Here is a 57,671-nt window from a genome sequence, read left to right as displayed (position 1 = left end):
CTGGTCGAGGACGATCCGCGTCTCGGGCCGATCATGGGTGACGTGCTCGGATCCGAATGGCGCGTCGATCTGAAGGGGACCGCCGAGGAGGGGCTGGCGGCGGCGCTCGCCGCGCGCTACGACGTGATCGTCACGGATCGGCGGCTGCCCGGCATGAGCGGCGAGGAGCTGGTGCGCGAGCTGCGCCGGCGCCGGGTGGCGACGCCGATCCTGATGCTCACAGCGCTGGGCGAGGTGCGTGACCGGGTCGATGGCCTCGACGCCGGCGCCAACGACTACCTCGTCAAGCCCTTCGAGTTCGAGGAGCTGAGCGCGCGGCTGCGGGCGCTGACCCGCGACTACGGCGGACCGGAGGAGGGCCTCGCGATCGGCAGCTGGGTCTTCCACCCCGACGATCAGAGCATCGAGTCGCCGTACGCGGGGCGGATCCTGCTCACCGAGGCCGAGAGCGCGTTCCTGCACGTGCTGGCCGCCGAACCGGAGCGGACGTTCTCCCGCGAGTATCTGCTGCAGGCCGTGTTCGCCCGCGGCGAGAGCCTCACCACGGTGGAGACCTACGTGCACTACCTGCGACGCAAGACCGATCGCGACCTCATCCAGACCGTCCGCGGCGCCGGCTACCGCCTCGGCACACCGGCCTGATCGACGGCGACCCAGACGATCCCGGCTCAGGCGCCGAGATCCTTCAGCAGGGTCGCGAGCTCGGCCTGCTGCGCGGCGGGCGCCGCGGCTTTCACCCCCGGATGATCGATCGCGTAGGTCTTGAGGATCGCGTCCATCTGCTGATCCAGGAACGTCCAGGCGGTCTGGTCGGCGGCCTGCAGCGCGTTCGCGTCGGCGTCCCACGCGTCGCGCATCTTCTGAACGGTGGCATGCGATGCGGACGTATCGCCCGCCGCATCCTGCTTCGTCGCGGTCTGCGCGAGCGCGATGTACTTGGCGACCGCCTCCTTCGGCAGATGCGCGGTGACCTGCTGCGGCGAGAGAGAGGCGACCGGACCGGTCGAAGCGCCGTCGTCGGCTGCCGCGGCCGCCTGGTGGGGCGCGAGTGAGGCGACGGTGAGGATCACGGCGGTGGCGACGCCGAGGGCGACGAATCCGATCAGGCCGATCCGTTCGCGCTGCGGGCTGGTGAACACTCGGGAGACGTGGGTCGCGTCGTAGGTCTCCACCACGTCGCGGCGGCTGATCGCGAGGTAGATCACGGTGGCCAGGATCAGCCCGAGGAAGATGATGCTCGTGGCGAAGGTGCCGAGGCCCAGGCCGACCGGCTCGCCCGGGTTCGCGGCCTGCGTCGGGGAGCCGAGGAAGTCGCCGATGTTGGCGCCGAGCGGCCGCGTCAGGATGTAGGCCAGCCAGAACGACAGCACGGGGTTCGCTCCACCACGCCACAGCGCGGTGATCGCGAGGATCAGTCCGAGCGGCAGCAGCACGGCGACCCCGGGGCTCCAGCCGGTCAGCTCCAGCGTCCAGTCCCCGGTCGCGGTGCCGAGTGCGAACGTCACGAGCACGGTGAGCCAGTAGAACGCCTCGCGCGGGCGGGTGTCGATGGAATGGATCGACAGCGTGCGCTCCCGGGCCCACCAGATCCCGAACACGGCCGCCAGCAGCACCGAGAACACGGCGGAGGAGACCCACAGGGGCACGCCCAGCTGGTCGGTCAGGATGTCGGTGTACAGGGTGCCGGTGATCGAGATGACCACGACCGTCAGCCAGTACGGGAACGGCGAATACCGCTTGAGGCTCAGCTGCACCGCGAGGACCACGACGAGCACGCCCGTGAAGATCCACGCAGTGTTGCCCAGGCCGACGCCGAGTGTGAGGTTGATCCAGTCCGCGAAGCTCTCGCCGACCGTGGTGCACAGGATCTTGATGATCCAGAACCAGATCGTGACCTCGGGGACCTTGTTCAGCAGGCGTCCCGCGGTCGCCGCTCTCGCAGTGCTCGTCGTCGTCATGCTTCGACGCTAGGAGCGAGGCACCAAGGACCCGCCAAGGATCCGATGACGCCCCGGGTCAGCGCACGAGCGAGCGCAGTCGTCGCAGGGCGACCGAGAGCACGGCGATCCCCGGCCGGGGGACTGCGGAGGCAGCGGCGAGGGCTGACGCGGCACGCTGCGCCGTGCTGCCGCCGCCCTCGAGCCACCGGGCGTACCGCTCGTCGAGCTCGACGTCGCCCGCGTGGGTCTGCACCGAGGCGGTCAGGTCCACGAGCACGGCGTACAGGTCGTCGCGCAGGGACGCGCGGGCCATCGACTGCCAGCTGTCGTCCTGCGGCAGCCCGGAGACGCTGGTCAGCAGATCGTCGAAGCGGATCTCCCCGGAGAGCAGGAAGTAGGTGCGCGCGACGTCTTCGAGATCCCAGCCTCTGGCCTGGGCGAGCTCGATCACGTCGAGCAGTCGCAGCGCCTCGAGCAGCCTGGCGCCGCGGTGTGCGAGATCCTCGGGCACTCCCGCGGCCGCGAGCGCCGCCTGCCGTGCGGCGAACTGAGCCGCCTCGCCTGCGTGGAAGAACCCGGCGAGCCGTTCGGACAGGATCCGCACCGGCTCGGCGAACCGGGCGATCTCGGCGCCGATGTCGACGCCTTCGGAGCGGTGCTGCACGAACCAGCGCGCGGCGCGGTCGAGCAGGCGGCGGAAGTCGAGGTACAGCCGGGTCTGGGTGGCGGTGTCGACGAGGTTGTCGGTGGCCTCGACCGCGACGACGAAGCCGCGCAGGTCGAAGATCTCCCGCGCCGCGACGTAGGCCCGGGCGATCTGCTCGGCGGTGGCGCCGGTCTCCGCGGCCGCGCGGTCGGCGAACGTGATCCCGCCGCGGTTGACCATCGAGTTCACGACCGTGTTCACGATGATCTCCCGGCGCAGCGGATGCTCGGCCAGGCGCTCGCCGAACCGCTCGCGCAGCGCGCTCGGGAAGTACTCCGCGAGGGTCTCCGCGAACCAGGGGTCGTCGGCGAGGTCGGTCGCGGCCAAGTCGGTCTTGAGGGCGAGCTTCGCGTAGGCGACGAGCACGGCGAACTCCGGTCGGGTCAGCCCCTCGCCGGCCTCCACGCGCTCCTGCACCGTGAGCCGGTCGGGCAGGAACTCGATCTCGCGGTCGAGCTCGTCGCGCGCCTCCAGGGTCTCCATCAGCCTCTCGTGCACGGGCAGCATGATCGCGGCGTTCGCGCGGGAGTTGCCGAGGAGGACGTTCTGCTCGTAGTTGTCGCGGAGCACCTGCACGGCCACTTCGTCCGTCATCGATGCGAGCAGGGCGTTGCGGTCCTCGATGCTCAGCGTTCCCTCGCGCACGAGTGCGCCGAGCAGGATCTTGATGTTCACCTCGCGATCGGAGGTGCCGACACCGGCGGAGTTGTCGATGGCGTCGGTGTTGATCTGCACGCCCGCGTGCGCCGCCTCGATGCGGCCGCGCTGACTGACCCCGAGGTTGCCGCCCTCGCCGACGACGCGCACCCGGAGGCTGCGCCCGTCGACGCGGATCGCGTCGTTGGCGCGATCGCCGATCTCGGCGTGCGACTCGGTCGACGCCTTCACGTAGGTGCCGATGCCGCCGTTCCAGAGCAGGTCGACGGGGGCGAGCAGCACCGCGCGCTTGAGCTCGTTCGGAGTGAGCGCCGTCACCGCGTCGTCGAGTCCGAGCGCCGCCCGCATCTGCGGCGACACCGGGATCGACTTCGCGCTGAGCGGGAAGGCGCCGCCGCCCGCGGAGATCAGCGCCGGGTCGTAATCGCCCCAGGACGAGCCGGGCAGGCGGAACAGCCGCAGTCGCTCCGCGAAGGACACGGCGGGATCCGGATCCGGATCGATGAAGACGTGACGGTGGTCGAACGCGGCGATCAGCCGGATGTGCTCGGACAGCAGCATCCCGTTGCCGAACACGTCGCCGGACATGTCGCCGATGCCGACGACGGTGAAGTCCTCGGTCTGGGTGTCCGTGCCCAGCTCACGGAAGTGCCGCTTGACCGACTCCCACGCGCCGCGCGCCGTGATACCCATCGCCTTGTGGTCGTAGCCGACGGAGCCGCCCGAGGCGAAGGCGTCGTCGAGCCAGAAGCCGTACTCCTGGGAGATTCCGTTCGCGATGTCCGAGAACGTGGCGGTGCCCTTGTCGGCGGCCACGACGAGGTACGGGTCGTCGCCATCACGTCGCACCACGCGATCGGGCGGCAGGATCCCGTCGGCCGTGCGGTTGTCGGTGAGGTCGAGTAGCCCGCGGATGAACGTCCGATAGGCGGCCTTGCCCGCCTCCAGCCACGCACCGCGATCGGCGGCGGAGTCGGGCAGCCGCTTGCCGACGAACCCGCCTTTCGAGCCGGTCGGCACGATCACGGCGTTCTTCACCATCTGCGCCTTGACCAGCCCGAGCACCTCGGTGCGGAAGTCCTCGCGCCGGTCGCTCCAGCGCAGGCCGCCGCGGGCGACCGCGCCGAAGCGCAGATGCACGCCCTCGACCTCGGGGGAGTAGACCCAGATCTCGACCATCGGCCGGGGCGCGGGAAGATCCGGCACCCGCTTGCTGTCCAGCTTCATCGACACCCACGGCTTCGGCTGCCCGTCGGCGCCCTGCTGGTAGAAGTTGGTGCGCAGGGTCGCGTCGATCACGCCCAGGAACGCCCGCAGGATCCGGTCGTGGTCGAGGCTCGCGACACCGTCCAGCCCCTGGAGCACGCGCTCCCGGATGCGGGCCTGCGCGTCCGGATCCGCTGCGTCCGGGTCGAAGCTCGCCGCGAAGAGGTGCACCAGCGACACCGCGATCGTCGGGTTCGTGATCAGCGCTTGGTCGATGTAGCCCGTCGAGAACGCGGATCCGATCTGCCGCAGATAGCCGCCGATCGCGCGCAGGATGACGATGTCGCGCCAGTCCAGCCCCGCGTGCACGACCAGCGCGTTGAGGTTGTCGTTCTCCGCGGCGCCCGTCCAGATCGCGAGGAACGCCTCCTCGAACTGCGCGGCCCGCGTCTCGTCGCCCCAGAGTGCCGCATCGGACAGCCGCAGGCCGAAGTCGGAGATGTGCCTCCGGGTGCCGTCCGGGAGTGTGACGGTGTGCGGGCGGTCGTCGACGACCTCGACGCCGAGCGCGGTGAGCATGGGCAGCACCTCGGCGAGCGGGCGCGGATCCACGCTCACCACGGTCAGGAAGCGGCGCGTCTCATCGTCGCCCTCGGCGTACAGGTGCACGGCGACGCCTCCGGATTCGTCGAGCCGTTCCAGTCGCCGCACATCGCCGACGGCCTCCTCGGGCGTCGCGAACTCCTTGTACGACTCCGGGAAGGCCGCGCTGTAGCGGGCGTGCAGGGTTCCGGCGGTCTCCTCGTCGTATGCGCCGTGCAGCGCGTCGACGAACTCCGAGTCCCACGTGCGCAGGGCGGCCGCGAGGCGCGCGTCCAAGTCGGCCGGGTCGATCGCGGGGATATCGCGGTCCTTCGGCATCCGCATCACGACGTGCAGCTGAGCGAGCGGCGACTCGCCCACCTTCGCCGTGTACTCGAGGGCGTCGACGCCGTAGGCGTCCTTCAGCAGCGCCTCGATCCGCAGCCGCACGGGGGTGTTGTAGCGGTCGCGCGGCAGCAGGACCAGCGCCGACACGAACCGGCCGAACTCGTCGCTGCGCGCGAAGATCGCCGCGCCGCGCCGCTCACGCAGCCGGCTGATCCGGGTGGCGACCGCGAGCAGGTGCTCCGGGGAGTCCTGGAACAGCTCGTCGCGGGGGTAGTCCTCGAGGATCTGCTCCAGCTCCTTGGCCGAGTGCGACCCCGGCGCGTGGCCGGAGGCCGCGAGCACCTCGGTCACCTTCGCGGCGACGATCGGCAGGGCGGTCACGGAGGAGGCGTAGGTGATCGACGTGAACAGGCCCAGGAAGCGGTGCTCCCCGGTCACGTTCCCCGCCTCGTCGAACGAGCGCACTCCGATGTAGTCGAGGTAGACCGGTCGGTGCACGGTGGAGCGCGAGTTGGCCTTCGTGATCGTCAGGATCCGCGGCTCATGCGCGGTCGCGCGGGCCTCGGGGCGCAGATGCACGACGCGGCTCGGCGCATCCCGGAGGATGCCGAGGCCGGTGTCGTCGATGGGGCGGAGCACGTCCTCCCCGTCGATCGCTTCCAGCGCGTAGGCGCGGTAGCCGAGGAAGGTGAAGTGGTCGTCGGCGAGCCAGCTCAGGAACTCGGTGCTGCGGGCGATCTCCGCGGGAGCGGCGGTCGGCGGCGGGGACGTGCGCAGCCCCGTCACGATGTCGAGGCAGGTGCGTCGCAGCACGCCCCAGTCCGCGACCGCGGCGTGCACGTCGGCGACGACGGAGAGGATCCGGGAACGCAGCGCCTCACGCTGTTCGGCCGTGGGGATCCGGTCGGTCTCGAGGTGCATCCACGACTCCGACCGGCCGCCGAGGCCGCCGACCTCGAGCAGCCGGCCCTCGTCGTCGCGGCGGACGGCGACGACCGGGTGCAGGAGCAGGTGGACGGTGGGCCCCTCCCCGGCGATGGCCGCGGCGACGGAGTCGACCAGGAAGGGCACGTCGTCGGTGCAGATCTGCACGATCGTCCGCCGCGAGGTCCAGCCGTTCTCCGCGATGGTCGGCGTGAAGACGGCGACCCGCGTCTCGCCGGGGTGACGCCCCTCAGCGAGGTCGACCATCGCGGTCAGCGCCCCCGTGACGTCGCGGGGATCCCGGTCCTCCAGGCCGTCCTGCGGGAGCCTGCTGCGGAGCCGGTCGATCAGAGCAGTGGTCTCGGGCATCGTCGTCCTTCCGCCGCCGCGCGGTGGTCGTTCACCCGCGGTCAGCCCGAGTGTCCCGCCGGGCGGGCGTCATGTCAACGGCTGCCCGGCGCCGGCGCTCAGCCCAGCTCGGGCGGGCCCGCCGGGCGCTGCACCCGACGCGCCGGCTTCGTGTTGTCGTCGCCGTAGAGGGGGCGACCGCCGCGCTGCTGGCCGGGCACCGGCCGGGAGCGGCGTCCGTAGATGAGCTCGGACGAGTCGAGCAGCCAGGGCACGAGCGTGATCGTGACGCCGTGCACCATCATCAGCTGGTTGGCCACACGCCGGGCGCGCCGGTTGTGCAGGATCGACTCCCACCAGTGCCCCACGATGTACTGCGGCAGATACACGGTGACCACGGCCGGACCGTGCTTCTGCCGGTACTTGCTGATGTAGGCCTCGACGGGGGCCGCGTAGTGGCGGAACGGAGACTCCACGATCACCAGCGGGATCGGGATCCGATGCTGCTGCCAGTCCTTCTGCAGCTGCACGCCGTCCTCCGGGTTGGCGGCCACGTGCAGCGCGATCGTCTTCTGGTGCTTGGCCGCGATGGCGTAGTCGATCGCCTTGATCACCGGCTTCTGCAGCCGGTTGACGAGGATGATCGCGACGTCGCCCTCGGATCCGAAGTGGGTCGTGTCGTCGATCGCGATCTCGTGCTCGACGTCGCGGTAGTAGCGCTTCACACCCATCATGAGGAGGGCCAGCAGCGGGATCGCGATGAACACCATCCATGCGCCGTGCGTGAACTTGGTGATGGTGACGATCACGAGCACCGCGATCGTCATCGACGCGCCGAGGGAGTTGATCGCAAGACCCGTGTAGGCCGTGCGGCGTACAGGCAGCGCATCCTTCACGCTCATGGTCTTGGTGCCGGCCAGCAGCCGTCGCCAGTGCCGCACCATGCCGACCTGGCCGAGCGAGAACGACACGAACACGCCGATGATGTACAGCTGGATGAGGTTCGTCAGATTCGCCTGGAACAGCACCAGCACGCCGATCGCGGCGATGCCGAGCAGGATCATGCCGTTCGAGAACACCAGGCGGTCGCCGCGGGTGTTCAGCGCCTTGGGAGCGTAGCCGTCGCGCGCGAGGACGGCGCCGAGCAGCGGGAAGCCGTTGAACGCCGTGTTGGCGGCGAGCAGCAGCACGCAGGCGGTCGCGGCCTGGATGATGAAGAACGGCAAGGATCCGCCGCCGAACACCGCCGAGGCGATCTGCGCCATGAGGCTCTGCTGCGGAGTCCCGCAGGCGTAGCCGACCAGGTCGCGGCAGGGGTTCTCCGCGTAGTGCACCTGCGTGATCAGGCCGAGGGCGGTGAGTCCGGTGAACAGCAGGATGGCGATGCCGCCCATCATGGCGAGTGTCGCCTGCGCGTTGCCGATCTTGGGGATGCGGAAGGCCTGCACGCCGTTGGAGACGGCCTCGACGCCGGTCAGGGCCGAACAGCCGCTGGAGAAGGCGCGCAGCACGAGCAGGATGACCGCCGCGTTCGCGAGCTGGTCGCCGTGCATCGCGTACTGCGAGCTCGCGGCGACCGGCACGTCGCCGAGGAACGTGCGCACCAGGCCGGTGACGATCATGACGCCGACGGATCCGATGAAGATGTAGGTCGGGACCGCGAAGAACGTCGAGGCCTCGCGCACGCCGCGCAGGTTCACGATCACGATGAGGATCACGAAGCCCACGGCGAGCTCGACGCGGAACGGATCGAGCTGCGGCACCGCGGAGATGATGTTGTCCACGCCGGACGCGATCGACACCGACACCGTCAGGATGTAGTCCACGAGCAGCGCCGCCGCCACCACGACGGCCGGGATCTCGCCGAGATTCTTGGCCGCGACCTCGTAGTCGCCGCCGCCCGAGGGGTAGGCCTGGATGAGCTTGCGATAGCTCAGCACGATGACGATCAGCAGCAGCACCACCGCYGCSGCGACCCACGGGGCGAACGTGAGGAACGCCAGACCGCCGAGGCCGAGGGTCATCAACATCTCCTGCGGACCGTAGGCCACGGAGGAGAGCGCGTCGGATGCGAAGATCGGCAGCGCCATCCGTTTCGGGAGGAGCTGTTCGTTCGCCTTCTCTGTGCTGAGCGGTTCGCCCAGCAGGATGCGTTTGGCTACCTGCGGGGCGTCGGCGCTCTCACGGCTGTCATTTGCCACGAGCGGCAAAGTTACGCCTGCAACGGGGCAGACGCAATTTCACGCGCGGGTTGTTGCATCACTGTTCCATCACTCTTTGCCCGCGACGGAGCTCGGGCGTATCCGGCGACGGTAATGGAGGGCGTTCTCCCGTCGTGCCGAAGTCCACGGAACTGTCGGCCATGTGTCGCTGACGCGACTGACCCTAGGTATTTACGAAATGGCCCTATATATTGTCTCGCAACCACACCGTCCGACGAAGGGCAGGACATGAGTTATCCACGCACGCGGCCGTTGAGCCGCAGAAGACTGACCGCGGCAACCATTGCCGTGGTCCTGGCCGCAGCCGGTTCCAGCCTGCTCGGCGCAATGCCGGGATACGCCGCCGGTGGCACCACCTATTACGTCGATGCGGCGGCGGGCGACGACACCGCGGCGGGTACGAGCGCGGCATCGCCCTGGCGTTCGCTTGACAAGGTCAATGCGACGAGCCTCTCGCCGGGCGACAGCGTTCTGTTCAAGGGGGGCTCGGTCTGGACCGGCAGCTTGACGGTGACGTCATCAGGAACCGCTAGCGCGCCGATCACGATCGGGTCCTACGGCGCGGGTCGAGGACGCATCGATGGAGGCGGCTCCGTGACCAACACGTTGACCGTGCGCAACGCGAGTTATGTGACCGTGCAGAACCTTGAGGTCACGAACTCCAGCTCGATCACGACGTCGACATCCAGCATCCGACGCGGCATCTATGTCGAGGCGAAGGACATCGGCGAGGTGGACGGCATCTCCATCCTGAACAACTTCGTCCACCTCGTCGACGGACAGGGAAAGTCGGGCGGCATCGGGGAGGGTGGCATCGCTGTCGGAGTGCGAGGGAACAGCGTGCAGACGTGGTTCGCCGGCACGCGCATCTCCGGGAACGAGGTCAGCGACGTCAATGCGTACGGCATCTCCACCTTCACGACCTGGTGCGGGGGGTGCGAAATCTACTCCGGGGAGACCGGGATTCCATCGACAGAGGTCTCGGGCACGCGCAAGCCGTTCACCGGCCTCAAAGTGGACCAGAACTACGTCCACGACGTCACCGGGGGCGGCATCACGCCGCAGTACGCCGACAACGCCGTGGTCGAGTGGAACACAGTCGATCGCGCCGCAAGCCACCAGCTCGTCGCCGGCGGGGGCAATGTCGGCATCTGGTGGCAGGGGACCAAGGGCATCGTCGTGCAGTACAACACTGTTCGCCGGACAGCTTTCGAGGGAATCTATTCCAACGCAGACGGACTCGCTTTCGACGCCGACATGGGCTCCCAGAACAGCGTGGTGCAGTACAACATCAGCGACAGCAACAACGGCGGGTTCTTCATGTGCTTGATCTCGGCCTACCAGAACCAGGTTCGCTACAACCTCAGCGTGAACGACAAGCGCCTCATCTTCCGCTTCCTCTCCGGCTGTGGCGGAACGCGAGCGCACAACAACACCATCTGGACATCGGCCGACCCCGGTCCGACGCTCACTTCGCCGGGGGTGAACAGCGCCCCCAAGCAGCTCGCCGGGATCGTGGCGACGGACACCTCGGGCAACTCGATCGCCCGCGGACAGGCCGTCGTCGACAACATCATCTACAACCCGTCCAACGCTCCGTACAACGTCTCCGGTGAGGTTGTCACTCCGTATTCGAACAACCTCTACTGGAACGGCACGTCGTCCACGACTCCGGCCTCCAACGACACGAGCGCGACCGTCGRCGACCCGCAACTGGCGAACACGTCCGCCACGCTGCCCTCTGGCGGGTTCATTACTTCCGCACAGTTCAACGCCTACATGGCGGCGTTCAGCCCTGCGGGCACATCGCCGGTGCGGAACAAGGGCGTCTCCGAGTGGGGGCAGACGAAGGACGCGCTCGGCAGCACGGTCCCCGTGGGGGCCGTCGACCTGGGTGCGATCCAGCACGTGGTCGGCGCGACCGCGACGTCTTCTCTCGGCACGTCGGCAGGTACCGTGGCGAATGTCGCCGACGGCGACGTGTCGACGTCATGGGCCACTGCGAATGGCGCGACCTTCCCCGGGGACGTCACGGTGCAGTACAACGACCCGCGCACGCTCGATGCAGTCACACTGGCGGTCGCGTTCGGGCAGGGACAGGGTCCCACCGCCGTGGACGTGCAGACGTGGAACGGGACCGGATGGCAGACGCAGCTCTCCAATGCGGCGATCAGCTGGTCGACCAACACCTCCGCCGTCGAGTACAAGCGGCTGACGCTCCCGGCCGCGGTGACCACCAGTCAGCTCCGGGTCATCATCAAGGCGGCGAACCTGACCTGGGGTCACGCGGCACTGAACGAGCTGTCGGCCTCCTACCGAGGCGTGGCGGCGACGAGCATGAGTGAGCTGTCGAACACCAACGTCACGTCTGCGCTGGTCGACAACAACCCCGCGACCTCCTGGGCTTCGGAGGGATCGACGCTCGGATACCTGCAGATCGACGGCCCGCCGGTGACGGCGAGCTCCATCACGCTGAGCGCGGCGTTCGGACAAGGGCAGGGCCCGACTCAGGTGTTCGTGCAGGCGCTGAACGGCGACACGGGAACATGGCAGACCGTCCTGCCGACGACCGCCGTCACGTGGTCCACCAACACGTCGACGGTCGAGTCCCGGACGCTCACGTTCATGGCCCCCGTCACGGCGACGAGGTTCGAAGTGCAGTTCTCCGCGGCGAACCTCACGTGGGGGCACGTGGCGGTGAACGACATCAGGCTGCAGTAGCGGTCGATCGGAGGGGGAGGGGTGTGGCCGGCGGCGCCCCTCCCCCTCTCGTCAGCCGATCTGCATGACCGTCGCGGTCACGTATTCCCGGCACAGTGCGATGCCGCCGAGTGCCACCGCGGACTGTCCCAGCTGTGAGATGCGCAGTTCGATCGGGAAGAGCGTGAGCGCTGCCACGGCTGCGCGCAGTGGGGCGAGCAGCCGCTCGCCGAGCTGCGCCACGCCGCCGCCGATCACGACGACCTCCGGATCGAGGGCGAGGCAGAGTGCCGCGATTCCTCGGGCGAGGTCGTCCGCGAACTTCTGCAGTTGTCGGAGTGCTTGCGGGTCGTCATGCGCGATGGCGTCGAGCGTCTGGTCCATGGATCCAGTTGCGTCCGCGAGCCTCCGGTGCGCGCTCGCCCAGCGGGTCGAAGGAAGGGCGCCGATCTCGCCGGCGCCGCCGTGCACACCGCGCGCGAGTCGACCGTCGATGATCATTCCCGCAGCCACCCGGTGCCCGACCAGCACGTTCACTGCGCTCTGCGTGCCCGCGGCGCTGCCCCAGGCGTGTTCACCGACGGTGGCGAGTTTGGCGTCGTTCTCGAAGATCACCCGCATCGAGCCGTATCGTCCCCGAATGCGAGCCGGCAGGTCGAACGTCTGCCATTGCGGTACGACCACCGTCAGGGCGATCCCGCCGTCTGCGCCGACGATCGCCGGCAGGCCCACGGTTAGGGCGACGACATCCTGTTCCTGGGCGTCCGCATCGGCCAGTGCGCTCGCCATCGCCTGCTGCACCGCGTCGAAGGCCGTCTCACCGTCCGTGAGGTCGATCTCAGAAGACCGCACGCTCGCCAGCGGCTCCCCGCGCAGGGTCGTGACGACGCACACGAATCCGTGGGGGCCCAGGTCGAGGCCGACCAGCACGTTGGCGCGGTCAGCGAGGGAATAGCGCTTGGCTGGCCGACCGGCGCGCTGGCCCAGCGGTTGTGCAGCCGTTTCGAGGATCCATCCGTCCTGAACAAGCTGCGCGAGAGCTCCCTCCACGGTGGGGCGGCTGAGGGCACATGCTGCGGCGATCTCGGCGACGGAGTGCTCACCGGGCTTGTCGAACAGGAACCGGAGCACGGCTCGCTCATTGATGCGTCTCAGCGTGGAGACTTCGCTTCCGTCCAGTTCCTGCACGAATCTCAGTATGTCGTGCGGGAGCGGCGGCTTTCGCGAAGAGGTCGTCATTCCGAAATTATACAAGGGCCCTATATAATTTGAGCGTTCGCCAGGAATGGAAGGCCAGCAAGAGGAGTCGCATGTCCACCCCAGTCCGTCTCGCTGTGGTCGGCGCAGGATCGCGCGGAACCAATTACGCGCGGCTCGCCGCGAACGTCGGTGCCGTCGTCGTCGCGGTCGCCGAACCTGATCCGGTACGTCGGGAGCTCTTCGCCGCGGAGTTCTCCCTTTCGCCCGAGGCTGTGTTCGTCACATGGGAGGACCTGGTGGTCGCGCCTCGGTCTGCCGACGCGGTCGTCATCGCCACACAGGACCGCGGCCACACGGCCCCTGCGGTCGCGTTCGCGCATGCAGGTTTCGACATCCTGCTCGAGAAGCCGATCGCACCGACGGAGGGCGAAGCGACGCAGATCGTCGAGGCTGTCGAGGCGACGGGCGTGATCATGGCGGTGGGGCACGTGATGCGTTACAGCGACTACACGCGAGCCCTGAAAGAGCTGTTGAGGGCTGGCGCCATCGGAAAGATCGTGTCAGTGGAACACCTCGAGCCGATCGGATGGTGGCATTTCGCCCACTCGTACGTCCGAGGCAACTGGCGTCGCGAGGAGACATCGAGTTCCATGCTCATGGCCAAGTCGTCTCACGACCTTGACTGGCTCTCGTACATCGTGGGGCGTCCGGTGCGACGGGTCTCCTCCTTCGGGGGGCTGTATTGGTTCAGGCCCGAGAACAAGCCGGCCAAGGCGGCGAACCGTTGTGTCGACTGCCCGCTTCAGAAGACCTGCGCCTACTCGGCGACGCAGATCTACGAGGGCTTCCTCGAGGATCCTTCGTATCGCGTGTGGCCCCTCGGCGTGCTCACGCCGAACCCCACCGCCGAGACCGTGCGGAACGCTCTGGAGACAGGACCCTACGGCGCATGCGTCTACAACGGTCAGAACGATGTCGCCGATCACCAGGTCGTGAATCTCGAGTTCGACGATGGATCGACGGCCGCCTTCACCGCGGTCGCGTTCACGCAGCTCGAGTTTCGCAAGACCCGCATCTTCGGGACGGAGGGATCCATCGACGGCGACGGCCAGAACCTCACGATCCTCGACTTCGCAACGGGACAGACGCGGATCCTGGACACGATGCCTGCAGGAGGCGCAAGCGCGGCGGATGGGCATGGCGGCGCCGATGGTCGTCTGGTGGAGGCGTTCCTGCATGCTGTCGCGGCCCGCGACGGTAGCGGCCTCTCGCCCGCACGTGAGAGTCTCGAGTCGCACCAGCTGGTGTGGGCGGCCGAACGCGCGCGCGAGCGCGGCGAGGTGGTGACGCTGTGACGACGGACGCACGTACGTGGATCGACGACGGCCAGGTGCTGTCCGGTGCTGTCCACTACTTCCGCATACATCCCGACCTGTGGACCGATCGCCTGAAGCGCCTTGCGGCGATGGGTGCGACCCATGTCGAGACCTACGTCGCGTGGAACTTCCACGAGCGCGAGCGGGGGCAGGTCGATTTCGACGAGTGGCGGGACCTGCCGCGATTCATCCGTCTCGCCGAGAACGAGGGGCTTTCGGTCATCGTTCGGCCGGGGCCGTTCATCTGCGCCGAGTGGGACAACGGAGGCCTGCCCACCTGGCTGTTGTACGACGGAACAACCCCGCTGCGAACCAGCGACCCACGCTTCCTCGAGCCCGTCGACGCCTGGTTCGACATTCTGATTCCCCTTCTGGTGCCGCTGCAGAGGTCGCACGGGGGACCGGTCGTCGCGGTGCAGGTCGAGAACGAGTACGGATCCTTCGGTACGGATCGCGCGTATCTGGAGCATCTGCGCGACGGACTGAGATCGCGCGGCATCGACGTGCCGCTGTTCACCTCGGACGGACCGACGGACCTCATGCTCGACGCGGGGACTTTGCCTGACGTGGCCGCCACCGCGAACTTCGGGAGCGCTGCGAGTGAGGCAATGCGCGTCCTCGAGCGGCGCAGACCCGGTGAGCCGTTCCTGTGCGCCGAGTTCTGGGGCGGATGGTTCGATCACTGGGGTCGCGAGCACCACACGCGCCCCGCCGACGACTTGGCTGCGGCGATCGAGCCTCTCCTTGCCTCCGGTGGCTCCATCAACGTCTACATGGCGCACGGCGGCACAAGTTTCGGCACGTGGCCCGGGGCCAACATCGACCAGGGGATCTACCTGTCCACCGTGACCTCCTACGACTCGGATGCGCCCATCGGCGAAGCGGGGGAACTGACCGAGAAGTTCTGGGCGCTGCGGCGACTGTTCGGCTCCGCGACAGGCGCGTCCCTGCCCGAACCGCCACCGCTCCCCGAGCGTCAGCGAGCGCAGACCGCCCGGCTCGCCCCCGGAGCGGCGCTCCTCACTGCGCTCAGGGCTGCGTCATCCGGCGAGATCACTTCTCATCTGCCGCTCAGTCAGGAGGCGTTGCACCAAGCATCCGGTTTGACTCTCTACGAGGCGGATGTGCGAATACCTCTCGGCGACAGCACGCTGCGAGTACACGAGCCGCGTGATCGCGCCTGGGTTTTCGTGGACGGGGTGCTGCGGCATCGCGTAGACCGGAATGCCCTCGACGAGGGTCTGTCGTTGGTGGGGAACGGCGCGATCTCGCAAGTCTCGGTCGTTGTCGAGAACGAGGGGCGGGTGAACTTCGGGCGGCATATCGGCGAGGCGAAGGGGCTGCTGGGCGGGGTGAGTATCGATGCGCATGGCGTTTCGCGCCTCGTTCACGGCTGGACCCAGCGAGCCATCGACGTGCAGGCGCTGACCTCGCTCCCTGAGCTCCCGGCGCCCTCCGCGCAGGGCGGTCCCGGGACCTATCGCGCCGAGCTGATCTGCGCGCAGAGAGCCGACGCCTTCATCTCACTCCCGGGATGGGAGAAAGCCTACGTCTGGCTCAATGGTTTCCTGTTGGGACGCCTCGACGCTCGGGGGCCGCAACAGACGCTCTACGCGCCGGGGCCGTTGTGGGCGCTCGGACCGAACGTGGTCGAGGTCCTTTCGCTGGGGCGTCCCGGGGGTGACCTTCACGTTGTGGGACATCCCGTTCTCGATGGAAAGATCCCCGAGCTTTCATCCCTTGAACTGGGATAAATAGTTCCTCTTGTATTACGTAAGCCCCTTATGTAATACTTCCAGTGCAGGCCTCCCCGATGGTCTGCATGACCCAGCACTTCATATCCTCATAGGAAGGAGCGCGCGATGAGGTTGTCGCGACGCACTGCATCATTCATGGCCATCGGCACCATCGCCATCGCTACCGTCGCCCTTTCTGGCTGCGGCCAGAAGGTCGGCGGAGGCGATGCCGGAGAGAAGTCCGGCGGTACGGTGACGTATCTGACGGCCTGGCCGGCAGATACCCCCCAGGCGAAGATCTTCGCCCAGGCGGCGAAGGACTACACCAGCAAGACCGGTGTCAAGGTCGACATCAAGCAGCTCGGCAACGGCGGCTCGACGGCGATCATCAATGCTTCAAACTCGGGTACCGGGCCCGACATGTTCGACGACTCGCCCGACAACGCTCCGGCGTACCGCTCGGCGGGCCTGATCGCGGACCTATCCGATGTGCTGTCCTCGAAAGCTGAGGGTGAGAGCACGACGATCAAGGAGGACTACCCGAAGTCCGTGATCGATGCCGCTTCCGACAAGGACGGCCTGGCATTCATCCCGCACACCATCCTTTCCGGAGGCGTGTGGTACGACGCGAACGCTCACCCGGAGCTGGTCTCGAAGGCTCCCGCGAGCTGGGACGATCTGAAGGCGGAGTTCGCGAAGCTCAAGGAATCCGGGAAAGTCCCGATCGCGCAGGAGGGCGGCAACGCCTCCTACAACGTGCTCTGGTTCTACTGGCTGATGCTGCGCTCGCACGGTCCGGGAGCGATCTTGAACCTGAGCAAGTCGGCTGATGCGTGGAGCGATCCCGCGGTCCTCGCCGCCGCACAGGAAGTCGCATCCATCCGCCCGTATTTCCAGAGCGGATACGATGGCTCGCGCTATCCGAACGCGCAGAACGCGTGGGCTCAGGGCGACTACGTCTTCGACCTGAACGGCTCGTGGCTCGCCGGCGAGGTCAAGTCGGTCGTCCCCAGCAGCGCCAAGCTCAGCACCTTCCCGTTCCCGACCTACGGCGCTGATTCGAAGTCGGTCGAGGAACTCAACGTCCTCGGCTGGACCGTCAACGCCAAGGGCAAGAACGCCAAGGGCGCCAAGGAGTTCATCAAGTTCCTGGTGCAGAAGAAGTACATCGAGAAGATCGGTTCCGATGCGCTGAACATCCCGGCCCGCTCCGACGTCAAGGCGCCCAGCGCCCTGGCCGCCATGCAGAAGGCCGTGCTCGACAGCAGCGCGACCACCGGCTACATGGACAATGCCGCGGCCAATGCGCCGACGTGGTACAAGGATGTTCTGCTTGCGCTGGATGACCAGCTCGTCTTCGGCAAGATCACGCCCGAGGAGTTCGTCGCTCAGGGCAAGGAGAAGACCGCGGCGTACATCGCGAGCGGCACTCGGTGAGTATGACTTCTCGCAAGGGAGGACTGCGGGCCTTCATCTGGCCCGCAGTCCTCGTCTACACGCTGTTGTTCGTGGTGCCGGCGATCTACGGCGCAGCCATCAGTCTGTTCGACTGGAGCGGTATCGGAACGAAGGCCACATTCCGGGGCTTCGGCAATTACCTCTTCATCCTGACGGACGACGCCTTCCGGCAGTCCTTCATCAACACTTTGGTGCTCGCCGTCAGCGGAGGCATTCTCATCTTCCTCGTGGCGTTCTGCTGCATGGCGGTACTGCGACAGATGAAGGGCCGCGGTTTCATACGCTCCGTGGTCTACCTGCCCAACATCATCTCTCCGATCGCCATCGGCGCCGCATTGAGCTTCGCTCTGGATTCGCGTGGAGCGCTGAACCAGGTGCTCTCCTGGATCGGCCTCCCGCCGCAGTCCTGGCTGGGCCCCGATCTCGTCTTCCGTTGCATCATCGCGGGTCTCGCGTGGTCCGCGGCCGGCTTCTACGTGATCCTTCTCATGTCGGCCGTCGATGGCATTCCGGAGGATCTGTATGAGGCGGCCTCCCTTGAAGGCGTCACCAAGGTGCAGGCCTTCCGGATGATCACCCTTCCTCTTTCATGGGACGTGTTCGCGACCTGCGCGGTCCTGTGGGTCATCGGTTCCCTCAAGGTCTTCGAGATCGTCCTCGCGTTCACCGGCAGCGCGAATTCGGGTGTGCCGCTCTCGGCTCGGACCGTCGCCATTCAGCAATACATGGCGTTCAACGATCCGTCCGGTCTTCCACATCTGGGCGTCGTCTCTGCGATCGGCGTGCTCATGTTCCTCCTATCCCTTGTTCTCGTGGGCCTCACCCGGCGCCTGACGAGAAGAGAGGCTCTCGAGCTGTGACTTCACATATCGCACATACTCCCTGGCACCGACCCCCAGAGTCTTGGGGGCGGAAGGTCAGTCGACTCTTCGGCGATCACATCGTGCCCTCTGCGATCAAGGCCGGTATCTGGCTCTGGGTCGCGTTCAATCTGGGCTTGCTCGCCTGGGTCCTGATGACGAGTCTGAAGTCCACCCGTGACATTCTGCTCGGCCCGTTTGCACTGCCCACGCACATCGAGTGGGAAAACTACGTCACCGCATGGGACACGGCGGGTTTCGGGCAGGCGACGCTCGTCACGCTGATCTTCGTCTTCTCCAGCCTGGTGCTCGTCATGGGATTCTCCCTCCCCGCCGCCTATGGACTTGCCCGTCGCATGGATCGCACGGCGTCGACTCTGACGGCGTACTTCGCCATGGGCATCGCTCTGCCCATGCAAACGGTGCTGATCCCTTACTTCGTCGTCAACACGAGCGTCGGTCAGTTCATGACCGACTGGGTGACCGGGGCGTGGGATCCCCGTATCGGCCTGGTGGTCTTCTACTCGGCGACCGCTATTCCATGGACGGTCTTCGTCCTCACCGCCTACTTCCGCTCGCTCCCCAGTTCTCTTGAGGAGGCGGCGCAGCTCGACGGTGCTGGGCCTTGGCTCATCTTCCGCAAGATCATGCTTCCCGTGGCTCGCGGACCTGTCACGACCATCGCCATCATCACGGGCCTCGGTGCCTGGAACGAAACACTGCTCGTCTTGTTCCTCGTTCCCGACGGCGCCCAGCGAACCCTGCCCGCCGCGTTGCTGAACATGTACTACGGCCTTCAGTACACCTCGAACTGGGGTGCGCTGTTCGCCGGAGTCGTATTGCTCGTCGGCCCCATCGTCGCGGTGTTCCTCTGGCTGGGACGCCGGATCATCGAAGGCGCAACCCTCGGCGCCAACAAGTAGTAGCCGAAAACACGCGTGCGCCGTCGATGGCGCGCACGGGGCAATCCATTCATGTGAAGGGCTCTGATGAATCACGACCAGCGCGCAGCGCAGCGACTCCCCGCCCCCAAGGCGGGTGTCACCGCGAGTGCACAGCAGGTTGCCCGAGATGCGTTCGACCGCGTCCTGGGCAAGGCGGCGGGCAATGTCCTGGTCGACATCGCCCCCATGTCGGAAGACGGGTTCGTCGTTTCTGCCACGGAGGGGCTTCCGCACATCACCGCCTCTTCGCCTGCGACGGCGCTGATGGGTTTGCGATCGGTTCTGGCCAAGACGGGCGAGCCTTTCGACGAGATTCTGTCCGCGGTCTCCGGGATCGGTCCGATCGCCCCTGAGGCGCCGATCGTCGCAAGGGCGCGCTTGCAGCATCGGTTCTACGGCAACGACACCGAGGACTCGTACGTCGGCGCATACCGGACCTTCGAGGACTGGGAGCGGCTGATCGATGGTCTCGTCGCGAGGGGGTTCAACGAGATCTTCGTTCCTGTAGGCATCGAAGGCGCATATGTGGATCTGCTCACGAGGTTCGGGTATTCGCGTGACGAGGCGCTCGACTGGATCCCGTTGCCATCGCATCAGCCGTGGTGGCTGCTGCAGAACATGTCGTCCTATCCCGGCGGGATGTCGGAGGAACTGCTCGCGAAACGCATCCAACTCGGTCGGCGGATCATCGCCCGCCTGCGTGAGCTGGGCGTGGAGCCCGTCGTGCCCGGATTCGGCGGCGTCGTTCCCCGTGACTTCGGCACCCCTGACGATGCCTTCGTGGACGTGCCGGGCAACGACTGGCAGGGGTTCGACCGGCCTGCCTGGCTCGATCCTCGCTCCACGCTCTTCACGGAAGCCGCGTCCGTCTTCTACGATGCTGTCGACAGGCTCCTCGGCCCCGTCGATATGTTCAAGATCGACCCGCTGCACGAAGGCGGGACGACGACGATCGACATTGCCGAGGCCGGCCGCGGCATTGAAAGGGCCATGCAGCGGGCTCGTCCTGGTGCGACGTGGGTGCTCCTGGCCTGGCAGGACAACCCGCGGAGGGAGCTTCTTGACGCGCTGGACCCGCGCAGGGTGCTGGTCGTCGACGGTGTCTCCGATCGTCATCTTGCGCTCGATCGCGAGGAGGACTTCCGCGGAGTCGATTACGCGTTCGGTGCGATCTGGAACTTCGGCGGCGACACAGCCCTCGGTGCCCAGCTTGCGACATGGAAYGACCGGGTCGAGGAATGGCTGAAGGTTCCTTCATCACGACTGCGTGGGATCGCCGCGCTCCCGGAGGGGGGACTGAACAACCCGCTGGCGATGGACTTCTTCGCCGCGCTGGYGTGGCGGGACGGTCGCGTGGATGTGGACGATTGGGTGCGGCAGTGGACGATCGCGCGTTACGGCCGGGCGGTTCCGGCAGCGGTCTCTGCCTGGCAGCGGATCGTTGCAACGGCGTACTCCCTCCCGGACGACAACGATTTCTCGGAACCGCATGACTCGCTGTTCGCCGCCTGGCCGTCGTTCAGTGCGTCGACGTCATCGTTGTTCTCACCGCGCACTGCGACGTACGACCTGAGCGCATTCGCCGAGGCGCTGCCTTTGATGAGCGATGCCGCCGACGACCTCGGTCGCCATCGCGCGTTCCGGTTCGACCTCGCCGACGTGGCTCGGCAGACGGTGACGAACACTGCGCGCCAACTGCTGCCTGCTATTGCCGACGCGTACGGGGCGTGCGACGGCGTGAGGTATGACGAACTCACCCGGATGTGGATCCAAGGCATGGAACTGCTCGATGCCATCGCCGGCACGGAGCCGCTCTGGCTACTCGGGCGATTTCTTGACGAGGCCCGCGCCGCAGGCAGCGACCCCGAGGAACGAGATCGCCTCGAGCGCAGTCAACGATTGATCCTCAGTACCTGGGGTCCGCTGGTTCCCGCGACCACCGGTGCGCTGAGCAACTACGCCGGACGCGATTGGCAGGGTCTGATAGGTACTCTTTACCTGCCGCGCTGGCGGGAGTTCTTCACGGGGAATCATCCGGACCGGCCGAGGGCCCGTGAGATCACGGATGCGGACTGGTGGCACCGTGACCAGGACTGGGTCGATAGCACCGACCGTGCAGGCATCCGTTCGGAGCCGTCCGGAGACATCGTCGCCCTTTCCGGCCTGGCGAGCGTGTTCATCGAGCGCGTCCAGGGGGCGCTTTCACAGCGCGTCGCGGGGTGAGGGAGCCGATCTGAGGTTCCCCGCGCACGCCGCACCGGGAGCGACCGGGCTTTGGTGTCCGGGGTTTCGTGGGCTCGGAGCGTGCCCCAGGGATCGCCTGAACCCGCGCCTTGGTCGTGCCGTCGAAGGGCCTCGCGCTGTGGGCGGGTGACGATTGGATCACGTTCTGGAGAACGGGATGTTTCGACGTTCTCGTCGCTCGACATGGGCACTGACCTTCGTCGCGCGTCGACTGTCCTCCGCCGGGGGTGCGTGCGAGGTCTGACGGACGGTTGCGCACGCCCAAGAGGCGTCGTCTTGACGCGGTTTCTAGCGCTTCTTGTGCCTGCGTGGCAGTCCTCGTGTGGGCGCGTCACGTCGCTCAGCATTTAGTTTTCAAAGTTGACGTATCCGCGTTAGGTTCTATCGGTGCCCCCACTAGGCCTGATATTCCAGGGTTGCGGTTAGTTTGAAAGTCTGCTTTATTATTGCCAACTCAATCGCGCCGGCCCGAATGTGGAGCGGTGAGGAGAGCGTGAGGCAGCGGGGGCAAGGTGGCCCCGTCCAGCATCAGGCGCTGAGTGAACATCGACACGGAACCCGAACCTTCGATACAGAACCAAGATCCTCGAGAACAGATCCAGAATCCGCGCGACATCGTCCCCCGGACCTGGCCGTGCTCCGACGTCCGTTTAAGACGTCCGGGTCGGACCGGGCAGGCCACCGCCAGCAGTGGCCGCGCCTCTCTGCGGGAGGTCCGCGCGATGCGGTGCGATTCACACCATGCAAGTCCCTATTCAACGCAGTGAGGAACAACATGAATCTCAAGGGAGTTCGCGGCATCGCCGTCGCACTCGTCGCCGTCGGAGCGCTCGCGCTTGCCGGCTGCTCAGGCGCTGGAGGCGGATCCGACGCCAAGGGTGGAAGCTTCACCTACTGGTCCATGTGGAGCGAGAAGGAACCGCAGGCCAAGGTCATCGACGCAGCGATCAAGGCGTACGAGAAGGAGACCGGCGCCAAGGTCACGGTGCAGTGGCAGGGGCGCAACGTGCTCGACCAGGTGACCGCCGGACTCGCCGCAGGCAAGACCCCGGACCTGGTGGACCAGGGATACGACAAGCTCGGTACCGCCCTGAACAGCCAGGACGCTCTTGCCGACCTCAGCGATGTCTGGGGCATGACGAACGCCGACGGCAAGAAGGTTGCCGACGTCGTGAACAAGTCCTATGTCGAGAAGATCCCGGCGTACGGCGGCTCCAGTAACAAGTACCTCATCCCGTACACCGTCTCGACGGTCTCGTTGTTCTACAACGCGAACAGCCCGTACGTGAAGGAAGCGCCCGCGTCGTATGACGATCTGCTCAAGGACTGCGCCGCGGCGAAGGCTGCCGGCGTCGGCTGCATCGTCAGCGACAGCGACGCCATCTGGGCTGCGGAGTACTGGTTCGACTATCTTCTGAACCGCAACGCGGGCGACGGAGCCATGAAGAAGCTCGCTGAAGACAAGACCGGCGCTGAGTGGGACTCCGCCGCGGTGAAGAAGACCGCGGAGCAGGTGCACCAGCTGATCACCGACGGCTACATGGTCTCGGGCTACGACGCCAGCCAGTATCCGGCCGGCGAGACCGCCTGGGCGCAGGGCCAGGGCGTGTTCTACCTGACGGGTAGCTGGGTCACGGCCGAGACGGCGAAGACCATCGGCGCGGACTGGAAGTACGCCGGTGCGAACTTCCCCTCCACGGGCGGTTCCTCGGCGGACGGCGTCTCCGTGCTGCCCTTCGGCTTCGCCGTTCCGACCGCGGCCAAGAACGCGGATGCGGCCAAGGCGTTCATCGCGTACTTCTCGTCGGAGAAGTACGAGGGCAAGATCACGACAGAAGCCTCCAACCTGACCGCGCTGAAGGACGGCCAGGCGCCGGCCGAGCTCGCCAGCGTCAAGGAAGTCCTTTCCAAGGCGGCACCGCGCGTGACGTTCGACGGCGAGGGCGGCAACTACTTCAGCAAGGTCTTCGACCCCGCGTTCGGCGACCTCTGGCTCGGTAAGACCACGGCGGACCAGTTCGTCGCCAACGGCAAGGCCGCGCACGTCCAGTACTGGAAGGCACAGGGTTGACGACGTCATCCACCACGCTTGCCGCGGGCGGTTCGCCCGCCCGCGGCAAGCGGTTCCCGACCCACTCGCCCATGGAGCGCGTGCGTCGCCGCGTGTTCTGGCCGTTCGTGCTCCCCGCACTCGCCGGCATGGTCATCTTCTACTTCGCCCCGATCGTGTTCGTGGCATGGCTGAGCCTGAACAAGTGGTCCGGCTTCGGCCCCATGCGCTTCGTCGGCACGGCGAATTATCAGCAGCTCTGGCTCGACCCCACTTTCACGACGTCGATCGTGAACACGTTCAAGATCCTCGTGATCGTCGGAGTCATCACCTTCGTCCTCGCCTTCGCGCTCACGCTCGTACTGCGCCAGATGACGGGCAAGCATTTCGTGCGTTCGGTGCTGTTCTTCCCGAACCTGATCAACGCGCTGATCTTCGCCATCTTCGCCGGGATGCTGTTCAACCCGAACGGTCTCGTCAACACCGCGCTGCACTGGGTGGGCATCACCGACGCGCCCAAATGGCTGGCGCCCGATAACCAGTTCACCCTGATCATGGCGATCCTCATCTGGTCCTCCACGGGCTACTTCACGAGCATCATCATGTCGGGCGTCGACCAGATCCCGCCCTACTACTACGAGGCGGCATCGCTGGACGGCGCCGGCCCCATCCGTCAGTTCTTCACGGTCACCCTTCCGCTCTCCTGGGACGTCGTGTCCGTCTGCGCCATCCTGTGGACGATGAGCTCGGTGAAGGTGTTCGAGCTGATCCTCGTCTTCGGTGGAACGCGTGCGTCGTCGCCGAACAGCCAGAACTGGACGACTGCGATCTACGTGTACCTGAGCGCGTTCCAGGCCAACGCAGGACGTGCTTTCGGGCTCGCCGCGGCTGCCGCGCTCGTCAGCCTCGCACTGGTCGCCGTGCTCACCCTCGGCCTGCGCCGACTTCTGCGCCGGGAGGCGATCGAACTATGACCTCTGTCACCCGTGCCCTGACGACAGCGGGTTCCCGCCGGAGGCGGACGTTGCGTTCGTCAGGGAGCAAGACGGGCGTTGCCGGTTGGATCGGACGCGCGATGGTCTGGCTCGTCGTCGCGTTCAACATCTTCCTCATCGCGTGGATGGTGGTCTCGTCGCTGCGCAGCACGGTGGACTATCTGCGCCAGCCCTTGGGTCTCCCCGTCCCTCCCCATCTGGAGAACTACGCCAACGCCTGGACGATCGGCGACTTCGGCGTCGCGTTCCTGAACTCCGCGTCCGTCACTCTCATCTCAGCCTTCTTCGCGGTCGCGATCGCGGCACCCGCCGCGTATGCCCTGAGCCGCTCGACGCGATGGATCGCTCCGAAGATCACGGCGGCGTTCGCCCTCGGTCTGGGCGTGCCGGGTCAGGTCCTGCTGATCCCGATCTATATCGGGCTCGCGCAGGTCCAGCAGAACACCGGCATCCCCCTCATCGATAGCCAGCTCGGCCTCACGATCGTGCTGATCGGCCTCAATCTCCCGTTCACCGTGTTCCTGCTGACGGGCTTCTTCGCGTCCCTCCCCGGCGAGATCGAAGAGGCTGCCGCGCTCGACGGCGCATCCGGGATCCGCACGTTCGTGACGATCATGCTCCCTCTGGCGCGACCGGGGCTGACGACGGCGATGACTCTCGCGGCAATCGGCTCGTGGAACGAGACGCTGTTCTCGCTCGTGCTGCTCACGGACAAGTCGACCCGGACGCTGCCCATCGCGCTCATTCAGATCATGAACTCCGCGGCGTTCAACGGAGCCGACTGGGGATCGATCTTCGCAGGCATGACGCTCATGGTGCTGCCGCTGCTCATCGTTTACACCTGGCTCGGTCGCCGCATCGTCGCCGGCATGACGGTGGGCGCCGGAAAATGAGTACCGTCGACACGGCGGCGTCGAACGCGGACACGGGCTGGTTCGTCCATGACCGCTTCGGGATGTTCGTGCACTTCGGGCTGTACTCGATCGCTGCGCGGCACGAATGGGTCATGACACGGGAGAAGATCAGCGCCAGCGACTACCGGCGTTACTTCGAGCACTTCGATCCCGATCTGTTCGACGCGGCCGAGCTGGTAGATCGGGCGGTGCGCGGTGGTATGCGATACGTCGTGCTCACGACGAAGCATCACGAGGGATTCTGCCTCTGGGATTCGAAGGTGACCGACTACACCTCGGTGAACGCACCGTGCGGGCGCGATCTGGTGCGGGAGTTCGTCGATGCCGCACGTGCCGCCGGCTTGCGCGTGGGGCTGTACTACTCGCTGATCGACTGGCATCACGAGCAGTTCCCGATCGACGGGATCCATCCGCTGCGTGACGAACCGGCGGAGAAGGTCCGCGCGATCAACGAGGAGCGTCGCATCCGTCTCTATGCGGACTACCTCCACGCCCAGGTGCGGGAGCTGCTCACCTCGTACGGCACGATCGACTATCTCTTCTTCGACTACTCCTACGCGGAAGGCGCCATACCGCCGGTGTGGGGTGGAAAGGGTGCCGCGGAGTGGCAGTCCGAGCAGCTCCTCACGATGGTTCGCGGGCTGCAGCCGGGCATCGTCGTGAACGATCGCCTCGGTATCCCGGGCGATGTCACGACCCCGGAGCAGTATCAGCCGACTTCGCCCATGGAGAAGGATGGACAGCTCGTCACCTGGGAAGCCTGCCAGACGATGAACGGATCATGGGGCTACGACCGGGACAACCATGACATGAAGTCTCCGGAACTCGTTGCGCGCATGCTCATAGACACCGTCGCGATGAACGGGAACATGTTGCTGAACGTCGGCCCGGACGGGCGGGGCCGGGTGGACCCGGAATCGGGGCGCGTCATCGACACGGTCGGGTCCTGGGTCGGTGTGCACTCGCGCGCCGTCTACGGCGCGGGGCCGGCGTCCTGGGCGGCGCCGACCGATGTGCGTTACACCCAGCGCGGTCGGCGCTTGTATGTGCATCTGTTCGCCTGGCCGTTCGGTGCACTGCATCTGCCTGACCTGGCGGACCAGGCGACCTATGCGCAGTTCCTGCACGATGCGTCCGAAGTGCGCATGGTCATCCGACCGCCGGAAGCCGAGGCGTTCAACACGGTACCCGGTGGGCAGCCGGCCGGAACACTCACGCTGGAGCTGCCTGTTCAGCGCCCGGACGTGCTTGTGCCGGTCATCGAGATCTTCCTGAGCTGAGCGCGCGGCGGTCGTCGTGCACGTCGGCATCGTGAACAGCGCAGGAAAGGTGTCCTCCCCAGAGGCGACACCTTTCGCGTCACGCACTATCCCCTCTCAAGCGCTACGCAGACCGTCACCCGCAGAGAACGCACATACGTCACGCACACGAACCGCAGCGGGAATCCATCACATGCACCACAAACAGGAGGAGACGAAGATGACAACCCCTCACGTGCTACAACGACGGCCCTGGGCCGTGATAGCGGTGATCATCGCCGTGGTCTTCGGGCTGCTGATCAGCGCTCAGCCCGCATCCGCGGCGACACCCGGTCAGATCACGATCGGCGCAAAGTGCCTCGACGACAGAAACTCGAGCACTCAGGACGGCAACATCATCCAGCTGTTCTCGTGCAACGGCGCTTCCGCGCAGTCCTGGACGCTCTCCTCCGACGGCACGGTCCGCGTGCTCGGCAAGTGTTTGAGCATCAGCGGTCAGGCAGTGGCGAACGGCACGGTCGTGGAGCTGTGGAGCTGTGTCAGCAGCGGCAGCGACCAGAAATGGGTGGCACTCCCGAACGGTACGATCTCGAACCTCAAGTCGGGCAAGTGCCTGAGCGTGACCGGACAGGCGATCGTCGACGGGGCGCGGCTGGAGCTTCAACCCTGCCAGCCCAGCGCGGCCTTTCAGCAGTGGACGGTTCCGGCGACCGATCCGCCCGCGATCGCGGCGATCTCGACGCAGACATCCACCATCGGCGTGGCCACCGGCCTGACGCCCTCGGCAACTGGAGGGGTGGGGCGCGTCGATTGGACGGCCACGAACCTGCCCGACGGCCTGCTCATCAATTACGCGACGGGGATGGTCATGGGAACCCCGCGGAAAGCGGGCTCGTGGACCACGACGCTCACGGCAACCGATTCGCGCCTGCACGCATCGAGCATCACGTTCACGTGGACGGTTCAGGCGGCCGCCGTCGGCACGGCGTGGTACGTCGACTGCAGTGCTGCGAGCAACGGATCGGGGACGAGCACCAGCCCGTGGAATTCCTTGAGTGGTCCTAACGGCAACACGTTCTCGCCGGGAGATCAACTTCTCCTCAAGCGCGGGGTCACTTGCTCCGGCCGGCTCTTCCCGCAAGGCAACGGCAGCGCCAGCGCTCCGATCACGATCACCGGCTACGGGTCGGGCGCCAAGCCGATCATTGCCGGCGGTGCAGTCGCGGAAAGCGCGGTGCTCCTGCAGAACCAGTCCTATTGGATCGTGGACGGACTCGAGGTCACGAACTCCTCGGCGACCGAGGCGCGTCGATCCGGCATCCTGGTCACGATCAACAGCGCTGCCACCTACTCGGGTATCACCATTCGCAACAACGACGTCCACGACGTGATGGGTGTCTCCGATCGTGGTGCTGACGCCAACGGCTTCTACATGTCGCACGGGATCGGGCTCAACGTTCCGCTCGATGGCGCGCTCATGGCGGGTCTGACGATCTCGGACAACTATGTCCATGACATGCGCGGCAACGGTATCGGTCTGTACGGCACCGACGGCTCCAACACGAATGTCGTGAAGAACCGCTACGTGCTCGTCCAGGGCAACAAGGTGGTGCGCAACAGCAACGACGGCATCGTGGTCTGCGGAACCGACTCGCCCCTGATCGATCACAACATCTCCGACGGCGCGGGGACGAATGCGATCAACCCGCAGAACATCGCGGCGATCTGGGGATGGAACGACGACAACCCCACCTTCCAGTACAACGAGGCGATGAACCTCGTGGCGCACACGTTCGACAGTGAGGCGTGGGACTGCGACGGCTACATGACCGGCCGGTGCACCTATCAGTACAACTACGACCACAACAACTACGGTGGGATCCTGCTGGATTGCGTCGGTTGCGGCGGAGGAAAGCCGACGTCGATCGTGTACCGGTACAACGTCTCCGTGGGTGATTGCCGCGTCGTCGACAACCCCGGCAATCTGACGGACTTCGCGTTCTACAACAACACGATCGACTGCGGTTCGGCTTCGCCGGATCTGGGATTCGCCAGCCTCACGTATCTTGCGAACAACATCCTCATCGGTCCGTCAGGCGCGTCGATGCCGAACAACGCGTACTACTCGAACAACGTCTATCGCGGCTTCACGCCGCCGAGCGACCTGTTCGCGTCCACAGCAGACCCGAAGATCATCGCTCAGGGTACGGCGGCCACGGGCTATCAGACGGTGGGCGGATACCAGATCGCCTCCGGTTCCTCCGGCGCCAACAACGGGATCGCCGTGGCGAACCCGCCGGCAGTGGACTACTGGGGCAACGTGATCTCAACCACTGTTCCGAACAGGGGGGCGTTCGGCGGTAGCCCGCTGGGCGCGACGACGTTCACGGACGATTCGTCGAGCAGCATCAGCTACTCCGGTACATGGACCACGGAGAATGTGGTGGCGTCCCGCAACGGATCTGATCACGTCGCCGGTTCGACCACGGCCACGGCGGCGTTCTCGTTCAGCGGACGTCATCTCTCCATCTGGGCCACGCAGGCACCGGACGGGGGCCTGATCCGAGTGGTGATCGACGGCACCGTGGTGGCCGACGCGTCGCTCTACGCGGTGTCCGCAGCCCCGGGGACGCGCGTGTACACGAGCCCGCAGCTACTCTCGGGTTCGCACACGGTCACACTCTCGGTGAGCCCGGCGTCGGACCCGCGTTCGAGTGGATCGAAAGTCACCTTCGACGGCCTTGAAGTGCGTCCGTGACATCGTGCGCTGAATGATCACCGGCGGGCAGCGCAGCGCGTAGAGCATGCTGATGCACTGCGCTGCCTGCCGGAATGCGCGAGGACGACCCGAGAACGCCTGGGCGTTCAGAGATATCTTAAAACTCATTACTAATGCCGGGTGGCCGCGATCTCGGACTCGTTCTCGTTGCTGACCTTGCTCCCTGGGGCTCGGCTCGAGCTCTCGTTTCGTCTTGTTTGATATTTGTAATCTTGTCTGCTTTATTTGGATCGCGCCGACGTTCGTTCGGCGGGAAGGACGCAGCCACAATGGCGAACACCGAACACCCTTCGCCTCTGCGCGCGCTGCGTGTCACAGAGAATGCATCCCCCGAGCGCAGTCGCAAGACCAACCGGACGCTGCTGTTGCAGGCGCTGATCCAGCATGGTCCGCTCAGCCGAGCGGACCTGGCGCGACAGTCCAGCCTCTCCAAGCCCCTGGTTTCCGATCTCGTCGGGGAGCTTCTCGACAAGGGGGTCATCGAGCAGATCGGCACCCGCCGCCGTACGAGCGCCGGAAAGCCGGCGACGATGCTCGCCGTTCGCGACGACTCGTTCCAGATCATCGCGCTCGATCTGTCGGATGAGAAGCGTTTCACCGGTGTGGTGACCAACCTTCGTGGGAAGGTGCTGCACCGGGCCGAGGGCGCAGTGGCGGGGAGAGCGGGTGAGGCAGCGCTCGACCTCGTCGCTGACCTCCTGGGTCGCCTGATCCAGCTGTCGACGGCACCGTTGCTCGGCGTGGGTATCGGAACCCCGGGAATCGTCGAAAGCAAGCGGGTCGTTCGGCTAGCGTCTTCGCTTCGCTGGGAGAACGTGGACCTGGCGGCGGGCGTCCGCGGTGACTACGAAGGTGCCATCCATGTCGCCAACGATGCGAATGCCGCTGTGCTCGGAATGTACGCGTACCGGGGTGCCGAGCGTTCTTCTCTTCTTCTGGTCACCCTCGAGCACGGCATCGGGGCGGGGCTGATCATCGGCGGATCTCTTGTCGAAGGGCCGCAGTTCGCGGCGGGTGAGATCGGACACATCGTCGTCGACGATGATGGCGACAGGTGCTCGTGCGGACTGCGGGGGTGCCTCGATCTCGCGGCGTCCGCTCCCAATCTGCGCCTCAGGCTGGAGCGCGACCCGAGCGATCGCGACCGGATCCTCTCTGATGCAGCGCTCGCTCTAGGGCGAGCTCTCACGCCGATGATCGCGCTGACAGGGGTGAAGGATGTCGTGATCGCGGGGCCCGTGGATCTCGTCAGCGACCACTTCCTGCGCGCGGTCGAGGAGACGATCGTTCAGCGGTCCATCCCCGCTGTGAATGCCGGGCTCAGAGTGGTCTCCGCGCCAGGAGGAGAGGATCTCGTCCTGCTCGGTGCCGCCGCCATGGTGCTGTCGGCCGAGCTGGGCGTGACGTAGCAGGGCCGTACTTCTGACGACAGACGCAATTCCTCCGGCCCTCGTCTCTCATACCGCCGAGCGCCGCCATCACTGCTTTAGGAACCCGATGATCTCTCTCTTGCCCTTGCCTCAGTCGGTATCGTTCTCCGACGGGTTGTTCGTGCTCCGTGCCGGGATGGCTGTCGAGGCATGTACGGAGTTGGAGCGCGTCGCGACCTGGCTCACGACCGCTGTGGGGCGAGCGGGCGTGCCTTTGACCCCTGTGAGCGCCGGAGAGGAATCCCGGGCGAATCGGGCTGTCGGTGTTCGCTTGACAGTCGCGGAAGATCTTCCGGCCGAGGCCTACCGGCTCGATGTCGATGCGAACGGCATCGGCATTTCTGGAGGTGACGAGGCAGGGGTCTTCTACGGCGCTCAGGCCTTGCTGCAGCTGCTGCCGGAACGCGTCTTTCGCTCGGCTGCTGTCGCTGATGTGGAATCGATGTCGGTCCCTTTCTCGCAGATCCGCGACGAACCGCGTTTCGGCTGGAGGGGTGTGCTCCTCGATGTCGCTCGACACTTCATGCCGAAGCATGATCTTCTTCGCTTCATCGACCTGATGGCGATGCATCGACTCAACCTGCTCCATCTCCATCTCACCGACGATCAGGGATGGCGGGTAGAGATCGTCTCGCGTCCGGGGTTGACCGAGATCGGCGGTTGGAGGGCTGAATCGCAGGTCGGACCGCCGCCGCACTCGCCGGTGAACGGACGCCCGCACGGCGGCTTCTACACCCAGGACGACATCCGTGAGATCGTGGCCTACGCTCGGCAGCGCTTCATCGAGATCGTGCCCGAGATCGATATCCCGGGGCACTCCCGTGCAGCCATCGCCGCATATCCTGAGTTGGGCATAGGTGTGGGCGACGATGCATCGGCAACGCCAGCGCCCGCCGTCGCGACCACGTGGGGCGTTCATCCTGAGGTGCTGAACCTCGAGGACTCCACCGTGCAGTTCTTCCGTGACGTCTTCACGGAGATCATGGATCTGTTCCCGAGTGCCTATATCGGGCTCGGCGGCGACGAGTGCCCGACCGACCTGTGGCGCGAGGACGCGCGAACCCAGGAACTCATGCGGGCTCGCGGCATCGCGTCGGAAGACGGAGCCCGGGAGTGGTTCGTCGAGCAGATCGCGGAGCACATCATCGCCCGCGGACGTCGGCCCTATGGGTGGGATGAGCTGCTGGAGGGAACCCCGCCTCCTGGGACGGTCGTCGCCTCCTGGAGGGGCATGAGAGGCGCGCTTGCCGGCGTGCGACGAGGCTATGACGTGGTCGCCTGCCCCGACGACAAGGCGTATCTCGACTATCGCCAGTCTGACGATCCTGACGAGCCGATTCCCTTCGGAGCGCTGCTGTCGTTGCGCGACACCTATTCGTTCGAGCCGATCCCGGCGGATGCCACGCCCGAGGAAGCCCGACGGGTCCTCGGCGGACAGGCGAACCTCTGGACCGAGCACATGGATTCCCCGCGCACGGTCGACTACTACGCCTACCCCCGGTTGTGCGCGATCGCGGAGGTGCTGTGGAGTCGGCGACGCGCGACCTTCGAGGCGTTCTCCGCTCGGTTGGATGATCATCTGCGCAGGCTTGACGCGCTGGGAGTCGAGTATCGGCGTCCGACGGGGCCGCTGCCCTGGCAAAGACGTCCCGAGGTCGAAGGTCAGCCCCTGACGGCCGAACAGCATGCCGAGCATGTGGCCGCGTTGGTGTCAGGAATCGCCGTTTGACTCCACGGGGTCCAGGTCGCTCACCGCGAGCTATCAGGCGGGTCCGCGAAGGTCCGACAGACGGCTGTGACCGAACGCCCCGCGGAGGGTCGCCCCGATTGTGACGAGGAGACCCTCCGTGGTGACGTCGTGGTGTTGCACTCTCCGGCGCCCGTTGCGACGGATGTCACCCGGTCGTGGTGAAGCTCCAGGTAGCACCCGGCCCGCTCTGCTGTACGAGTCCGGATCCCGCAGACGTCCCCCTCGGGCCGACCGCGAGGCCGCTCCACTGGTTGAGCAATTGGTATCCCGCGGTCGCGGCACGGAGCGTCCACTTCTGGTTGGCACCGCCGGTGCAATCCCACTGGATGATCGCGCTGCCTGCCGTGGTCGACGACGCAGCATCGTCGAGGCACAGGCCCGAGTGCTGATTCACCAGCGCGTAGCTGCCGTCGCTGTTGGCGTGGGCCGTCCACAGTTGGTTGGCACCGCCGTTGACGGTCCAGACGGCGATCTGCGTGCCGGTCGTCGTGGACCATGCGGGGTCGTCGATCACCTGGTTCGTGGACGTGTCGCGGATCTGGTAGGTCGATCCGTCCGACAGAGGGGCGGGAGAGGACGTGGCTCCCCACCCGCGCGTGATCTCCACGCCCGTCCCGACCAGCCGAGCCTGATAGTTCGCCTGTCCGAGGCAAGCCCCGTACTCGTAGGGGCTGCTCACTTGCCCGCTCAGCCCGCCGCCTGCGGTGGATGTCGGCCCGCCGAAGGTCACGTGCACCGGGGGCAGCTCGCTGCAGGACGCCGGGGCGTCGTAGTACTCGACGAATCCGGCCTGGCCGCCGACCAGGTCGCCACTCCCCGACGGCAGCCGGTAGYTGCCGATGTGGGTGCTTCTCCCCGTCGCCGTGTCGGTGGCGGTTCCGCTCCAAGTGTCAGCGGCGATCCGCTTCACCGTGAGCGCATACCGGTGGCCATATGCGCCATCGAAGTCGACGCCGCAACTGACGCCCGCGCCCCCGTCGGCCCCGTCGGTGCAGTTCGCGTCCGTGCTGGTCGTGCCGCTGATGAAGCTCGAGAAGACGCCGTGGAGTCTGGGTGCGCCGTTGAGCGGAGCACGGGGCTGGAGTCCGGTATAGCCGACGTCCGCGGCCTTCGCGAAGCCGAATTGCTGGGCGAAGTAGGTGCCTGCCTGCTGCACCGTGTCGCTTCCGATCGTCTCGTAGAACGTCACGTCGGGAAGCCCTGTCGAGGGCGCCCCCGGAATCGACCACGTGACGCTGACATTGCCTCCGAACGTCTGAGCCGACGCGGAAGCGGCGAACCCCGTGATGACCAGGGCGGCCATCGCCACACCGCCGGCGACCGAGCGTGCCAAAGCCCGCCACCCGGTGTGACTGGGCCAGCGGGATCGTTGTGGACGGGACAACCTCCGGGCTTGTTCATCATGCATTGCAGAACCCCCTCGAATATCGCTAAATCGGAGCGGGCCGTGCCTCGGAGCGGGAATCACGGGGGCGCGGCCTGCGTTTACATCGGAGATGCTAAAGGGCATTATGAAATATCGGGTTCACTGTGAGCAAGCGATAGATGAACTCGGTTGAAGAACGACCGTCGCGCCTCGAGACCGGCGTGAAGAGGCGGTCGACTCAGCGGTTCGCACTCACGGAGTGGGGCCGTTCATCGTGACGAAGGAGCAGGACATGACGACGATCTCTACCTGGCGGCATTCGGCGGTCTCGCTGGAGAAGAGGGGAAGCAGGCTCGTGATCGACCCGGGCGTCTACAGCGACCTGCAGGCGTTGCGGAACGCCTCCGCCGTGCTGATCACCCACGATCACCAGGACCACGTTGATGCCGCCGCGGTGGTGGACAGCGGGGCGCCGGTGTGGACGACGGGAGCCGTTGCGGCGATGTTGCGGAAGGCGGGCGCTGACGGCAGCCGCCTACATGTCGTCGCGCCGGGAGAGCACTTCTCGGCGGCCGGATTCGACGTCGTCGCCTTGGGGGGCGCTCACGCCGTGATCCACCCGGACCTCCCGGACGAGGAGAACCTCGCCTTCCTCATCGACGGGACGCTTCTGCATCCGGGTGACTCTCTCACGCCCGCACCGACCGACACCCGAGTCCGAGTGCTCTTCCTGCCGATCGCCGCGCCGTGGCTGAATCTCGAGTCCGCCGTCGAGTACGCCCGCGCCGTCAACCCCGAGGTCGTCGTGCCGATCCATGACGGCACGCTCAGCGAGGCTGGCGCTCAGCTGACCAACTGGATCACGGAGCAACTTCTGCCGGGGATCGAATACCGCCGGCTCGACAGTGGGGCGGGCTTCGACGTCGTGCCGGACTGAGGTGCGCACGCTGACATCGCCTTCTTGTTTCCGGATGATGTCGGTGCGAAGAGCATTCGTAGATGAGTTTTACTTCTGAAGGCACATTGTGTAATCCCTGAGAAACAGTCGATTCCTAGCGTGAAGCATGCACGGAGCAATACCTGGGCTCCGTGTAAATCGCGCTCCCGATGGTGTGGGCATCCGCTTATACCCGAAGGAGTACGAAATGGACGCACTGACTCGAGTGCGCAGCATCCCCTTGTTCGCCGTCGCGGCGCTCGCCCTGGGCGGTTTCGCGATCGGCGCCAGCGAGTTCACGGGGATGGGACTCGTTTCGAATCTCGCCCAGGCTCTCCTGCCGACTCTCTATGAGAGCGAACCTGCGCGCGCGTTGGCGGCTACGGCGTGGGTGACGACGGCGTACGCCACCGGCGTCGTGGTCGGCGCGCCGGCGATCGCCTCACTCACTGCACGGCTCCCCGTGCGGCGCGTGCTCATCGCGCTGCTCGCGATGTTCGTGCTGGGAAGCGTGCTGTCTGCGACGTCGACGACATTGCCGATGCTCGTCGGTGCGAGGTTCCTGGCCGGCCTGCCCCATGGGGCGTACTTCGGTCTCGCCGTTCTCGCCGCGAGACGGCTCCTGGGTGAGGCTCGCCGCGGGCTCGGCGCCGCAGCCGTCATCGGCGGCCTCACCATCTCGAACATCGTCGGGATCCCTGTCGTGACCGGCCTCGGCCAGCGTTTCGGGTGGGCCAGCGCCTACATCGTGATCTCGGGGCTGTTCGCGGTGGCGCTCGCGCTCGTCTTCGTCTTCGTGCCTGCGCTGCCGGCCGACCCTCGGGCGACCGTGCGCAGCGAGATCCGTGCGCTGCGTCGGCCGCAGGTGTGGCTCGCGCTGGGCATGGGAGCCGTGGGCTTCGGAGGGCTTTTCGCGGTCTACTCGTTCATCAGCCCGCTATCGCGTGAGATCACAGGACTGGCGCCGAACCTGCTCCCGTTCTTGCTCGCCACCGTGGGCGTCGGCATGACGACGGGCAACTTCGCCGGGGGCTGGGCCGCAGACCGCAGTGTGCGGCGCACTAGCTACGCGGCGCTCGGGCTGCTTTCGGTCGGTCTGATCTGTCTGGCGCTCACCGCGCGCTGGCCCGTCGGGCTCTTCGCGAGTGCCTTCCTCATCGGAGCGGGCGCGGCCGCTCTCGGGCCGACGATACAGACGCGCCTGATGGATGTGGCCCACGAGGGGCAGACGTTGGTCGCAGCGCTGAACCATTCCGCCTTCAACGTCGCCAACGGCCTCGGCGCCGCCCTCGGCGGAATCGTCATCGCGTCGGGGATGGGTCTGCTCGCCCCCACCTGGGTAGGAATCGTCCTCACGGCCGGCGGGGCTGTGCTGGCCGCCACCTCGTTCAGCATCGATCGCAGCCATCGTCGTCGCGGGCGCGTGCTGCCCTACGGAACGGGCAGGATCTCGACGATCCCCGCGTGAAATGTCGAACACGGACCTCTCGAAGCGGCTGCTTCGAGAGGTCCGCTCAGAACGAACACACAGGAGATCCGAACACCTGTTGCGTAGCGTCGCAGGCATGAGCACGGTCCCCCTCGATGACGACGCGCTGAACCAGACCCTGTCCGAGGCGCGAGAGCTGCGAGACGAGTTCCAGCGCTTCCTGCACGAGTACGAGTTCGGGATGCGCGAGATCGAGACGAAGATCTCGATCCTGCGCGACGAGTTCACCCACCATCACTCCTACAACCCGATCGAGCACGTGAAGAGCCGGGTGAAGTCGCCCGACAGCATCGTCGAGAAGGTGGCCCGACGGGGGATCGAGCCCGACTTCGACACGATCCGCGAGCACATCACCGACATTGCGGGCGTGCGCGTGACCTGCAGCTTCGTCGCCGACGTGTACCGCCTGTTCGATCTGCTCACCGCGCAGGACGACATCACCGTGCGCATCGTGAAGGACTACATCGCGACGCCGAAGGCCAACGGCTACCGCAGTCTGCATGCGATCCTCGAGGTGCCGGTGTTCCTCTCCTCCGGCCCGATCATGGTGCCCGTCGAGGTGCAGTTCCGCACGATCGCGATGGACTTCTGGGCGAGCCTGGAGCACAAGATCCACTACAAGTTCCAGGGCCAGGTGCCCGCCCGCCTCGTCGACGACCTGACCGCGGCGGCCGACGCCGCGAGCGAGCTCGACGAGCGCATGGAGCGGCTGCACCATGAGGCGCACGCCCCTCTCGCCGCGCTCCCGCCGGTGCGCGTCGACGTCTGAGATGTCCGGCAGGAGAACCCCCGGTCGCGGCTGAAATCGATTGCCCGCTCACTCGGGCAGGCGCCTGGCATGCCGGTGCGAAGCGCCGCGTCAGGCCACGGCTGCGTCAGCGGGCGTTGCGACGTGCCATCCAGGGGCGATTTTGTGAATCCCCCGAACGTGTCGTAGCGTTTCGAGAAGACTCACCGTTCACGCGCAGTCATATATCCAACCCTGGGGTCGGATGCGGGCGTGGAGGGTGTCGAAGGTCGTCAGGGGATTGGCGGCCGTAGGGGACTCACGGGAAATGGGTTCCCGACAGCGGGCCAGGGGATGGTCCGATGGGGAGGAGAGAGCCGAGCGATCGGCTCTCGTGAAGGACGATCCGCGGGGAGCGGACGGCCTTCTTCTGTGGCTGGGGAGCACAATGAAGCTTGGGGACCACTTTGCGCGCGCCGTCGTGGCGCTGGGGGCGAGCATCGCGCTGGCATTCGTCGCAACGCCCGCCGCGCAGGCCGCACCCGCCTCGCTCTCGCTGAGCGGCTCGCCGGCGACGAACTCGGTGCACTCTGCCGCGCTGGGCCCGCTGGCGGCGCGCACCGCACCGGCGACCAGCGCTGGCCTGGTCTGCGCGACCGGAACCTTCTACGCGCTGTCGGGCACCGGCCAACTGCAGCGCGTCGCGAACGGCGCCGTCACGTCAGTCGGCACGCCGGCCGTCGGGGTCTCGTCGTTCAACGGTCTCGGCATCGGCGCGAACGGCTCCACCGCGGTCGCGTACGAGCGCACCAACAACAACCGCACCGCGACCATCTGGTACTTCGACGGATCCACGTGGAAGCCCACGGGGGACAGCTACACCACGTCCGCATCGCTCATCGCGGGTGCGATCGACCTGAAGACGGGTGACTACTTCTTCGGCGGATTCGCGTCCGGCAGCTTCTACATCTACAAGTACGTGCTGAGCACCGGCGCCTTCTCGCTCGTCGGCACGATCGACACCTCGGCCGCGGGCGGCACCAACGGCGACATGGCCTTCGACGCGAACGGCAACCTGTACGTGGTCGGCAGCGCGTCCACGACGACCGTCTACTCCGTCACCGCCGCCGCGCTCGCCACGGGCACCGGCGGGCAGCTCGCGTCGTCGCCGTCGTTCTCCTTCACACCGGCCGGGTTCTCCAGCATCAACGGCATGGCGTTCAACACGACCGGGTCGATGTACCTCGGCAACGCCTCGACCGTCCGTGAGTACAACGCGTCGACTGGCGCCCAGATCGGCGGCGACGTCACCAACAGCCTCTCCAGCACGGATCTGGCGAGCTGCAATTCGCCCGCGAACCTCACGGTCAAGAAGAATGTTGTCGCCCGCGCCCACGTCGGCGACCAGTTCCGCCTGTCCGTCAAGAGCGGTACGACCGAGTCCGCGACCGCGACGACGACCGGCGCCGCCACCGGGATCCAGACCGCGCAGATCGGCCCGCTGCCGGTGATCCAGAACAACGCCTACACGGTGTCCGAGGCGATCGCCGCCGGATCGCCCGGCACGCTCTCCGACTACGCGAGCTCGCTCGCCTGCGTCGACGACCTCGGTGCGACCGTGCCGACCAACGCCGCCGGCCAGCTCACGATCCCGAACCGCTCGGGCGCCAGCGTCGTCTGCACCATCACGAACGCGCCGCTGCTGGCGACCGTTGCGGCGCACAAGACCGTGCTCGACATCGCCGGCAACAACCCGGGGCCGGGTGCCGGCTGGACCCTCGGCGCGGCGACCACCGCGACCACCGGGACCGCCACCTCGACGCCGTCCGCGTCCACGCAGACGACCCCGGCTTCGGGCGATGTGAACTGGACCGTCGCGTTCGACAAGACGACCTCGCGGGYGACCGTGCGGGTCTCCGAGACGCAGAAGAGCGGATGGGACTTCGTCAGCGGCAGCTGCACGGTCACCTCGCTCGGCGGCGCGCAGCGCTCCGTGACTCTGCCCGGCGCCGCCGGTGCGGACGTCACCGGCGTGGCTCCCGGTGACGCGGTCGCCTGCACCCTCACGAACAAGCCCTCCGCGGCGAACCTGACCCTCAAGAAGCAGGTCGACAACACCTACGGCGGCACGTCCACGATCTCCGATTGGACGCTCACCGCGACGGGCACGCAGACGATCACCGGCAAGACCGGCGACGCGAGCGTGACGGGCGCGATCGTGGCCCCCGGGACCTACGCGCTCTCCGAGAGCGGCAGCCCCGCGGGCTACGCCGCGGGTGCGTGGACCTGCACCGGCGCGACCGTGAGCGGGTCCTCCGTCATCATCGCGGCGAACGCGAAGGCGGTCTGCACGATCACCAATGCGAGCAAGCCCGGATCCGTCGTCTGGACCAAGACGTCCAAGGCGACCGGCGGCCAGCTTGCCGGATCCGAGTGGACGCTCACCGGCCCCGGCCTGCCCGCCCAGGGACTCGTCGTCAAGGACTGCACCGCAGCTCCCTGCACCGGCCCCGACCTCGACCCGGCACCCGGCGCCTTCCGCCTCGGCAAGCTCGTCTGGGGGACCTACTCGGCGAAGGAGACGCTGGCTCCCGCCGGCTACATCGCGGCCGGATCGTTCACCTTCACGGTGAGCGCGGCCAACGCCGGCACGACGCTCGACATCGGCGCCCAGCCGAACGAGCAGCAGCCCGGCGCGGTGCTCCCGCTGACCGGCGGCATCGGAAGCGACGCATTCCTCCTCGCGGGCGGCGCGATCGTGTTCGCCGCACTCGCGCTCCTCGGATTCCTCCGCCTGCGCCGCACCGCGCGCCGCACCTCCTGACCCCTCACCCACCTCAACCGACAGCACGACAACTGTCGGCCGACGGGTGTCGGTCGACGAACCACAAAGAAAGCAGGAACGGAAATGACCAGCAGGTCTCTCGGGCTGCGCAAGCTTGCAGCCGGGCTCGGAGTCGCGGCTCTCGCCGCCCTCGGCGCCCTCGCGGTGTCGCCGGCCGCCAACGCCGCCGACACCCTGAGCCCGTCGAACATCACGGGCACCACGGGCACCCTCACCATCCACAAGCACGCCGGTGACCCCGGCGCCGCGGGTGACGGCACCCAGATCACCGACCCGGCGAAGATCGCCGCGCTCGGTCAGGGTCTGCAGGGCGTTCAGTTCAGCGTCCAGCGCGTGAGCGCGAACGGCACCCCGATCGACCTCACCACCGCTGCCGGCTGGGACCAGGCGAAGACCGCGACGCCCGCGAACGTGTCGTCGGCGCCGTTCTCGCTCGGCACCGGCACCACCGCGACCACCGATGCCTCCGGCCAGGCCGTGGTGTCGAACCTGCCGTACGGCCTGTACCTGGTGACGGAGACCAGCCCCGGCGCGAACCCCATCGTCTCGCCGGTGCAGCCGTTCCTGGTGTCCGTGCCGTACCCGAACCAGGGCACCTGGCTCTACAACGTGCACGTCTACCCGAAGAACAAGCTGAACAACACGCAGCCGACCAAGACCGTCGCCGACCCGAAGGCGCCGGTGCTGGGCTCGCAGATCGTGTGGACGGTCAACGCCCCGATCCCCGCCCTGGCCGCCGGTGACACCTACCGCAGCTTCTCGATCACCGACACCCTCGACCCGCGCCTGACCTACGTCGGCGCCGTGGTCAAGGTCGACGGCACCACSCTSACCGAGGGCACGGACTACACCGTCTCCGGCAACRCCGTGATCACGTTCACCGSGACCGGCCTCGGCAAGCTCGYAGGCAAGACCGCGGTGACCGCGGACATCACCACGACGGTGACCTCGCTCGGTGCCGACGGCCAGATCCTGAACACGGCCGTCGTCAACACCAACGGCTCCGACCGCACCACCAACACGCCGCAGACCAACTGGGGTCCGCTGAAGGTCGTCAAGCAGGACGGCAACACGAAGAACACGCTGCAGGGCGCGATCTTCGAGGTCTACGATGCCAAGAACGGCACCAAGGTCGCCGGTCCCGTCACCACCGACGCCAACGGCCAGATCCTGGTCGACGGTCTGTGGGTCGGAAACAACGACGTGAAGAGCAAGGACTACTGGCTCAAGGAGGTCCAGGCCCCGGCCGGCTACGTGCTCCCCGCCGACCCGTGGACCCAGGTCACCGTGACCGCCAACGGTCAGGCCAGCCCGACCAGCATCACCATCTCCAACACCCAGCAGTTCGGCCCGAACCTGCCGCTGACCGGTGGTGCGGGCAGCACGCTGTTCGCCGTCATCGGCGGCCTGCTCGTCGTGGCCGGCATCAGCGCGATCCTGGTGCGCCGCGTGCGCGCCCGTCGCCACTGATGATCCGACGTCCGTGAGCGATCCCGTCGAGGATCGCTGACGGACCCGAGGAGGGCAGGGGGCCCCAGAACCCCTGCCCTCCTCTTCTCTTTCCCGCCCTGCCCGGCGCCTGCCGGCATCCGGAGCCGGGATCCCTTCACCCCGCACATCCAGACCGAGAGGAGCCGTCGTGACACAGACCGTGCCGCTGCGCCGTCGCGACGTGAGGCCCGCACCCCGCCCGCGATGGCGGATGCCCTGGGCGACGGCCATCCTTGCGGCTGTCGCCTTCGTCGGCGTCCTCGTGCTGATGTACCCGACGGTGGCGAGCTGGTGGTCGCAGTACAACCAGTCGCAGTTGATCGTGAAGGTCGACTCCGAGGTCGGAGGATCCGCAGCCGATGCGCGACAGCAGGCGCTCGATCAGGCGACGGCGTACAACAGGGCACTGGTCGGCGGGGCGCTCCTCGCACCAGGATCCCGCATCCCCACGAGCACCGCGGCTGCGCCCGGTTTCGACTACTCCCGCATGCTCAGGGCGGATGCGGATGGAGTCATGGCCCGGCTGCGCATCCCCACGATCGGCGTGGACCTGCCGATCTATCACGGCACCTCCGACACCACCCTCACCAAGGGTGTCGGACACCTCGAGGGCACGTCCCTCCCCATCGGCGGCGTCGACCAGCATTCGGTGCTCACGGCCCACCGCGGTCTCGCCGGTGCGACCCTGTTCGACAACCTCGACCAGCTGAAGATCGGCGACACGTTCACCGTCGAGGTGTTCGGCGAGGTGCTGACCTATCGGGTGCGCGACACCAAGGTCGTTCTGCCCGAGGAGACGAAGGCGCTGAGTGCGCAGCCGGGGGAGGACCTCGTCACCCTCGTGACCTGCACCCCGCTCGGCATCAACACGCACCGGATCCTGGTCACGGGCGAGCGCGTGACGCCGACTCCGCAGAAGGACCTGGACGCCGCCGGTGCGGCGCCGGACATCCCGGGCTTCCCCTGGTGGACGGTCGTGATCGGTGCGGCGTTCCTCGTGCTGGCCGGCGTCGTCACGGCCGCAGGGCGCCCCCGTCGTGAGGCTCCGCGCGAGGCGGACGCCCCCGTCGTGCCGCCCGTCAGCCTAGGAACTCGCGCGCCGCGACGGTGAGGGCCTTGACGCCGACCTCGATCGTGGGGTGGATCTCCACGGCGAAGTACGGGGAGTGGTTCGTGGCGATCTCGCTGTCGACGGTGCCCTGCGCGACGGCCGCGGCGTAGCGGGCCGGAGCGATGCCGCCCCAGAACCAGAACACCAGCGGCACGCCGGCGTCCCGGGCGAACCACGACACGTCCTCGCTGCCGGTGAAGAGGCCGGGATCGATCACGTTCTCCTCGCCGAACGCGGCGCGGAAGGCCGCGGTCGCGCGCTCGGTCGCCGCGTCGTCGTTGATCGTGGCGGGCAGCGTATGCAGCGTCTCGATCGTCGGATCCTGCGTCGCCCCGCTCGCCATCGCCTCGGCCTTGATCACGCGCTCGACCTTGGCCAGCACCCTGGTGCGCAGCGCGTCGTCGGGGTAGCGCAGGCTGAGGTCGAGCGTGGCCTCGGCGGGGATGATGTTGTTCTTGGTGCCGGCGTGGATGGCGCCCACCGTGACCACGGCGAGGTCGTGCGGGTCCACCTCGCGCGAGACCACGGTCTGCAGGCGCATCACGGTGGCGGCGGCCATGACGACGGGGTCGATCGTGGAATGCGGACGCGAGCCGTGTCCGCCGCGGCCGTGCAGCACCACGTGCAGGCCGTCGGACGCCGACATCTGGGGTCCTGGGCGCACGCCGATCACGCCGGCCGGGAACGGGGTCACGTGCTGGCCGATGACGACATCGGGCCGCGGGAAGCGGTCCAGGGCGCCGTCGTCGAGCATCGCGCGAGCTCCGGCGCCGAACTCCTCCGCGGGCTGGATCACGACGACCAGGGTGCCCGACCACTCGTCCCTGGTGCGGACGAGCTCCTCCACCGCGCCGATCATCGCGGTCACGTGCATGTCGTGGCCGCACGCGTGCATGATGCCGACCTCGTGGCCCTCGGCGTCGACGCCCTTGGCGGTGCTGGCGTAGGGCAGCCCCGACTCCTCGACGACGGGCAGCGCATCCATGTCGGCGCGCGCCCACACGACAGGGCCCTCGCCGTTGCGGAGCACTCCGATGACGCCGGTGCGCCCGACGCCCTCGGTGACCTCCAGTCCCAGGTCGCGCAGGTGCCCGGCGGCGATGCCGGCGGTGCGCACCTCCTGGAACGAGAGCTCGGGGTTGCGGTGCAGGTCGATGAAGAGCGCTTCGAGGTCGATCGTCATGGCCCCGAGCCTACGCGGATCCCGGTGCCGACCGGATCCGCGATCAGCGTCCCGCGTAGGTCTCCAGCGCGGGCCCGGGGTGCAGCACGCCGTTCACGATCGCCCGGATCGCGAAGGAGCTGGTCTCGGCGAGCCCGACGGCGGAGGGATCCAGCAGCCATTGCAGCTGCAGGCCGTCCATGACCGCGAGGATCGACGCCGAGGCCTTGCCGATCGCGGCGGTGTCCGTCACGCCCTCCTGCGTGCACAGCTCGCGGAACGCCGCGGACACCTCGGTGCGGAGCTTCTCGTAGCGGTGCTCGAAGAAGCCGCGCGCGGGATGGCCGTCCGTCACCGACTCGTTGGACAGCACGGTGTAGGTCTGCACGATGCCCGGACGGTGCTCGTTCGCGAACGCCGTCTTCACCAGGTGCAGGAACAGCTCGGGGCCGTCGGGGATGTGCTGATCGGCGAGCTGGGCGACATCGCTCTTGTCCCGGTAGTCGAGCACTTCGAGCAGGAGCTTCTGCTTCGACCCGAAATGGTGCAGCACCCCGGCGTGCGTCATGCCGACCTGCTCGGCGATGTCGGCGAGGGTGCCGTTGGTGGATCCTTTCGCGCCGAAGATCTCGATCGCCGCGTCCAGGATCTCGGTGCGCTTGCGCTCGGTCTCGGGCCGCGATTTCACGCGCGCCGACGTCGTCGTGACCATTTCGTCCCCTTCGCCGCTTGTCATCCAGCTTACTCGTCGGTAACCTCACTTCTACTTACTTTCTCGCTAGTAAGTAAAGTTCCCCGGAAGCGAGACCCCGCACCAGGTGGGCGCACGATGGCCGTGCCCCAGAAGGAGAAGCAATGAGGCTCACCAAGACCCTGCTCGTCGTCTCGGCGATCGCGGCCCTCAGCGCCGTCGCGCTGACCGGCTGCTCGTCGGGCTCCACCGCCGGCGCGTCCGGCGGCGGCTCGCTCACCGTCGCCAAGCCGGACGGCGCCGCGATCCTGTCGACCCAGACCAACAACCCGTTCATCTCCACCGGCTCGGGGATGTCGCTCGGATACGACCGGATGATCTACGAGCCCCTCGCGATCGTGAACCCCGTCGGCAAGAACGAGACGACGCCGTGGCTGGCCTCCAAAGTGGAGTGGAACGCCGACTACACCCAGCTCACCGTCACTCCGCGCGCCGACGTGAAGTGGAGCGACGGCAAGCCGTTCACCGCCGACGACATCGTCTTCACGTACACGATGATCAAGAACACGCCGGCCCTCGACCTGGCCGGCCTCAAGCTCGCCGACGTCAAGAAGGACGGCGGGAACGTGGTGCTCTCCTTCAGCGAGTCGAAGTTCGTGAAGCAGGGCGACGTGCTGCAGGTCGCCATCGTCCCCGAGCACCAGTGGAAGGGGATCTCCGACCCGTCGAAGGACCCGGTCAAGGACGCGGTCGGCACCGGCCCGTACACGATCAAGAGCTTCTCCTCGCAGGGCGTGGTGCTGAAGGCGCGCACCGATTACTGGGGCGGCAAGGTGCCGGTCGGCCAGCTCAAGTACCTCGAGTACAACGACAACACGGGACTCCTGCGCGCGCTGCAGAGCAAGGAGGCCGACTGGGCGCAGATCTTCATCACCGACTATCAGAAGAACTACGTCGACAAGGATCCGAAGCACAACGTGTTCTGGGGCGCGAACGTGCTGAGCCCCGACATGRTCSTGGTCAACACSACSAAGGCGCCGTTCAACGACSYSGCSTTCCGCAAGGCCGTGAACATGGTCRTCGACCGCAAGGCGCACGCAGAAAAGGCGCGCAGCAACGCCGGCCCCGAGCTCACCAGCGTCACCGGCATCCCGCAGCCCACGGGCGACCAGTACATCGCGCCCGAGTACAAGGACAAGACCTTCTCGATCGACGTCGACGGCGCCAAGAAGGTGCTCACCGGCGCGGGCTACACCTGGAAGGACGGCGCGCTGATCGATCCCTCCGGCAACCCCGTCTCGTTCACGCTGCAGGATCCGCAGGGCTGGAACGACTACGTCACCGGGATCCAGCTCGTGGCGACGCAGATCAAGAGCACGCTGGGCGCGGACGCCAAGGTGGCTACGCCGGACGCCGACACCTGGTTCACGAACATGGCGACCGGGAACTTCGACGCGGCGCTGCACTGGTCGGGCTCCGGCTCCAACCCGTGGCACATCTATGACGACGTCATGAACGGGGCGTACCTGGAGCAGGCCGCCGACGGCAAGGTCTCGGACAACTTCGGCCGCTACAACAACCCGGAGGCGACCGCGCTGCTCAAGCAGTACGCGCAGGCCTCCGACGACGCCACCCGCACCGAAGCGCTCAACAAGATCCAGAAGATCTTCGTCGAGGACGTCCCCGCCATCCCGATCGGCACGCACCCGCAGCTGGGCGAGTACAACACCCGCACCTTCACGGGCTGGCCGAGCGAGAAGGACCAGTACGCCACCGCCGACCCGACGCAGCCCTCCGCCGTCCAGGTCATCATGAAGCTGAAGCCGGCCGGCAAGTAGCACTGATCGGTCGTTGAGCGACACTTCGACTCGCTGCGCTCGCTCAGTGCGGGTCTCCGCGAGACGAAACGTCGTGACGTTCTTCGAGAACGGCACCGCGTTTCGTCTCGCCTGCGGCTCGCTCAACGACCGGCGTCCCCACACGAGGAACCTCATGACAGACACCCTTCTCTCCGTGCGCGACTTCTCGGTCGTGTACGACGTGGATCCGCCCGTCCGAGCGGTGAAGAACGTCACGATCGACATCCGCCGCGGTGAGATCGTCGGTCTCGCCGGCGAGAGCGGCAGTGGCAAGACCACGCTCGCGTACGGCGTGCAGCGGCTGCTCAAGCCGCCGGCTGTGATCACCGGCGGCAGCGTGGTCTTCCACGACGCCGACGGCACGGACGTCGACCTGCACGCCCTCGACACCGAGCAGATGCGCCGGTTCCGCTGGGACAAGGTGTCGATGGTGTTCCAGGGCGCGATGAACGCCCTGAACCCCGTGGCGACGATCGGCGCGCAGCTCGACGACGTGTTCCGTGTGCACCGCCCAGGCATGAGCCGCGCGCAGCGTCGTGCGGAGGTGATCGACCTGCTCGAGATCGTGAAGGTCGGCGGCCAGCGGATCCGGTCCTACCCGCACGAGCTGTCCGGAGGCATGCGTCAGCGCGTGATGATCGCGATGGCGCTCGCCTTGCGGCCGCAGCTCATGGTCATGGACGAGCCCACCACCGCGCTCGACGTGCTGGTGCAGCGCGAGATCCTGAAGCAGATCTCCCAGCTGCGCCACGAGTTCGGCTTCTCGGTCGTTTTCATCACCCACGACCTGCCGCTGCTGCTGGAGATCAGCGACCGCATCGCGGTGATGCGCGAGGGCGAGATCGTCGAGCTCGCCGACGCCGAGCGGCTGTGGACGGATCCGCAGCACGAGTACACGCGCGATCTGCTGCGCTCGTTCCCGCGCCTGACCGGCGAGCGGGGGGTGGTGGTGCGATGACCACGCTCGAGTTCCGCGGCGTCACGAAGATCTACAACGTCCGCGGTTCCGGCCAGTTGAAGGCCCTGGACGACGTCAGCTTCACCCTGAACTCCCGCCAGACGATCGGACTGGTCGGCCAGTCCGGCAGCGGCAAGTCCACGATCGCCAAGATCCTCACCCAGCTCGAGACCCCCACGCACGGAGACGTGCTGCTCGACGGGGCGCCGATCCCGCGGCGGGGCAAGGGCCTGCGCACCTACCGGCAGCAGCTGCGCATGGTGTTCCAGGATCCGTTCGCCTCGCTGAACCCGTACCACTCGATCCGCCATCACGTGGAGCGCCCGCTGCGCCTGGACCGCGTCGTCCCGCGCGACCAGGTCGACGCCGAGGTGCGCCGCCTGCTCGAGCGGGTGCGGCTGGATCCGGACGCCGTGATGGAGCGGCGCCCGCACGAGCTCTCCGGCGGTCAGCGCCAGCGCGTCGCCATCGCTCGGGCGCTCGCCTCGCGGCCCGCGCTGCTCGTCGCCGACGAGCCGGTGTCGATGCTGGACGTGTCGATCCGCCTCGGAGTGCTCAACCTTCTCGCCGATCTGCAGCGCGAGGAGGGGCTCGGCGTGCTCTACATCACCCACGACCTGGCGACCGCGCGCCACTTCAGCGACGAGATCATGGTGCTCAACCAGGGCAGGGTCGTGGAGCGCGGGCCCGCGGACGACGTCATCCTGCGCCCTCGCGACCCGTACACGCGGGAGCTGCGCGCCGCGTCGCCCGATCCGGAGGAGTTCTTCCGCCGCCGGGCGGCACAGACCACGGGAGGTGCGCGATGAGCGCCGACACGTCCGCACCCGCGACCCAGGCGTCGCCCGCCGCACCCGAGCCGGTGGATCCGACGCTCGTCGGCACCACCGCGACCCGGGCCGAGCGAGGCCGCATGCGCGTGCCCTGGCGCTTCATCGGCGGCAGGGCGGCCTTCTACCTGTTCACGGCCTGGGCCGCGATCACCATCAACTTCTTCATCCCGCGACTGATGAAGGGGGATGCGGTGGACGCCTACATGGCGCGCAGCCAGGGCCAGCTCACCCCCGACGCCGAGAAGGCACTGCGCCTCATGTTCGGCCTGGACCACTCGGTGCCGCTGTGGCAGCAGTACCTCGACTACTGGGGCATGCTGCTGCGCGGCGACCTCGGCGTCTCCATCTCGACAGGCATGGCCCCGGTCGGGGACGCGATCGCGGCCGCGCTGCCCTGGACCCTGGGGCTGGTCGGATTCGCCACGATCGTCTCCTTCCTGGTCGGCACCGTGCTGGGCGCCGTGATCGGATGGCGGCGCGGCGGCCGGCTGGACGTGCTCGTGCCGGTGACGACGTTCCTCGGCACGATCCCCTACTTCTGGCTCGGCCTGATCTTCATCGCCGCGTTCTCGTCGGTGCTGGGCTGGTTCCCCGCCGGGCACGCCTACGAGGTCGGCGTGGATCCGGGCTGGAACGCCGAGTTCGTCGGGCAGGTGCTCTCGCACGCCGCGCTGCCGGTGATCACGATCGTGATCGCCTCGCTCGGCGGCTGGGTGCTCGGGATGCGCAACATGATGCTCACCGTGCTGGACGAGGACTACATCACCGTCGCCCAGGCCAAGGGCATGCCGAACCGACGCGTGCTCTGGCGCTACGCGGCGCGCAACGCGGTGCTGCCGCAGATCCAGAGCTTCGCCCTGTCGCTCGGCTTCATCGTCGGCGGCACAATCGTCATGGAGATGGTGTTCTCCTATCCCGGCATCGGGTTGCTGCTGCTCGGCGCGACCAACGCGAAGGACTACGCGCTCATGCAGGGCATCTTCCTGGTGCTCGTGATGGCAGTGCTCGTCGCGAACATCATCGCCGACATCGCCTACGCCATCCTCGACCCGCGCACCCGGCAGACGGAGGCCTGATCATGTCGATTCCCGTTCCCCCCGAGGTCGCGCAGCCGGCCGCCGGCGCGCCCGAGACCGCGGCTCTGCTCACCGCCGAGCGGCGTCCCGCGCCCCGGCGCACCTTCTGGACCCAGCTCAAGGCGTCGCTGGCGATGTTCGGCAACCGCAAGTCCGCCGCGGGCCTGATCATCCTCGGCGTGTTCACGCTCGTGGCGGTCGTCGCGCCGTGGATCGCGCCGTACAGCCCGACCGCGCAGCACCTCGACGCGACGCTGCAGCCGCCGTCCTGGCAGCACCTGCTCGGCACGACGCACATCGGCGAGGACGTGTTCAGCCAGCTCGTCTACGGCACGCGCGGCGTGCTCGTGGTCGGCTTCCTCGCGACGATCATGGCGACCGTGGTGGCGATCCTGGTCGGCGTGACCGCCGGCTATCTGCGCGGCTGGAAGAGCGAGTCGCTGTCCGCGCTGTCGAACGTGTTCCTCGTGCTCCCGGGGTTGCCGCTGATGATCATCATCGCCTCGCAATTCCAGGATCCGCCGCTGTGGATCATCGCCGCGGTGCTGGGACTGACCGGCTGGGCGTGGGGAGCGCGGGTGCTGCGGGCGCAGACGATGTCACTGCGCAACCGAGACTTCATCCAGGCGGCGCGCGCGAACGGCGAGCCGCTGCACCGGATCATCCTGGTCGAGATGCTGCCGAACCTCATGGCGATCATCGCGTCGAGCTTCGTCGGCACCATGACCGCCGCGGTGCTCGGCCTCACGACCCTCGCCTTCATCGGCGTCATCCCGGTATCGAACCTGAACTGGGGGACCATCTTGTTCTGGGCCCAGCAGAACAGCGCCTTCCCCGACTACTGGTGGTGGTACGTGCCGGCGGGCCTCTGCATCGCGCTGCTCGGCGTCGCGCTCGCACTGATCAACTTCGGCATCGACGAGTATGTGAACCCGCGGCTGCGTTCCGCCGGAGAGCGGGCCCGCGCCCTGAAGAAGCGCGGCATCGATGCGAACGCCGCCGTGACCGCGGTGCGCACGACCGCATCCCCGACCTCCTTCCCCGCGGCCCGAGCAGCCGCCGACCCAGAGAGCACCACCGCATGAGCGACGCCCTGCCCTTCCGCGACCCCCGACTCAGCACCGCCGCGCGTGTGGCGGATCTCCTCAGCCGGATGTCGGTGGAGGAGAAGGCGGGTCAGATGCTGCAGCTGGATGCGCGCGACGATCTGCACGATCACGTGCTGCGACGCCATGCCGGGTCGATCCTGCACACCTCGCCCGAGCGGATCCTGGAGGCGAACCGGCTGACGGCCGAGACGCGGTTGCGAATCCCCCTGCTGGTCGGGGAGGACTGCATCCACGGCCACTCGTTCTGGGAGGGCGCGACCATCTATCCGACGCAGCTGGGGATGGCCGCGACCTGGGATCCGGCCCTGGTGGAGCAGGTGGCGCGGGCGACGGCGGTGGAGGTCTCGGCGACCGGGATCCACTGGACGTTCTCCCCGGTGCTGTGCATCGCGCGGGACCTGCGCTGGGGGAGGGTGGGCGAAACGTTCGGCGAGGATCCGTTCCTGATCGGCGAGCTCGCGAGCGCGATGGTCCGCGGTTATCAGGGGGCGGGGCTTTCGGATCCGACGGCGATCCTGGCGACGGCGAAGCACTTCGCGGGGTACTCGGAGACCCAGGGCGGGCGGGATGCGTCCGAGGCGGACATCTCGCGCCGCAAGCTCCGGTCCTGGTTCCTGCCGCCGTTCGAGCGGGTCGCCAGGGAGGGGTGCCGGACGTTCATGCTCGGGTACCAGAGCATGGACGGGGTGCCGATCACCGTCAATGACTGGCTGCTGTCGGACGTGCTGCGCGGCGAGTGGGGGTACACGGGCACGCTCATCACGGACTGGGACAACGTCGGCCGGATGGTGTGGGAGCAGAAGGTGCAGCCCGACCACGCGCACGCCGCCGCGGCCGCGGTGCGCGCCGGGAACGACATGGTGATGACCACGCCGGGCTTCTACGAGGGTGCTCTCGAGGCCGTGCAGAACGGCATGCTCGCACCCGACGCCTTCGATGCCGCCGTCGCGCGGATCCTGACCCTGAAGTTCGACCTCGGACTCTTCGAGGATCCCCGCCTGCCCGCGCAGAACCTCGGCGCCGTCATCGGCGCTGCCGCGCACGCCGACCTCAACCTCGAGGTGGCCCGCCGCTCTCTCGTGCTGCTGGAGAACGACGGGGTACTGCCTCTGATCCCTGCGACCGCGGCCGCGGCCGCGGCGGCGGATCCGGTCCGCGTCGCCGTGATCGGCCCTCTCGCCGACGACGCGCAGACGCAGCTCGGCGACTGGGCCGGCGGATCCGGCCAGGCGGGCTGGCTCGACGGCCAGCCGCGGGAGATGATCACCACCGTGCTCGACGGTCTCCGTGCCGTCGACGGCCTTGCCGTGCGGTACGCGCAGGGCGCCGATATCCTCACGCTCGCGGAGGACCCGCTCGGCGCGACCTTCCCGGACGGGCAGCCCCGACCGGCGGTGGTGGCGCCGGCCGCGCCTGATCCGGACCTCCTCGCCGAGGCGGTGCAGGCTGCGGAGGCCGCGGACGTCGTGGTGGCGGTGGTCGGGGATCGGATCGAGCTCGTCGGCGAGGGACGCTCCACCGCGACCCTGGAGCTCGTGGGCGGCCAGAACGCCCTGCTGGACGCGCTGATCGCGACGGGCACGCCCGTGGTGGTCGTGCTCCTCGCCTCCAAGCCGCTCGTGCTGCCCGCCTCGACGGCGAAGGCCGCCGCCGTGCTCTGGGCCGCGAACCCCGGCATGCGAGGCGGCACGGCGATCGCCGAGCTCATCACCGGCGCCATCGAGCCGTCCGGGCGCCTGCCGATCTCCTTCGCCCGGCACGCCGGGCAGCAGCCGACGTACTACAACCAGATCCGCGGTCAGCACGGCACGCGCTACGCCGACCTCACCCAGGCGCCTGCCTGGGCGTTCGGCGACGGGCTCTCGTTCACGACCGTGGAGTACTCCGCACTCGAGCTGATGTCGTCGACGCTCGGTGCGGACGACACGATCGTCGCCGACGTCACCGTGGCCAACACCGGATCCCGTCCGGTGCGCGAGACGGTGCAGGTGTACGTGCGCGACGTCGTCACGAGCGCGAGCTGGACCGACAAGGAGCTCAAGGCGTATCGCCAGGTGCAGCTCGCGCCGGGGGAGTCCGCCCGGGTGCGGCTGGAACTGCCGGTCGCCGACTGCACGATCGTCGACGCCGCGGGGATCCGCCGGGTCGAGCCCGGCGCCTTCGAGCTGCTGGTGGGGCCCTCGTCGCGCGACGAGACGCTGCTGGCAGCCGCGTTCGAGGTGGTGCCCTGACGGCGCATCCGACGATTCGTCCGGAATCCTCACAAAAAGGGAGCGCGGAGCGGATCCGCTCTGATTGGATGACCTGGTGCGAACGACTGCTGACGACACCGGCTTCCGGCCCGGAGCGCTGATCTGGCTCGCCGTCGCGACCTTCTCGATGGGGATCGACGGCTACGTGCTGGCGGGTCTGCTGCCTCAGATCGCGACCGATCTCGACGTGGACGCGGCCGCCGCCGGTCAGCTCATGAGCGTGTTCGCGGCGACCGGCGCGATCGCCGGGCCCGTGCTCGGCGCACTCACCGGGCGGTGGGAGCGCAAGGCGACGATCGTGCTGTCCCTCGGCGTCTTCGTGCTCGGCAACCTGATGGTGGGGCTCGCACCGACCTACTTCTGGGCGATGAGCGGCCGGGTGATCTCCGCGCTCGGCGGTGCGCTGCTGAACGCCGTGATCGGCTCCTACGTCATCGCGCGCACTCCCGAGCAGTACCGTGGCCGCGCACTCTCGCTCGTGATGGGCGGGTTCCTGTTCGCGACCGCCCTCGGCGTGCCCGTCGGGCTGGTGATCGGACAGACCGACTGGCGGATCCCGCTGTTCCTCGTGGTCGGCGTCGGGGCCGCCGCGCTCGTGGGGATCCTCATCAAGGTGCAACCGCTGCATCTGCCGCCGCTGTCGCTGCGCCAGGCGCTGAGCCCTCTTACGCGCCCGGCGATCCTGGCCGTGCTGCTGGTGCCGATGGGCCTCATGTGCGCGAGCTATCTCTGCTTCACCTACGCCACGCTCATCCTGGGTCCGCGGATCGGCGAGGGGTACCCGATCATCGGCGCGCTGTTCGGCTACGGCATCGTGAGCCTGGTCGGCAACATCGTCTCCGGGCGCGTGACCGACCGCCGGGGTCCGGTCGCCGTGCTCACCGTCATCGTCGCCACCGTACTCGCCGCCGCGCTGCTCGGCTGGGCGGGGCTCATGCTGCCCGGCATCGCCGGCGCCGTCGCCGGGCTCGCCTGGTTCCTGGTCTGCGCGTTCTTCAACGGCGGATCCGGTGTGGCGGCGCAGACCAGGCTCGCCACGATGGTGCCGCCGGCGGTCGCCGCCCTCGTGCTCGCACTCAACAACAGCGCCATGATGCTGGGCAGCGCGCTGGGCAGCGCGCTCGGCGGACTCGCGCTCGCCGAGGGCGCCGTGCCGGATCAGCTCCTGCTGCTGTCGGGCATCGTGCTCGCGGTGACGCTCGGGGTGCAGCTCATCACGGCGGTGGCGCACCGGCGCCGCTCCCGCGTGCTCGTCGAGGTCGGCCCGATCGGCTCGGGGCCGGTCGGCCCCGCCGAGCCGCCGATGGGCGCGGTCGAGCCCGCCTGAGGGTGCAGGTCTGCGGCGCCGTGACCGAGGCCGGGAGCGCGCATCCGCGAGACTGCAACTGAGTCGCGAGACTGCGCGACAATCGTGCAGTCTCGCAACAGGGTTGCAGTCTCGCGGTCGGGAACGGCCCGGGGCCGGCTCCGGAGTCGGCCACAGGGGCGTGCCATAAGGGCGGTCCGCCGCAAGGAGCGGGCTCAGCCGATCGTGTACCAGGCCGCCGCGTTCGGCGGCAGCACGGTCCCGGAGCCCGGTGCGCTGTGCACCACGACCGCGGCACCCGCGGGGAGCGGCAGGGGTGCCTCGCCGAGGTTCGCCACGACGTGCAGGTCGCCGCGCCGGAACGCGACCGCGTCGGATCCGAGGTCCTCCCACACGAGGGATCCGGATCCGAGCCCGCGCTCATTGCGCAGTCCGAGCAGCGTCTTGTACAGCTCCAGCGTGGAGCCGTCATCGCCCTCCTCGGCGGCGCGCGCGTGCTCCGCCCACTCCGCCGGCTGCGGCAGCCACGAAGCGCCGGTGTCGTTGAAGCCGTACGACGGTGCGGTGCCGCTCCACGGCAGCGGCACCCGGCAGCCGTCGCGCCCGTAGCGCTCGCCGCTCGTGCGGAACCAGGTCGGATCCTGCCGGAACTCGTCGGGGATCTCCATGGCCTCCGGCAGGCCCAGCTCCTCGCCCTGGTACAGGTAGGCGGATCCGGGCAGCGACAGCATCACCGTGCTCGCGGCGCGGGCACGGGCGAGTCCGACCGCGCGGCCGGGCTTGGGCTCGTCCCGCGGACCGATGCCGTCGCCCTGCGGGTTGTCCCATGTGAGCGCCAGGCGCGAGGCGTGGCGCACCACGTCGTGGTTGGACAGCACCCAGGTGCTCGGCGCGCCGACCGCGCCGAACGCGTCGAGGGAGTCGCGGATCACGGTGCGCAGCTCGTCGGCGTTCCACGGCGTCATCAGGTAGTTGAAGTTGAACGCCTGGTTCATCTCATCGGGGCGCACCCAGAGCGCGATCTGCTCGAGCGTGGGCATCCATGCCTCGGCGCACAGGGCGCGGTCGCCGTCGTAGGCGGCGAGCACATCGTGCCAGTCGCGGTAGATCTCGTGCACGCCGGGCTGGCCCCAGTACGGCACGTCCTCCTGGTCGCCGCCCATGGAGTCGGCGCCCTCGTCGGGCGTGTAGTCGGGCAGCCCCGCCTTCTTGATCATGCCGTGCGCGACATCCACCCGGAAGCCGTCGACACCGCGGTCGAGCCAGAACCGCAGCACGCCGCGGAACTCCTCGCGCACCTCCTCGTTCGTCCAGTCGAAGTCGGGCTGGCTGGTGTCGAAGATGTGCAGGTACCACTGGCCGGGGGTGCCGTCGGCCTCGGTCACGCGGGTCCACATGCCGCCGCCGAACACGCTCTGCCAGTTGTTGGGCGGCAGCTCGCCGTGCTCGCCCTTGCCGTCGCGGAAGATGTAGCGGGCGCGCTCGGGGCTGCCCGGGGCGGCCTTCAGCGCCTCCTGGAACCAGCGGTGCTGGTCGGASGAGTGGTTCGGCACGAGGTCGACGATCACGCGGATGCTGCGGGCGTGCGCTGCGGCGAGCATCGCGTCGAAGTCCTCGAGCGTGCCGAACAGCGGATCCACTCCGCGGTAGTCCGAGACGTCGTAGCCCGCATCTTTCTGCGGACTCGGCATGAACGGGCTCAGCCAGATCGCGTCGACGCCGAGCTCCTGCAGCGCATCCAGCCGGGAGGTGATACCGGGCAGATCGCCGATGCCGTCGCCGTTCGCGTCGGCGAAGGAGCGCGGGTAGATCTGATAGATGACGGCGGTGCGCCACCACTCGGATCCGGGGGCGGACTGCTGCTCGATCTCGGCCATGCGATCAGGGTACCGGGAGGGCGGCGGATCCCGGAAACGCGCGGATCGAATCGGTTCGAGCGGGAGTGTGCCGCCATGTCACCGGGGGATGAGGTTCGCCGGCTCCTCGCCGGCGAGCATGCGGTCGATCTGGGTGCGCACCAGCGCAGCGATACGCGGGTTCATCGCGGTCGAGGCACCGCCGACGTGCGGGGTGAACAGCACGCCGGGGGTGGTCCACAGTGGGTGGCCCTCGGGCAGCGGCTCCGGATCCATGACGTCCAGGGCTGCGCGAATCCGGCCGTTCTCGGCGACCAGGGCGTCCGTGTCGACGAGTGTGCCGCGGCCGACGTTGACGAGCAGCGCTCCGTCGGCCATACGTGCCAGCATGTCCGCGTCGAACAGCTGGTGCGTGGCGGATCCGCCCGGCAGCGACAGGATGACGATCTCCGCGTCGGGCAGGAGCGCGGGCAGGTCGGCGAGCGCGTGCACGGCGATCTCGCCGACGCCCTCGACATGCTCGGTGCGGGCGGTCTGCGCGACCGCGGTGATCGAGGTCTCGAACCCGGCGAGACGTCGGGCCACGGCCTTTCCGACGCCGCCGATGCCGACCAGCAGCACGCGGCGATCCGCGAGGCTCGAGGTGAACGCCCGGTCCCACACACCCGCGTCCTGGGCGCGCACGAACCGCGGCAGCTCGCGCTGCGCCGCGAGGGTCAGCGCGAGGGCGAGCTCGGCGGTCGCCGGCTCGTGCACGCTGGCGGCGTTCGCGAACGGCACGCCCGCGGGCACCTTGTCGATCACGGCCTCGTAGCCGATCATCTGCCCCTGCACGAGGCCCACCTCGACGCCGTCCAGCGCGGAGAAACGCTGCCGGCCGAGGTACGACGGCACGACGATGTCGATCCGAGGCGCGGGTGGGGGTGCGGTCATGTCCCAGACCTGGACCTCCACGCCGTCGGGCAGCGGGCCCTGGGCGGCGATGTCAGCGGCGAGTTCGGCGGTGGGGACGGTCACGAGCAGGCTCACCCCTCGAGCGTAGGCCCGACCGTGCGCCTCGGCAGACCAGTCGACCGTGCGTGGAGTACGAGGGATTCGAGCCAGCCTGCGCGGGCCATATCCTGACAGCACGTCGTCCATGGAGGAGATCGGAGCGAGGACTGTGAATAGCACCGGCACGTCGCCTGCGCTTGCGGGCGCTGCGACGCGGCTCGCGCTGTCCGTGGCGATCGGCCTCGTGATCGGCATCGCATTCGGCGCGCTGACCGATCCCGGCCTCGGGCTTCTGCTCGGGGTGGTGGCCACCGAGGCGCTCTTCGTGGTGATCGGCTGGATCCTGCTCTGGCGCATGGACTCCGCCGCGACAGCGAGCACCTCGCAGCGGGACGCCGCGCATGCGCGGACGGACGAGATCGCTGTGGTGGGATTTGCGATCGCCGGGCTGATCAGCATCGTGGTGCTGCTGCTGTTCGGCAGTGGCTCTGCGCACGCGCTGAAGTCGCTGCTTGCGTTCCTCGGCGCGTTCCTCGCCTGGGCGAGCCTGCATCTGATGTACGCGAGCCGTTACGCCCGGGTCTTCTTCGCGGAGAACGGCGGCATCGACTTCAACAACAGCGCGACGCCGTCGTTCCAGGACTTCTTCTATTTCAGCTACAACCTCGGCATGACTTACCAGGTCTCCGATACCACGGTCTCAAGCCGCGCGATCCGCGCCGTCGTGCTCCGGCACACCATGCTGTCGTACTTGTTCGGGACCGTGATCCTCGCCACCACCATCAACTTGGTGGTTTCTGCGTTCTCGGGATGAGCGTCGCGGTTCCGCCCTCGTCGTCGACGGCGGCGGCATCGCCTGAGCCCCGGCGCCTGGGTCTGGGCGCCTGGGCGCCCCGGGCACCCCGGTGCTCCAGTGCGCCCAGGTGCGCCCGTGCGCCCAGGTGCGCGTTTCCCTCCCCGTGTCGTCTTTCCCTCCCCGTGC

At 67.6% G+C, this 57,671-nt stretch carries 38 protein-coding genes (1 of these 38 running past the window's edge); 29 read left to right on the top strand and 9 right to left on the bottom strand.

The features are described 5' to 3' along the window. Nucleotides 1-642 carry the 3' portion of a response regulator transcription factor gene (locus tag AC1DMN_RS15685; protein WP_440733001.1) on the top strand. Its footprint begins 18 nt before the window's first position, so only the last 642 of its 660 coding nucleotides appear in the window; its start codon lies beyond the left edge, outside the window; its stop codon occupies nt 640-642. Between the two features lie 26 nt (nt 643-668). Here AC1DMN_RS15685 and AC1DMN_RS15680 read toward each other — a convergent pair whose 3' ends face one another. The 3 genes from AC1DMN_RS15680 to AC1DMN_RS15670 form a co-directional block, all read right to left on the bottom strand. Further along, entirely contained in the window at nt 669-1,958 is a 1,290-nt protein-coding gene (locus AC1DMN_RS15680; protein ID WP_441977434.1) for a COG4705 family protein, read from the bottom strand. A 58-nt stretch (nt 1,959-2,016) separates the two neighbouring features. Next, complete coding sequence (locus AC1DMN_RS15675; protein ID WP_477229795.1) at nt 2,017-6,732, bottom strand: NAD-glutamate dehydrogenase; 4,716 nt, start codon at nt 6,730-6,732, stop codon at nt 2,017-2,019. 98 nt (nt 6,733-6,830) lie between these two features. Beyond that, nucleotides 6,831-8,912 carry an APC family permease gene (locus AC1DMN_RS15670; RefSeq protein WP_441977432.1) on the bottom strand — a complete coding sequence of 694 codons (2,082 nt, stop codon included), beginning with the start codon at nt 8,910-8,912 and terminating at the stop codon, nt 6,831-6,833. 249 nt (nt 8,913-9,161) lie between these two features. On the opposite strand from AC1DMN_RS15670, the gene AC1DMN_RS15665 reads away from it, so the two are divergent. Beyond that, nucleotides 9,162-11,654: a discoidin domain-containing protein gene (locus tag AC1DMN_RS15665; protein ID WP_477384549.1), complete on the top strand. Its 2,493-nt coding sequence runs from the start codon at nt 9,162-9,164 to the stop codon at nt 11,652-11,654. 51 nt (nt 11,655-11,705) lie between these two features. On the opposite strand, the gene AC1DMN_RS15660 is transcribed toward AC1DMN_RS15665, so the two are convergent. Next, entirely contained in the window at nt 11,706-12,872 is a 1,167-nt protein-coding gene (locus AC1DMN_RS15660; protein WP_441977430.1) for an ROK family transcriptional regulator, read from the bottom strand. Nucleotides 12,873-12,943: 71 nt separating this feature from the next. Here AC1DMN_RS15660 and AC1DMN_RS15655 point away from each other — a divergent pair, with 71 nt between their 5' ends. The 13 genes from AC1DMN_RS15655 (at nt 12,944) to AC1DMN_RS15595 (ending at nt 32,607) form a co-directional block, all read left to right on the top strand. Further along, nucleotides 12,944-14,188 carry a Gfo/Idh/MocA family protein gene (locus tag AC1DMN_RS15655; RefSeq protein ID WP_477229793.1) on the top strand — a complete coding sequence of 415 codons (1,245 nt, stop codon included), beginning with the start codon at nt 12,944-12,946 and terminating at the stop codon, nt 14,186-14,188. A 35-nt stretch (nt 14,189-14,223) separates the two neighbouring features. Then, nucleotides 14,224-15,963, top strand: coding sequence for a glycoside hydrolase family 35 protein (locus AC1DMN_RS15650; RefSeq protein WP_477384547.1), 1,740 nt, complete (start codon nt 14,224-14,226; stop codon nt 15,961-15,963). 108 nt (nt 15,964-16,071) lie between these two features. Further along, the gene (locus AC1DMN_RS15645) at nt 16,072-17,382 is read left to right on the top strand and encodes an ABC transporter substrate-binding protein (RefSeq protein WP_440733009.1); all 1,311 of its coding nucleotides are present in this window, start codon (nt 16,072-16,074) and stop codon (nt 17,380-17,382) included. A 71-nt stretch (nt 17,383-17,453) separates the two neighbouring features. Continuing rightward, nucleotides 17,454-18,263, top strand: a complete 810-nt coding sequence (locus tag AC1DMN_RS15640) for a carbohydrate ABC transporter permease (protein ID WP_477229791.1) — start codon at nt 17,454-17,456, stop codon at nt 18,261-18,263. Between the two features lie 83 nt (nt 18,264-18,346). Then, the gene (locus AC1DMN_RS15635) at nt 18,347-19,186 is read left to right on the top strand and encodes a carbohydrate ABC transporter permease (RefSeq protein ID WP_440733011.1); all 840 of its coding nucleotides are present in this window, start codon (nt 18,347-18,349) and stop codon (nt 19,184-19,186) included. Nucleotides 19,187-19,252: 66 nt separating this feature from the next. Continuing rightward, nucleotides 19,253-21,430 carry an alpha-N-acetylglucosaminidase gene (locus AC1DMN_RS15630; protein ID WP_477384545.1) on the top strand — a complete coding sequence of 726 codons (2,178 nt, stop codon included), beginning with the start codon at nt 19,253-19,255 and terminating at the stop codon, nt 21,428-21,430. 796 nt (nt 21,431-22,226) lie between these two features. Then, nucleotides 22,227-23,522, top strand: coding sequence for an ABC transporter substrate-binding protein (locus AC1DMN_RS15625; protein ID WP_477229789.1), 1,296 nt, complete (start codon nt 22,227-22,229; stop codon nt 23,520-23,522). Further along, nucleotides 23,519-24,475: a carbohydrate ABC transporter permease gene (locus AC1DMN_RS15620; RefSeq protein WP_441977424.1), complete on the top strand. Its 957-nt coding sequence runs from the start codon at nt 23,519-23,521 to the stop codon at nt 24,473-24,475. Before AC1DMN_RS15625 ends, AC1DMN_RS15620 begins: the two co-directional genes overlap by 4 nt. Before the next feature lie 101 nt (nt 24,476-24,576). Continuing rightward, complete coding sequence (locus AC1DMN_RS15615) at nt 24,577-25,389, top strand: carbohydrate ABC transporter permease (RefSeq protein WP_441977423.1); 813 nt, start codon at nt 24,577-24,579, stop codon at nt 25,387-25,389. Then, complete coding sequence (locus tag AC1DMN_RS15610) at nt 25,386-26,690, top strand: alpha-L-fucosidase (RefSeq protein WP_441977422.1); 1,305 nt, start codon at nt 25,386-25,388, stop codon at nt 26,688-26,690. The genes AC1DMN_RS15615 and AC1DMN_RS15610 overlap by 4 nt, the downstream gene beginning before the upstream one ends. Before the next feature lie 199 nt (nt 26,691-26,889). After that, nucleotides 26,890-29,427: a ricin-type beta-trefoil lectin domain protein gene (locus tag AC1DMN_RS15605; RefSeq protein ID WP_477384543.1), complete on the top strand. Its 2,538-nt coding sequence runs from the start codon at nt 26,890-26,892 to the stop codon at nt 29,425-29,427. 290 nt (nt 29,428-29,717) lie between these two features. Next, the gene (locus AC1DMN_RS15600) at nt 29,718-30,857 is read left to right on the top strand and encodes an ROK family transcriptional regulator (protein WP_477229787.1); all 1,140 of its coding nucleotides are present in this window, start codon (nt 29,718-29,720) and stop codon (nt 30,855-30,857) included. Nucleotides 30,858-30,945: 88 nt separating this feature from the next. After that, the gene (locus AC1DMN_RS15595; RefSeq protein WP_477229786.1) at nt 30,946-32,607 is read left to right on the top strand and encodes a beta-N-acetylhexosaminidase; all 1,662 of its coding nucleotides are present in this window, start codon (nt 30,946-30,948) and stop codon (nt 32,605-32,607) included. A gap of 166 nt (nt 32,608-32,773) precedes the next feature. Here the strand turns inward: AC1DMN_RS15595 and AC1DMN_RS15590 are convergent, their stop codons facing one another. After that, nucleotides 32,774-33,961: an RICIN domain-containing protein gene (locus tag AC1DMN_RS15590; RefSeq protein ID WP_477384541.1), complete on the bottom strand. Its 1,188-nt coding sequence runs from the start codon at nt 33,959-33,961 to the stop codon at nt 32,774-32,776. A gap of 325 nt (nt 33,962-34,286) precedes the next feature. On the opposite strand from AC1DMN_RS15590, the gene AC1DMN_RS15585 reads away from it, so the two are divergent. The 6 genes from AC1DMN_RS15585 (at nt 34,287) to AC1DMN_RS15560 (ending at nt 42,594) form a co-directional block, all read left to right on the top strand. Further along, on the top strand, nt 34,287-34,931 hold the full coding sequence (locus tag AC1DMN_RS15585; protein WP_477229784.1) for an MBL fold metallo-hydrolase: 645 nt from the start codon (nt 34,287-34,289) through the stop codon (nt 34,929-34,931). A 208-nt stretch (nt 34,932-35,139) separates the two neighbouring features. Beyond that, nucleotides 35,140-36,399, top strand: coding sequence for an MFS transporter (locus AC1DMN_RS15580; protein ID WP_440733021.1), 1,260 nt, complete (start codon nt 35,140-35,142; stop codon nt 36,397-36,399). Nucleotides 36,400-36,496: 97 nt separating this feature from the next. Beyond that, on the top strand, nt 36,497-37,189 hold the full coding sequence (locus AC1DMN_RS15575; protein ID WP_441977416.1) for a GTP pyrophosphokinase: 693 nt from the start codon (nt 36,497-36,499) through the stop codon (nt 37,187-37,189). Nucleotides 37,190-37,595: 406 nt separating this feature from the next. Next, nucleotides 37,596-39,971 carry a SpaA isopeptide-forming pilin-related protein gene (locus AC1DMN_RS15570; RefSeq protein ID WP_477384539.1) on the top strand — a complete coding sequence of 792 codons (2,376 nt, stop codon included), beginning with the start codon at nt 37,596-37,598 and terminating at the stop codon, nt 39,969-39,971. Between the two features lie 84 nt (nt 39,972-40,055). Then, nucleotides 40,056-41,462: a SpaH/EbpB family LPXTG-anchored major pilin gene (locus AC1DMN_RS15565; RefSeq protein ID WP_477384537.1), complete on the top strand. Its 1,407-nt coding sequence runs from the start codon at nt 40,056-40,058 to the stop codon at nt 41,460-41,462. Nucleotides 41,463-41,631: 169 nt separating this feature from the next. Further along, nucleotides 41,632-42,594, top strand: coding sequence for a class C sortase (locus AC1DMN_RS15560; RefSeq protein ID WP_441977413.1), 963 nt, complete (start codon nt 41,632-41,634; stop codon nt 42,592-42,594). Here AC1DMN_RS15560 and AC1DMN_RS15555 read toward each other — a convergent pair. Both AC1DMN_RS15555 and AC1DMN_RS15550 read right to left on the bottom strand, forming a co-directional pair. Then, entirely contained in the window at nt 42,563-43,777 is a 1,215-nt protein-coding gene (locus AC1DMN_RS15555) for an amidohydrolase (RefSeq protein WP_441977412.1), read from the bottom strand. The genes AC1DMN_RS15560 and AC1DMN_RS15555 overlap by 32 nt on opposite strands. Nucleotides 43,778-43,820: 43 nt before the next feature. Next, nucleotides 43,821-44,468, bottom strand: a complete 648-nt coding sequence (locus tag AC1DMN_RS15550) for a TetR/AcrR family transcriptional regulator (protein WP_441977411.1) — start codon at nt 44,466-44,468, stop codon at nt 43,821-43,823. A 143-nt stretch (nt 44,469-44,611) separates the two neighbouring features. Between AC1DMN_RS15550 and AC1DMN_RS15545 the strand changes: the two genes are divergently transcribed. The 7 genes from AC1DMN_RS15545 (at nt 44,612) to AC1DMN_RS15515 (ending at nt 53,861) form a co-directional block, all read left to right on the top strand. Continuing rightward, complete coding sequence (locus AC1DMN_RS15545) at nt 44,612-46,285, top strand: ABC transporter substrate-binding protein (RefSeq protein ID WP_477384535.1); 1,674 nt, start codon at nt 44,612-44,614, stop codon at nt 46,283-46,285. A gap of 154 nt (nt 46,286-46,439) precedes the next feature. Next, nucleotides 46,440-47,264 carry an ABC transporter ATP-binding protein gene (locus AC1DMN_RS15540; RefSeq protein WP_441977409.1) on the top strand — a complete coding sequence of 275 codons (825 nt, stop codon included), beginning with the start codon at nt 46,440-46,442 and terminating at the stop codon, nt 47,262-47,264. Next, nucleotides 47,261-48,073 (top strand): ABC transporter ATP-binding protein, encoded by an 813-nt coding sequence (locus AC1DMN_RS15535; protein ID WP_441977408.1) that lies wholly within the window; start codon nt 47,261-47,263, stop codon nt 48,071-48,073. The genes AC1DMN_RS15540 and AC1DMN_RS15535 overlap by 4 nt, the downstream gene beginning before the upstream one ends. A gap of 104 nt (nt 48,074-48,177) precedes the next feature. Continuing rightward, on the top strand, nt 48,178-49,173 hold the full coding sequence (locus AC1DMN_RS15530; protein ID WP_477230349.1) for an ABC transporter permease: 996 nt from the start codon (nt 48,178-48,180) through the stop codon (nt 49,171-49,173). A 2-nt stretch (nt 49,174-49,175) separates the two neighbouring features. Next, on the top strand, nt 49,176-50,258 hold the full coding sequence (locus AC1DMN_RS15525; RefSeq protein WP_477229780.1) for an ABC transporter permease: 1,083 nt from the start codon (nt 49,176-49,178) through the stop codon (nt 50,256-50,258). Then, entirely contained in the window at nt 50,255-52,513 is a 2,259-nt protein-coding gene (locus AC1DMN_RS15520) for an exo-beta-d-1,3/1,6-glucosidase (RefSeq protein ID WP_441977406.1), read from the top strand. The genes AC1DMN_RS15525 and AC1DMN_RS15520 overlap by 4 nt, the downstream gene beginning before the upstream one ends. A gap of 76 nt (nt 52,514-52,589) precedes the next feature. Beyond that, nucleotides 52,590-53,861 (top strand): MFS transporter, encoded by a 1,272-nt coding sequence (locus tag AC1DMN_RS15515; RefSeq protein ID WP_441977405.1) that lies wholly within the window; start codon nt 52,590-52,592, stop codon nt 53,859-53,861. A 194-nt stretch (nt 53,862-54,055) separates the two neighbouring features. On the opposite strand, the gene AC1DMN_RS15510 is transcribed toward AC1DMN_RS15515, so the two are convergent. Together AC1DMN_RS15510 and AC1DMN_RS15505 are read right to left on the bottom strand one after the other, a co-directional pair. Beyond that, nucleotides 54,056-55,717 (bottom strand): glycoside hydrolase family 13 protein, encoded by a 1,662-nt coding sequence (locus tag AC1DMN_RS15510; protein ID WP_477229779.1) that lies wholly within the window; start codon nt 55,715-55,717, stop codon nt 54,056-54,058. A 78-nt stretch (nt 55,718-55,795) separates the two neighbouring features. Further along, nucleotides 55,796-56,725, bottom strand: coding sequence for an NAD(P)-dependent oxidoreductase (locus AC1DMN_RS15505; protein ID WP_477229778.1), 930 nt, complete (start codon nt 56,723-56,725; stop codon nt 55,796-55,798). Between the two features lie 133 nt (nt 56,726-56,858). On the opposite strand from AC1DMN_RS15505, the gene AC1DMN_RS15500 reads away from it, so the two are divergent. Continuing rightward, nucleotides 56,859-57,503: a DUF1345 domain-containing protein gene (locus AC1DMN_RS15500; RefSeq protein ID WP_477229777.1), complete on the top strand. Its 645-nt coding sequence runs from the start codon at nt 56,859-56,861 to the stop codon at nt 57,501-57,503. Nucleotides 57,504-57,671 lie beyond the last annotated feature (168 nt).

This window comes from Microbacterium sp. 01T413_2 (genome assembly GCF_056398985.1).
This window is presented reverse-complemented; position numbering and strand designations above follow the sequence as displayed.

Excerpts from the sequence above, each read along its gene's own strand:
- AC1DMN_RS15585 (WP_477229784.1), top strand. The coding sequence starts at position 34,287 with ATGACGACGATCTCTACCTGGCGGCATTCGGCGGTCTCGCTGGAGAAG.
- AC1DMN_RS15660 (WP_441977430.1), bottom strand. The coding sequence starts at position 12,872 with ATGACGACCTCTTCGCGAAAGCCGCCGCTCCCGCACGACATACTGAGA.
- AC1DMN_RS15655 (WP_477229793.1), top strand. The coding sequence starts at position 12,944 with ATGTCCACCCCAGTCCGTCTCGCTGTGGTCGGCGCAGGATCGCGCGGA.
- AC1DMN_RS15600 (WP_477229787.1), top strand. The coding sequence starts at position 29,718 with ATGGCGAACACCGAACACCCTTCGCCTCTGCGCGCGCTGCGTGTCACA.
- AC1DMN_RS15610 (WP_441977422.1), top strand. The coding sequence starts at position 25,386 with ATGAGTACCGTCGACACGGCGGCGTCGAACGCGGACACGGGCTGGTTC.
- AC1DMN_RS15595 (WP_477229786.1), top strand. The coding sequence starts at position 30,946 with ATGATCTCTCTCTTGCCCTTGCCTCAGTCGGTATCGTTCTCCGACGGG.
- AC1DMN_RS15540 (WP_441977409.1), top strand. The coding sequence starts at position 46,440 with ATGACAGACACCCTTCTCTCCGTGCGCGACTTCTCGGTCGTGTACGAC.
- AC1DMN_RS15675 (WP_477229795.1), bottom strand. The coding sequence starts at position 6,732 with ATGCCCGAGACCACTGCTCTGATCGACCGGCTCCGCAGCAGGCTCCCG.
- AC1DMN_RS15605 (WP_477384543.1), top strand. The coding sequence starts at position 26,890 with ATGACAACCCCTCACGTGCTACAACGACGGCCCTGGGCCGTGATAGCG.
- AC1DMN_RS15580 (WP_440733021.1), top strand. The coding sequence starts at position 35,140 with ATGGACGCACTGACTCGAGTGCGCAGCATCCCCTTGTTCGCCGTCGCG.
- AC1DMN_RS15550 (WP_441977411.1), bottom strand. The coding sequence starts at position 44,468 with ATGGTCACGACGACGTCGGCGCGCGTGAAATCGCGGCCCGAGACCGAG.
- AC1DMN_RS15615 (WP_441977423.1), top strand. The coding sequence starts at position 24,577 with ATGGTCTGGCTCGTCGTCGCGTTCAACATCTTCCTCATCGCGTGGATG.
- AC1DMN_RS15520 (WP_441977406.1), top strand. The coding sequence starts at position 50,255 with ATGAGCGACGCCCTGCCCTTCCGCGACCCCCGACTCAGCACCGCCGCG.
- AC1DMN_RS15525 (WP_477229780.1), top strand. The coding sequence starts at position 49,176 with ATGTCGATTCCCGTTCCCCCCGAGGTCGCGCAGCCGGCCGCCGGCGCG.
- AC1DMN_RS15575 (WP_441977416.1), top strand. The coding sequence starts at position 36,497 with ATGAGCACGGTCCCCCTCGATGACGACGCGCTGAACCAGACCCTGTCC.
- AC1DMN_RS15530 (WP_477230349.1), top strand. The coding sequence starts at position 48,178 with ATGCGCGTGCCCTGGCGCTTCATCGGCGGCAGGGCGGCCTTCTACCTG.
- AC1DMN_RS15625 (WP_477229789.1), top strand. The coding sequence starts at position 22,227 with ATGAATCTCAAGGGAGTTCGCGGCATCGCCGTCGCACTCGTCGCCGTC.
- AC1DMN_RS15535 (WP_441977408.1), top strand. The coding sequence starts at position 47,261 with ATGACCACGCTCGAGTTCCGCGGCGTCACGAAGATCTACAACGTCCGC.
- AC1DMN_RS15645 (WP_440733009.1), top strand. The coding sequence starts at position 16,072 with ATGAGGTTGTCGCGACGCACTGCATCATTCATGGCCATCGGCACCATC.
- AC1DMN_RS15680 (WP_441977434.1), bottom strand. The coding sequence starts at position 1,958 with ATGACGACGACGAGCACTGCGAGAGCGGCGACCGCGGGACGCCTGCTG.
- AC1DMN_RS15555 (WP_441977412.1), bottom strand. The coding sequence starts at position 43,777 with ATGACGATCGACCTCGAAGCGCTCTTCATCGACCTGCACCGCAACCCC.